This is a genomic window from Pseudomonas arsenicoxydans, from assembly GCF_006438915.1.
In the GTDB taxonomy this organism is placed as follows: Bacteria; Pseudomonadota; Gammaproteobacteria; order Pseudomonadales; family Pseudomonadaceae; genus Aquipseudomonas; species Aquipseudomonas arsenicoxydans_A.
In genome coordinates this window covers 227,785-285,455 of record NZ_RCZE01000009.1, presented here as the reverse complement: position 1 = coordinate 285,455, position 57,671 = coordinate 227,785, and the positions used below count along the sequence as shown (strand labels likewise).

General features: G+C 59.1%; 46 protein-coding genes, 1 tRNA gene and 5 pseudogenes (1 of these 52 running past the window's edge). 24 read left to right on the top strand and 28 right to left on the bottom strand.

Annotated features, from left to right (window positions below; translation table 11 throughout):
• Positions 1 to 432: 432 nt before the first annotated feature.
• Together EAH78_RS20295 and EAH78_RS20285 are read left to right on the top strand one after the other, a co-directional pair.
• Positions 433 to 5,709: a hypothetical protein gene (locus EAH78_RS20295; RefSeq protein WP_193560092.1), complete on the top strand. Its 5,277-nt coding sequence runs from the start codon at positions 433 to 435 to the stop codon at positions 5,707 to 5,709.
• Positions 5,710 to 5,920: 211 nt separating this feature from the next.
• Positions 5,921 to 6,253, top strand: coding sequence for a hypothetical protein (locus EAH78_RS20285; RefSeq protein ID WP_140669104.1), 333 nt, complete (start codon positions 5,921 to 5,923; stop codon positions 6,251 to 6,253).
• Between the two features lie 541 nt (positions 6,254 to 6,794).
• Here EAH78_RS20285 and EAH78_RS20280 read toward each other — a convergent pair.
• Positions 6,795 to 7,715, bottom strand: a complete 921-nt coding sequence (locus EAH78_RS20280; protein WP_170219142.1) for a LysR family transcriptional regulator — start codon at positions 7,713 to 7,715, stop codon at positions 6,795 to 6,797.
• Positions 7,716 to 7,826: 111 nt separating this feature from the next.
• Here EAH78_RS20280 and EAH78_RS20275 point away from each other — a divergent pair, with 111 nt between their 5' ends.
• From EAH78_RS20275 to EAH78_RS20255, 5 genes are all read left to right on the top strand, one after another.
• Complete coding sequence (locus tag EAH78_RS20275; RefSeq protein WP_140669103.1) at positions 7,827 to 8,267, top strand: carboxymuconolactone decarboxylase family protein; 441 nt, start codon at positions 7,827 to 7,829, stop codon at positions 8,265 to 8,267.
• 5 nt (positions 8,268 to 8,272) lie between these two features.
• Entirely contained in the window at positions 8,273 to 8,692 is a 420-nt protein-coding gene (locus EAH78_RS20270; RefSeq protein ID WP_140669102.1) for a cupin domain-containing protein, read from the top strand.
• Between the two features lie 171 nt (positions 8,693 to 8,863).
• The gene (locus EAH78_RS20265; protein ID WP_140669101.1) at positions 8,864 to 9,826 is read left to right on the top strand and encodes a LysR family transcriptional regulator; all 963 of its coding nucleotides are present in this window, start codon (positions 8,864 to 8,866) and stop codon (positions 9,824 to 9,826) included.
• A 133-nt stretch (positions 9,827 to 9,959) separates the two neighbouring features.
• The gene (locus EAH78_RS20260) at positions 9,960 to 10,664 is read left to right on the top strand and encodes a nitroreductase (RefSeq protein ID WP_140669100.1); all 705 of its coding nucleotides are present in this window, start codon (positions 9,960 to 9,962) and stop codon (positions 10,662 to 10,664) included.
• A gap of 54 nt (positions 10,665 to 10,718) precedes the next feature.
• On the top strand, positions 10,719 to 11,366 hold the full coding sequence (locus EAH78_RS20255) for an HD domain-containing protein (RefSeq protein ID WP_140669099.1): 648 nt from the start codon (positions 10,719 to 10,721) through the stop codon (positions 11,364 to 11,366).
• Positions 11,367 to 11,428: 62 nt separating this feature from the next.
• Here EAH78_RS20255 and EAH78_RS20250 read toward each other — a convergent pair whose 3' ends face one another.
• Positions 11,429 to 12,004, bottom strand: a complete 576-nt coding sequence (locus tag EAH78_RS20250; protein WP_161599698.1) for a chorismate--pyruvate lyase family protein — start codon at positions 12,002 to 12,004, stop codon at positions 11,429 to 11,431.
• Complete coding sequence (locus EAH78_RS20245) at positions 11,997 to 12,527, bottom strand: DUF4863 family protein (protein ID WP_140669097.1); 531 nt, start codon at positions 12,525 to 12,527, stop codon at positions 11,997 to 11,999. Before EAH78_RS20245 ends, EAH78_RS20250 begins: the two co-directional genes overlap by 8 nt.
• Positions 12,528 to 13,254: 727 nt before the next feature.
• Between EAH78_RS20245 and EAH78_RS20240 the strand changes: the two are divergent.
• The 3 genes and pseudogenes from EAH78_RS20240 to EAH78_RS33150 all read left to right on the top strand — a co-directional run bounded on the left by EAH78_RS20240 (position 13,255) and on the right by EAH78_RS33150 (position 15,418).
• A pseudogene (locus tag EAH78_RS20240) lies at positions 13,255 to 13,629 on the top strand (methyl-accepting chemotaxis protein).
• Positions 13,630 to 14,373: 744 nt separating this feature from the next.
• Entirely contained in the window at positions 14,374 to 15,045 is a 672-nt protein-coding gene (locus tag EAH78_RS20235) for a hypothetical protein (RefSeq protein ID WP_140669096.1), read from the top strand.
• A gap of 22 nt (positions 15,046 to 15,067) precedes the next feature.
• Positions 15,068 to 15,418: a hypothetical protein gene (locus tag EAH78_RS33150; RefSeq protein WP_161599697.1), complete on the top strand. Its 351-nt coding sequence runs from the start codon at positions 15,068 to 15,070 to the stop codon at positions 15,416 to 15,418.
• Positions 15,419 to 15,627: 209 nt separating this feature from the next.
• Here EAH78_RS33150 and EAH78_RS20225 read toward each other — a convergent pair whose 3' ends face one another.
• Complete coding sequence (locus tag EAH78_RS20225) at positions 15,628 to 16,077, bottom strand: antitoxin Xre/MbcA/ParS toxin-binding domain-containing protein (RefSeq protein ID WP_140669095.1); 450 nt, start codon at positions 16,075 to 16,077, stop codon at positions 15,628 to 15,630.
• A gap of 969 nt (positions 16,078 to 17,046) precedes the next feature.
• Here EAH78_RS20225 and EAH78_RS20215 point away from each other — a divergent pair.
• Entirely contained in the window at positions 17,047 to 17,304 is a 258-nt protein-coding gene (locus tag EAH78_RS20215; RefSeq protein ID WP_140669093.1) for a BPSL0761 family protein, read from the top strand.
• A gap of 1,041 nt (positions 17,305 to 18,345) precedes the next feature.
• On the opposite strand, the gene EAH78_RS20210 is transcribed toward EAH78_RS20215, so the two are convergent.
• The 6 genes from EAH78_RS20210 to speB all read right to left on the bottom strand — a co-directional run bounded on the left by EAH78_RS20210 (position 18,346) and on the right by speB (position 25,630).
• Positions 18,346 to 18,774 carry a GNAT family N-acetyltransferase gene (locus EAH78_RS20210; RefSeq protein ID WP_140669092.1) on the bottom strand — a complete coding sequence of 143 codons (429 nt, stop codon included), beginning with the start codon at positions 18,772 to 18,774 and terminating at the stop codon, positions 18,346 to 18,348.
• 24 nt (positions 18,775 to 18,798) lie between these two features.
• Positions 18,799 to 19,452, bottom strand: coding sequence for a peroxiredoxin (locus EAH78_RS20205; protein WP_140669091.1), 654 nt, complete (start codon positions 19,450 to 19,452; stop codon positions 18,799 to 18,801).
• 213 nt (positions 19,453 to 19,665) lie between these two features.
• Complete coding sequence (betA, locus tag EAH78_RS20200) at positions 19,666 to 21,354, bottom strand: choline dehydrogenase (protein ID WP_140669090.1); 1,689 nt, start codon at positions 21,352 to 21,354, stop codon at positions 19,666 to 19,668.
• Positions 21,355 to 21,356: 2 nt separating this feature from the next.
• Positions 21,357 to 22,925 (bottom strand): purine-cytosine permease family protein, encoded by a 1,569-nt coding sequence (locus tag EAH78_RS20195; RefSeq protein WP_140669089.1) that lies wholly within the window; start codon positions 22,923 to 22,925, stop codon positions 21,357 to 21,359.
• Positions 22,926 to 23,088: 163 nt separating this feature from the next.
• Positions 23,089 to 24,597, bottom strand: a complete 1,509-nt coding sequence (locus EAH78_RS20190) for an aldehyde dehydrogenase family protein (RefSeq protein ID WP_140669088.1) — start codon at positions 24,595 to 24,597, stop codon at positions 23,089 to 23,091.
• A gap of 28 nt (positions 24,598 to 24,625) precedes the next feature.
• Complete coding sequence (gene speB, locus EAH78_RS20185) at positions 24,626 to 25,630, bottom strand: agmatinase (protein WP_140669087.1); 1,005 nt, start codon at positions 25,628 to 25,630, stop codon at positions 24,626 to 24,628.
• A 151-nt stretch (positions 25,631 to 25,781) separates the two neighbouring features.
• On the opposite strand from speB, the gene EAH78_RS20180 reads away from it, so the two are divergent.
• The 5 genes from EAH78_RS20180 to lipA all read left to right on the top strand — a co-directional run bounded on the left by EAH78_RS20180 (position 25,782) and on the right by lipA (position 31,543).
• Positions 25,782 to 26,696: a LysR family transcriptional regulator gene (locus tag EAH78_RS20180; protein ID WP_140669086.1), complete on the top strand. Its 915-nt coding sequence runs from the start codon at positions 25,782 to 25,784 to the stop codon at positions 26,694 to 26,696.
• A 79-nt stretch (positions 26,697 to 26,775) separates the two neighbouring features.
• Complete coding sequence (locus tag EAH78_RS20175) at positions 26,776 to 28,284, top strand: sigma-54-dependent transcriptional regulator (protein ID WP_140669085.1); 1,509 nt, start codon at positions 26,776 to 26,778, stop codon at positions 28,282 to 28,284.
• Positions 28,285 to 28,731: 447 nt separating this feature from the next.
• Entirely contained in the window at positions 28,732 to 29,115 is a 384-nt protein-coding gene (gcvH, locus tag EAH78_RS20165) for a glycine cleavage system protein GcvH (protein ID WP_140669083.1), read from the top strand.
• A gap of 33 nt (positions 29,116 to 29,148) precedes the next feature.
• Positions 29,149 to 30,405 carry a serine hydroxymethyltransferase gene (gene glyA, locus EAH78_RS20160; protein ID WP_140669082.1) on the top strand — a complete coding sequence of 419 codons (1,257 nt, stop codon included), beginning with the start codon at positions 29,149 to 29,151 and terminating at the stop codon, positions 30,403 to 30,405.
• A gap of 157 nt (positions 30,406 to 30,562) precedes the next feature.
• Complete coding sequence (lipA, locus tag EAH78_RS20155; RefSeq protein ID WP_140669081.1) at positions 30,563 to 31,543, top strand: lipoyl synthase; 981 nt, start codon at positions 30,563 to 30,565, stop codon at positions 31,541 to 31,543.
• A gap of 73 nt (positions 31,544 to 31,616) precedes the next feature.
• Here lipA and EAH78_RS20150 read toward each other — a convergent pair.
• A tRNA-Gln gene (locus EAH78_RS20150) sits at positions 31,617 to 31,691 on the bottom strand.
• A 232-nt stretch (positions 31,692 to 31,923) separates the two neighbouring features.
• On the opposite strand from EAH78_RS20150, the pseudogene EAH78_RS32795 reads away from it, so the two are divergent.
• A pseudogene (locus EAH78_RS32795) lies at positions 31,924 to 32,043 on the top strand (LysR family transcriptional regulator); the annotation flags it as partial.
• An 8-nt stretch (positions 32,044 to 32,051) separates the two neighbouring features.
• Here the strand turns inward: EAH78_RS32795 and EAH78_RS20140 are convergent.
• Positions 32,052 to 32,378, bottom strand: a complete 327-nt coding sequence (locus EAH78_RS20140; RefSeq protein ID WP_140669080.1) for an AzlD domain-containing protein — start codon at positions 32,376 to 32,378, stop codon at positions 32,052 to 32,054.
• Positions 32,375 to 33,115 (bottom strand): AzlC family ABC transporter permease, encoded by a 741-nt coding sequence (locus tag EAH78_RS20135; protein WP_140669079.1) that lies wholly within the window; start codon positions 33,113 to 33,115, stop codon positions 32,375 to 32,377. Before EAH78_RS20135 ends, EAH78_RS20140 begins: the two co-directional genes overlap by 4 nt.
• A 256-nt stretch (positions 33,116 to 33,371) precedes the next feature.
• Between EAH78_RS20135 and EAH78_RS20130 the strand changes: the two genes are divergently transcribed.
• Positions 33,372 to 33,533 (top strand): DUF2986 domain-containing protein, encoded by a 162-nt coding sequence (locus EAH78_RS20130; RefSeq protein WP_140669078.1) that lies wholly within the window; start codon positions 33,372 to 33,374, stop codon positions 33,531 to 33,533.
• 1 nt (position 33,534) lies between these two features.
• Here the strand turns inward: EAH78_RS20130 and EAH78_RS20125 are convergent, their stop codons facing one another.
• Complete coding sequence (locus EAH78_RS20125; RefSeq protein ID WP_140669077.1) at positions 33,535 to 33,999, bottom strand: winged helix-turn-helix transcriptional regulator; 465 nt, start codon at positions 33,997 to 33,999, stop codon at positions 33,535 to 33,537.
• 127 nt (positions 34,000 to 34,126) lie between these two features.
• Here EAH78_RS20125 and EAH78_RS20120 point away from each other — a divergent pair, with 127 nt between their 5' ends.
• Entirely contained in the window at positions 34,127 to 35,368 is a 1,242-nt protein-coding gene (locus EAH78_RS20120) for an MFS transporter (RefSeq protein WP_140669076.1), read from the top strand.
• A gap of 177 nt (positions 35,369 to 35,545) precedes the next feature.
• Here the strand turns inward: EAH78_RS20120 and EAH78_RS20115 are convergent, their stop codons facing one another.
• Positions 35,546 to 35,905 (bottom strand): DUF6124 family protein, encoded by a 360-nt coding sequence (locus EAH78_RS20115; RefSeq protein WP_140669075.1) that lies wholly within the window; start codon positions 35,903 to 35,905, stop codon positions 35,546 to 35,548.
• A gap of 506 nt (positions 35,906 to 36,411) precedes the next feature.
• Between EAH78_RS20115 and EAH78_RS32350 the strand changes: the two are divergent.
• Positions 36,412 to 36,614, top strand: a pseudogene (locus EAH78_RS32350) (DUF1329 domain-containing protein); the annotation flags it as partial.
• Between the two features lie 106 nt (positions 36,615 to 36,720).
• Here EAH78_RS32350 and EAH78_RS20105 read toward each other — a convergent pair.
• From EAH78_RS20105 to EAH78_RS20090, 4 genes are all read right to left on the bottom strand, one after another.
• Positions 36,721 to 37,773 (bottom strand): metallophosphoesterase, encoded by a 1,053-nt coding sequence (locus EAH78_RS20105; RefSeq protein ID WP_240051911.1) that lies wholly within the window; start codon positions 37,771 to 37,773, stop codon positions 36,721 to 36,723.
• Between the two features lie 118 nt (positions 37,774 to 37,891).
• Positions 37,892 to 40,822: an EAL domain-containing protein gene (locus tag EAH78_RS20100; protein WP_140669074.1), complete on the bottom strand. Its 2,931-nt coding sequence runs from the start codon at positions 40,820 to 40,822 to the stop codon at positions 37,892 to 37,894.
• Between the two features lie 137 nt (positions 40,823 to 40,959).
• Positions 40,960 to 41,655, bottom strand: coding sequence for a tRNA (adenine(22)-N(1))-methyltransferase (locus EAH78_RS20095; RefSeq protein WP_345789803.1), 696 nt, complete (start codon positions 41,653 to 41,655; stop codon positions 40,960 to 40,962).
• A gap of 138 nt (positions 41,656 to 41,793) precedes the next feature.
• Positions 41,794 to 43,263 (bottom strand): methyl-accepting chemotaxis protein, encoded by a 1,470-nt coding sequence (locus EAH78_RS20090; RefSeq protein WP_140669073.1) that lies wholly within the window; start codon positions 43,261 to 43,263, stop codon positions 41,794 to 41,796.
• A 537-nt stretch (positions 43,264 to 43,800) separates the two neighbouring features.
• On the opposite strand from EAH78_RS20090, the gene gltS reads away from it, so the two are divergent.
• On the top strand, positions 43,801 to 45,015 hold the full coding sequence (gltS, locus tag EAH78_RS20085; protein ID WP_140669072.1) for a sodium/glutamate symporter: 1,215 nt from the start codon (positions 43,801 to 43,803) through the stop codon (positions 45,013 to 45,015).
• Here the strand turns inward: gltS and EAH78_RS20080 are convergent.
• Positions 45,012 to 46,778 (bottom strand): SulP family inorganic anion transporter, encoded by a 1,767-nt coding sequence (locus EAH78_RS20080; RefSeq protein WP_140669071.1) that lies wholly within the window; start codon positions 46,776 to 46,778, stop codon positions 45,012 to 45,014. The genes gltS and EAH78_RS20080 overlap by 4 nt on opposite strands.
• A 76-nt stretch (positions 46,779 to 46,854) precedes the next feature.
• Positions 46,855 to 47,514, bottom strand: a complete 660-nt coding sequence (locus EAH78_RS20075) for a hypothetical protein (protein WP_140669070.1) — start codon at positions 47,512 to 47,514, stop codon at positions 46,855 to 46,857.
• Positions 47,515 to 47,868: 354 nt separating this feature from the next.
• Here EAH78_RS20075 and EAH78_RS20070 point away from each other — a divergent pair.
• From EAH78_RS20070 to EAH78_RS20060, 3 genes and pseudogenes are all read left to right on the top strand, one after another.
• Positions 47,869 to 49,167: pseudogene (locus EAH78_RS20070) on the top strand (flavohemoglobin expression-modulating QEGLA motif protein).
• A 132-nt stretch (positions 49,168 to 49,299) separates the two neighbouring features.
• Positions 49,300 to 50,865, top strand: coding sequence for a DUF3300 domain-containing protein (locus EAH78_RS20065; protein WP_140669069.1), 1,566 nt, complete (start codon positions 49,300 to 49,302; stop codon positions 50,863 to 50,865).
• A 26-nt stretch (positions 50,866 to 50,891) separates the two neighbouring features.
• Positions 50,892 to 51,779 (top strand): DUF2950 domain-containing protein, encoded by an 888-nt coding sequence (locus tag EAH78_RS20060; protein WP_140669068.1) that lies wholly within the window; start codon positions 50,892 to 50,894, stop codon positions 51,777 to 51,779.
• Between the two features lie 35 nt (positions 51,780 to 51,814).
• Here EAH78_RS20060 and EAH78_RS33410 read toward each other — a convergent pair.
• From EAH78_RS33410 to EAH78_RS20025, 7 genes and pseudogenes are all read right to left on the bottom strand, one after another.
• Positions 51,815 to 51,913: pseudogene (locus tag EAH78_RS33410) on the bottom strand (GNAT family N-acetyltransferase); the annotation flags it as partial.
• A 52-nt stretch (positions 51,914 to 51,965) separates the two neighbouring features.
• The gene (locus tag EAH78_RS20050; protein ID WP_140669067.1) at positions 51,966 to 52,637 is read right to left on the bottom strand and encodes a tetratricopeptide repeat protein; all 672 of its coding nucleotides are present in this window, start codon (positions 52,635 to 52,637) and stop codon (positions 51,966 to 51,968) included.
• Positions 52,638 to 53,091: 454 nt separating this feature from the next.
• Entirely contained in the window at positions 53,092 to 53,838 is a 747-nt protein-coding gene (locus tag EAH78_RS20045; RefSeq protein WP_140669066.1) for a 2-keto-4-pentenoate hydratase, read from the bottom strand.
• Entirely contained in the window at positions 53,835 to 55,271 is a 1,437-nt protein-coding gene (gene hydA / locus EAH78_RS20040; RefSeq protein ID WP_140669065.1) for a dihydropyrimidinase, read from the bottom strand. Before hydA ends, EAH78_RS20045 begins: the two co-directional genes overlap by 4 nt.
• 109 nt (positions 55,272 to 55,380) lie before the next feature.
• Positions 55,381 to 56,514 carry an aminotransferase class V-fold PLP-dependent enzyme gene (locus tag EAH78_RS20035; RefSeq protein ID WP_140669064.1) on the bottom strand — a complete coding sequence of 378 codons (1,134 nt, stop codon included), beginning with the start codon at positions 56,512 to 56,514 and terminating at the stop codon, positions 55,381 to 55,383.
• 179 nt (positions 56,515 to 56,693) lie between these two features.
• On the bottom strand, positions 56,694 to 57,575 hold the full coding sequence (locus EAH78_RS20030) for an amino acid ABC transporter permease (RefSeq protein WP_140669063.1): 882 nt from the start codon (positions 57,573 to 57,575) through the stop codon (positions 56,694 to 56,696).
• On the bottom strand, positions 57,572 to 57,671 hold the end of the coding sequence (locus EAH78_RS20025; RefSeq protein ID WP_140669062.1) for an amino acid ABC transporter permease. 533 nt of this gene lie beyond the right edge of the window; only the last 100 of its 633 coding nucleotides appear in the window; its start codon lies off the right edge, out of view — the gene reads right to left on this strand; its stop codon occupies positions 57,572 to 57,574. The genes EAH78_RS20030 and EAH78_RS20025 overlap by 4 nt, the downstream gene beginning before the upstream one ends.

Below are 57,671 nucleotides of genomic sequence, written 5' to 3'. Positions count from 1 at the left end.
GTTCACGAGCAACTGTCTTAGGCCAATATCGGACGTTCGGCTTTGTCCACTTACTGCCGAGGCTGTGTGAAAACGTTTTTCAGCGCGACAAGTACTCAAAACCAGACTGGAAATCTCGCTTCTACGCAAAATCCACATCTGCTGACGTGCCGGTAAATTTCAGATTTAACATAGACGCGCGCACCTCAATTTTGGCCAAGCGTTTTTACTCACTCTGGACCCTTTGGGGACGTTCCGGAGGTCATTCTCGGTTGCTGCAGGCGCAGTGGCTTCGGCACCTTCTCGGCTGTACACTTTCCCGGCGCAACTCAGTATTGCTGAGCTAGCATTCGAGGACCTACGACGCGCTTCAAGCCCACCATATGGCTGCGAGGAGCCTTCCCCCCTTCTCTCGCCGACAGATATGGCACAGCTACAAGGATTCGGAAGCTAATGGCCTCGTCTAAGAACACATCGAAGCCGAAAGTGCCTCGCGGCAACAGCGCGAAACGCGCATCCGCGACGCTGCGGTCGACGAGCGGCGCCGGCTTCGAGTTTGAGGACCTGATAAGCGCCTGCCAGTTGGTGAAGGCTCTATCAGGTGAGCAAGCACCGGGTATCGGCGGCGTGGTCACGCAGGTACAAGCCCAAGTTTCGACCTTGGGTTGGTGCATCGACGACCTGCTGCTGACGGCCCAGGCCACCACCGGGCCACGGCGGCTTGCGATCTCGGTGAAGGGCAATTTGCAGGTGACCGCGGCCGGCCTCCCTGCTGACTTCGTGACGCGCGCATGGGAACAGTGGCGTGCCCCGCAGGGGCCGTTCAACCGCTCGGCCGACGGGCTGGCTTTGGTCACGCTCGGCACTCATCAGGCGTTTGACCCGGCGTGGCGAGAGGTGAAGAACGCGTGCAGCGGCACGGATAGTGCGCTCGCCATGAGCCGCATCCGCAGCAACAAGAGGCAGTCGGGCGTCTTCAACAGCGTCCAGAAGCCCGGCAGCGCGTCCGAAGAGGAGACCATCGAGCTCATTCGCCGCATACACGTGCTGCCGACCGACTTGCAGTTCGCGCACTCCGAGCACGAGACCCAGTCCATCGCGCAATGCAGCCGTTTGCTCGCGCCAGGTTGTGGCGACCAAGCTCAGACTCTTTGGAAGGACCTCATCAACGTCGCTAAGGAGGTGCGTCTTCGCAGCGGGACTATCACTGTCCCGAACCTGTTGTCCTCGCTCCGGAGCCAGTTCAGCCTCCGCCATCATCCGGACTTCGAGCCTGACTGGCAGACCCTCTTCAACATAACTGCGGACCACAAGGCGCGGATTGAGACGGAGTTACCGTCTGGCTACACCGTCCCGCGAACAGCGGAGAAAGCGTTGCTCCAGATAGCTGTCGCCGACTTCCCGGTTACGGTGATCTTCGGGGAGTCAGGGTCGGGCAAGTCGGCGCTGGTCAAGTCGGTGTTGGACGGTGTGTATCCGTCATGGAACCAAGTGTGGTTCGGTCCGGAAGAACTGAAAATGGCGCTCAGCGCTGCTCGCCGCGGCGCACTCCCACTAACGCACCAGCTCTCGCTGGTGCTGAACTTCACGGTGAAGCCGCAGAACGTGCTGGTCATTGACTCCGCGGAACGCATCGAGGCCGCAGAGTTCGTCGTCATCAGTCAGATGCTTCAATCTATCCTGCCGAGTGACGGCGAAGAGATCGATAACGCGTGGCGAGTTGTCATCGTCACCCAGACGCAGAGTTGGGTCGAAGGCGAAGATACGATACTCGGCGGGAGGAAAGCATGTCTCGTCGAAATCGAAACGCTCAAGAGCGATGCTGTGAAGCTAGCGCTTCTGACTTCGCCCGCCTTGGGCTGGCTGGCCTCGCATGACGACACCATTGCGGCGCTGACGAATCTGCGGACATTGGCTTGGGTCATCAAGGCAGGGGCGGCTCTGGGCGCAACCGCCGGAGGACTGGCGTCTCACACCACCATCGCCGACCGCCTCTGGAAATACTGGACGAAGGACCGTGCAGATGTGCAGGCGTTGATGATGCGCCTCGCCCAGAGAGAAGCATCTTTCGAGCGCAGCTTCGCGCTGACCAACATGGAGCCGGCGGACACGGCGACGTTCACGCAGCGGCCCAACGAGCTCCCGCTGCGCCTGAACGAACGGACCAACCGCATCGAGTTTGAGCACGATCTCGCTGCGGATTGGGCGCGTTTCCAGTTCCTAAAGCAGATTTGGCCAAACACACCACAATGGGCTGCATTGGCCGGCAATCCGCTCTGGACAAACGCGCTCCGAATGCTAGGCCAATTCCTACTGCGACAGACGGCCGAGAATGGCACGGCCTGGGACCTCGCCTTCGGGCCCGAGGAGGCCTCGAAGCAAGAACTGGCGGGAGATATCCTCCTTGAAGCGCTCTGCTTGGACCCCGACGCCGAGCGCTTCATGACCGAACGCATCGACCTCCTGCTCGGCAACGACGCGAAACATTTCACGCGGCTGCTTCAGCGCTTTCACCACTTAGCTACGGTGCCGACAGGCGGCGGAATGGGACTGAGCGCGGTGGTCGGCTTGTACATAGAAGCTCAGTACCGCACGATTATTTTCGGACGTTGGCAGCCCGTTCTCCGCTTCCTCGTCGCGCAACGGGAGCGACTGGCTGGGCTGGTTTCATCCGCTCTCGCGAAGGTCATCGAGACCTGGCTGACGAAGACGCCGCACACGTTGAGCAACGGCAAACCGATGCCTTTCCGTCTGGAGATGGCGGAGATAGCACTCGCCATGGCTCGGGCCGTGCAAGTCGAGAAGGGCCACGGCGTAATGTACCTGACGCGTGAACCGCTGCTGTACACCGCACCACTGGCTGGCGTGGCAGACCTGCCGACCGAAGTCGGGAACTGGGCGCTCGAACTTGCGGGACGCCGAGAGGTCGACGCTGACGTCAAACGGCGCATCGTCGAGGTTCAGATGCAGAAGGCGAAGGCGCACGTCGAGCGTCTGAAGACCGATGTCGAATACAAGGCGCGGCACGAAAAACGGAAGCAAATGCCTCGCTCCCTCGGGTCGTTCCGCGAGCGATTGCCACCTTGGCCGTTAGGGGCCAGCGAAAAGATCGACATGGATTTCCGATCCGCCTGCATCAAGGAACACGGCATCCAGTCCCTGATGCGTGCGCAGCCGGAGTTGGCGGCCGAAGTCCTGCTCGCGCTCATAATCGAAGAACAACCGGAAAGGGCGTACGGGTCTGATCGGTACGATATGGACCTCGGCCTGGAATACCCCCAAGACGCGTACCCGACGGCGTTCTGGAAAAGCCCGTTCTTCCCCTTCTTCCAATTGGCTCCGGAAACGGCGCTCACCTCGCTCATCGCGCTGGTGAATTTCTGCACGGAGCGCTGGGTCGCCGAGGTCATGAAGGGTGGAACTGCCGGGGCTCCCGGGGTGACACTGCAATTTGCGGACGGGTCGGAGAAGACCTTCCCAGGCTGGGGGCATGTATTCGGTTGGCCACAGTCCAATGACTCGATGCGAAAGGGAAACCTGTTTTGCGCTCTCGATGCGTTGGAGCGCTGGCTTACGCTGCGGCTCGACACGGGCGAAGACATTACCGCTGATATCGACAGGATACTCCGGGAGGGAAATTCCGCAGCGCTCGTCAGCGTTCTACTCAACGTCGCCAAGTATCGGCCGTCGTTGCTGACGGGCCCTCTCGCTCCCCTGATTACGTTCCCGAACCTGTTCTATTGGGACAGCGTTCGCGTGAGACAGGTTGGCTACAACTTCATCGGATGGAGCTCGCTCCAGGGCGGCCAGACGATAATTGACTTCGCGCGTGAATGGATCCTAGCGCCTCATCGCCAGCAGAAGTTCGTCGATGTCGTTGTCATACTCCTGTTGGCCGACGGCGACGTTGCGCGGAGTCTTCAGGCGCTGCTGCCGAACTGGACGCTACCTGAAGATCCGAAGGAGGCGTTGGAGTTCAAACTCCTCTTCGCCGCGCTCAACCGGGCCAACTATCAGACTGTTACCGACCCGGCGACAGGCTCGGAGATCAACCGTTTGGTGTATCCAGAGGAACTCCGACTCGAGGTGTTGTCGTGGCAGACCGACAGCGCACCAACCCTCGAGTACCTTCTCGTGCCGGACAAGTACGAGCAGAGGCTTCGGGGTGGCCAACCGCTTACCGACGATGAAGCCTCGTACCTCTTCAATCTGCTCCAAGAGTGTGATGCGGGAGCGGACGGCGAAGATGAAGATTCCAAATTGCAATGCCGTTTCGCTGCAGCCGGCACGCTCGTCACATTGGGTGGTGCTTGGCTCGCCCAGAACTCCGAAGCGCAGAAGCACGCGTTCGAAGTCGTGCGTGCCAGAATAGCGGCGGTCGCGTCGACAGGAGAAGAGATTCGCGGACGGCGCATGGGGCTCTTCCGCTACGAGCTGAAGTTCGCCGCCTACGCGGTCATGCACCTTTGGCTCACCGATAGAGATGGCGCTCAGGAATGGGAGACCGCCGTCCTGCGCCTATTGACGAGCAGCGACACGCAAGCGACCGCCATTGTGGTTGGTGTCGCCTACGCCAACCGAGAGCAGCTTGGCACCGCGTGGTGGCGGCTGCTCCGCGCCGGGCTCCTGTGGTCGGGCCTTATCCAGCTCGCTCCGCACCACGGTGACGACGACAATGCAGAGCGCGCCTGGAGGGTGTGGCTCGCACGGCTTCGGCGCTTTCCGATCCGTGGACTGAGCACGACGCCGGATGAGCTCGATTTTAAGCGTGTCGTCGCGGGCCAAGAACGTTTGGACTTCCAGCGCCGGATGCGGCTCTACAATTCGGGCGACCAGAATTGGCGCGGAAAGCCGAAGCGCGAACGAGGCGGTTCGCTAGACGGTCAATTCCTCGAGATTTTATTTAACTGGCTCATCGAAGGCGGTGGCTCTGGCGACCGCGAACTCGACACGGGCTTGGCGCTGCGCATCTGGGATTATGACGCCACGCGCGCTAAGGCTCGCGCGAAAAAGCATGGCGAGTACGACTTGCCGAGCCAGAATCTCGGCTACAACATCCTTCTAAATCTCGGAGCCCTGTCGATCGCAGCTCCTGCAGGGGAAGAGCGTGCGGTTTGGGAACCCGTTCTCTCCCACGGTCCGGCCGCACACTACGCACTACAGTACTTCATTCGCGGCTTGTTCCTGCGCCTCGGGAAAGGTGACGACCCGGTGTCATTCGAGCGCGTCTGGCGGGCCTGCGCGGAGTACGGACTCTCAGCCGATTGGTCCCAACCTGGCCTTTGGTTCTATGGCGAGCGCTTGATTTGCGACCTGCTTGGCTTCGGAAACGAGGGTGCCCTGTCCCGGCTGCACCCGAGCGCGGTTCTGCGGATGAAGGATCTCTATGAACGCTGGGCCGCTACGCACCTGGCTCGCGACAAAGATTGCATCACCCGTTTCTGCCACTTCCTGACGACAAAGTTCGGAGCCCCGCTTCGGCTTGACGGGCTTCGCTGGCTCGCTGCCATGATGAAAGAGCGCGAGCCGCCCAGTTTCTGGTACCGCGAGGCTACAGGAGACGCATTGGTGGAGTTGGTGGCGTCGGCATTGAGTTCCGACGCGCAGGCCCTGTCGCAATACGCTCAGGCGCTGCAGGCGCTTATCGAGATAGCTGCTGCCCTTGCAGCCATGAACATCCCAGCAGCCCTGGCTCTCCAGGAGCGTATTAGGCTGCTGCGATGGTCTTGATCGGCGTGACGAAAGTTCGCTTGCCGCTCCAATCTCAATGTCTGTAACTGGCCGACAGCTGCCTGCCATGATAGATGGACAGACGCTGACGCTCGCCGGTATCTGCTGGCCCTCTACCACTTCAGGTCTGACCCCGCGACGCTTTACTACTGAGTCCTGCCATCCTGATAGAATCGATCAGGCTATAGATAACACCCTTTTGAGAGATGGTATGAATACAGAATTGATGGAAGATGAGATGCGCCGGGCGCTATTCGGTGATTCTGAGCCCTCTGCGCCGGCAATTAACTCAGACGTGCAGGAGACAGTCCCGGATGTTGTGATCGTGCAACCGGTGAAGGCAGCGAAGAAAAAGACAGTCTCGAAAGGCTTTACACCTAGATTGAGAGTCACGCTCCGTGTGGGAAACGAATTTGAAGGCGAGACGCAGGAGATGGTACATGAGGCCGATACGCTGAGCTCCCTAGTTGCAGAACAAGAAGCTACCAAGATGGCCAGAAAAAAATTCAGGTTTGTGGAAGTGCTCTCGGTCAAGTCGTTGTAGGTGAGTACTCGCACTTAGCTCGCCCGCCTGGCATTAAATCGCGTTCAGTTACCACGGGGCATCCAACAGGTTCGTGTCGATTGAGCCTCAAACATTAGGGGGCGGTAGTCGTATCGCGGCCTGGCTTTAACACCATCACGCCATCCAACTCTCAATATTTAACTGGTCGCCAGCCCCAATCCACATAACTGAGGGTGACGACAGGCAAAAATCGACCCAAAGCTGACGGTGGTAGTAGTCAAAAACGGCCATAAGCAGTCAATCCCGAAGGACGGCTTCGACCCATAGCGGTCGTTCGGCGAGCTTGGTTTTAGGATTATGGTGTAACGGCTACGGCTAAGACGCCCGATCGCTCTCGCCAGCCTCTGGGCTAAATGATCGATGAATATGGCTCGTCGTCCGCTAAATAAACACGTTGGATCGCTGGATGCTGCGTTGCTGTATTCAGTGCACATCCCAGACCTGTCACAGACAAGTTAACGCGCAAGTTCATCTGCTCGACGCTTGCGCTCAATTAGCGTTGCATCGAACTACTGGGCGGTCATGCGTTTATCTTCCAAAGAGGATCGTTTGCCATCAGCGCTGCTGCCCAGTCTGCAAAAACCCTTACCCTGGCTGATAAATGCCGCGAGTAGGGATAGATGAGACTGATGGGCATGCCGCCTAAGATCCAGTCAGGTAGAACCGGTACCAACTGTCCCGATTGAAGGTACGGGTTTGCTTGCGCCAGAGGCACGGAAATAATTCCAAGTCCTGAAAGCCCGGCCGTCAAGTAAGCGTCCCCGTGGTTAAAACGCATTGCCGGAAGTTGATCAATCACGAACGTTTTATCCCCGTTCCGCAGCACTGGGGTCAGCTGTTTGCGCGAACCTGGAAATGTGAAACCAAGGTACCGGTGATGCATTAAATCCTCAGGCCTCAATATTGGGGGAGTATTCCTGAGGTGCGTGGGTGATGCACACAAGCAGAAGCGCATCTGCCCCACCGGCCGGCACACCAGTCCGTCATCCGTGATTGGCCCGCCTCGAAATGCACAATCAATGCCCTCCTGCACTAGATCGACCACGCGTTCACTACAGCCGATGTCCAGTTGAATATTCGGATGCAACTTCGAAAAGTCAGGTAAGGATGGAATGATGAGGCATGTCCCGACTGGAGAAGGCATCTCCACTCTCACCCTCCCGCGCGCCTCAGTACGACTCTGCGAAATGGAAACTTCCAGTTCGTCGATATCATCGAGCACGGCGCGGGCACGCTGATAGTAAGCGGCACCATCTGTGGTAGGAGTCACCCTTCGAGTGGTCCTATGCAACAGCTTTACCGACAACAGCGACTCAAGGCCCTGTATCTGACCGGATATGGTTGTTTTCGCCACGTTCAATGCGTGCGCCGCGTGTGTAAAGCTTCCTGTTTCGACGATTCGGCAAAACGCACGCATCGCCTCCAATCGATCAAAAGCCATGATTATCCGAGTTCTCGCACAATGAAGTCGATTTACCCCAGTTTATCTCGTTAGTTTCAGCCAATACAGTTGCTTCAGAGCCGAAACCTTCGGTTGACTGGAGATAAAGAAATGACTTCAAAACGCCTTAACTATTACGCCGCTGCTCCACAGGCGATGAAAGCCATGATGGGGCTGGAAAAAGCCATTTCGGAATCGGTGCTTCCGCTCGCTTTGCGGGAGTTGGTACGGATCCGGGCATCCCAAATCAACGGCTGCGCCTACTGCGTTGATATGCATACCACCGATGCCGCTAACCAAGGTGAAACATTACGTCGCCTGGCAGCTTTGAGTACCTGGAAGGAAACACCTTTTTTCAATCAGCAGGAACGCGCCGCCCTGTTATGGACCGAGACGCTGACGCTGGTCGCAACGACTCATGCACCAGATGACATCTACGAAGAAGTCGCCGCCGCCTTCAACGATCAGGAGCTGGCGGAATTGACCTTTGTGATTGCCACGATCAACGCCTGGAATCGCTTTGGCGTTGGCTTCGCAATGCAGCCGGAATAAACATCATGAACTTTCTAGTAACGCTAATCGGTGCAACGTTCGTAGGCATGCTCAGTACATTTGCCCTGGCTCATGGCGGTGGCGCCGGAGATGAAATCGTTACTCCGATCGCGCAAGCTGCGTTGCCTCTACAGGCTTTTGCGAAGGCCACTGCCGTTCGTGTCGACTTCGCGCCCGGTGCCACTTCCACTCCCCATCGACATCCAGGGCATGTGTTTGTCGTTGTGTTGAGTGGTGAAGTTGAGTCGGCGCTCGACGGCCAGCCACCGCAGCTCTACAAAGCCGGACAAGCATGGTATGAGGAGCCAGGTCAGTTGCATCGGGTAACGCGCAATCCAAGCAAATCCCAGCCCGCCTCCCTTGTCGCGTGGTTGCTCTCCAATGACAGAGAAACACTGGTGCAACCCACCAAATCAGATCAATAAACCTCGACGCTACTGGCGGTGATTACGTCCCACACCCTGGACGTAACCACGCCCGTGGCGCTTGCGCGCCGGAGAAACTAACTAGAATTTATATCGGATTGTGGTACCAACGAAATGCTCAGCTACGGCAGTATGGAAGGCGGTTAGGCCGTAAAACGTGGTGAATTGGAAATGCGAAATCTGGACTTGAATTTGCTACGGGTGTTCGACGCAATCATTCGGGAAAAAAATGTCCTGCGGGCGAGTGAAGTCGTCAGTCTCAGCCCGTCTGCGGTCAGTCATGCACTCTCTCGACTACGGGCGTTGCTCAACGATGAGTTGTTCGTGCGCACGACGAACGGGATGGAGCCGACCGTTCGGGCACTCGAAATGGCACCGCTGGTGCGAGATGCCCTGGTGGCGATCGAACGTGCGGTCGGTCCCAGAGAGTTTGATGCACGTCATACCGATCGCCAGTTCTGTATCGCCGCGACCGACCATATGACCGCGGTGATACTGCCTACCTTTTTGCGGACGATTTCAACCATTGCGCCTTACGCGAGTTTCACCGTATTGCCCGCCAGCCGAATCGACCTGACCGCGCAGATTGACGTCGGTCGGGTGGACATTGCCCTTGGCTCATTCTCTGGCATTCCTCACCGGCTGCGCGAACTAGTGCTGTTCAAGGAGCACGACATGATGGTGATTGCCAAAGATCACCCGCTCGCCGACAGCAAGACAGGATTGGATGCTCTGGCAAACCTCCCTCTTTTGGTCATCTCCACAGGCAGCTCGGAAGATGGCGAATTCTCCGAGCGCGGTTTGACGCGGCGCACTGAAATGTTTGACCGGGACGCTCTGACAGCCGCGTTCGGTTCGATCGGAAAAAAACCCGACATCAAGATGGTGCAACCGCATTTCCTTGCCGTCCCAAGCCTGCTGTCGGGCACCGAAATGGCCGCGATCGTTCCAGCCACTCTGGCCAGGTTGTTCCACCAATCAGGCGTAGCGTGCGCTTTGCAACTGCCTTGGCAGGCCCCACCACGTGCCGTGCAGATGGTCTGGCATGAACGACATACTCACGACCCAGGGCATAGCTGGCTGCGCAATATGCTATCGAGCGCGGCACTGTCTGCAAACATTGTCGAGCCGTAACCCACGCCGACAGTCATTGCAGCCTGAGTGAACCGTGTGCATTTTCATGTGATGAAAATTGCACTTCAGTGACAGCAAATCTGCAACGTAGGGTAGTCAGGACCTTAATACGTTAAATGACTGGACGTGAATCATGCCTGATGCCCAAACCGAGTCGATACCTGAGATGACTGAAGTCGAGCAGATCATGGTAAGTCGATTTGCCAATCGCTTTTACCTGAATCGTGAAGTCGAGCTTGAAGTGATCACAGCCATCCTCCATACCGCGCGTCATGCCGGCACAGGAGCTAATGTGCAACCGTGGAAGGTCTATGTCACTACAGGGGCTGCCAAAGCCACGTTGACAGACGCCATCATCGCCGCGCACAAACAGCCGGGTCAACCCTCTTCTGAATACAGCTACTTTCCCGATCCATTGCCAGAGCCATACGCTTCCCGTCGCCGAGAGTTCGGCTCGATCTTCTACGGCTCACTGGGCATCGCTCACGACGATGTTGCCTCACGGGCGGCTCAGACCGAACGCAATTGCCGATTCTTCGATGCACCGGTGGGGTTGGTTTTCACCATTGATCGGCGCCTTGAAAAAGGCAGCTGGCTGGATCTGGGCATGTTCATTCAGAACATCATGCTCGCCGCCAAATCGCGAGGACTGGACACCTGCACGCAAGAGTTTCTCGCTCGCTACCACGCCGTTTTTCGTAGTTGCTTGCCGCTGGCTACTGAAGAGTTGGTGGTGTGCGGCATGGCGATGGGCTTTGGTGATCCGCAATGGGCCAGGCGGCGCCCGCAAATGCCAAAAGCTTCAATCGAAGAGTTTGCTTCGCTTCACGGCTTCTAAACGTTTGTGAAGCCCGACCAACACCTGTTTTGGCGTATTGGAGAGATCGCACTCATGCCACTGACCGAACGTTTCAATGTAAGCATTCCCGACAGCCAACTGACCCGGGAAGTGACTGAACTCATTCGCGACACCGAAAGTGATTTACTGTTTTCACACTCCACACGCGTCTACTTCTGGGGGGCGATGACAGGTAAACGCAAGGGCCTGATTTTTGACCCTGAACTGCTCTATACCGCGGCGATGTTCCATGATGTCGGCCTGACGTCGAAGTACAACAGCAGCCAGCTTCGCTTTGAGGTAGACGGCGCCAATGCAGCGCGTGACTTTCTGCGCGGTCATGGCATTTGCGCCACGGACGTCGAAAAAGTGTGGAACGCAATCGCGCTCCACACAACTCCCGGCATTCCGGAACACATGCATGCCGAGATCGCCCTTCTACAGGCGGGTGCAGGAATGGACGTGGCGGGACGTGGCTTTGAAGCGTTTACCGACGACCAACGAAATGCAGTGATTTCGGCCTATCCACGGGAGGCCCGATTCGCTCACAAAATGATCGACGAATTCTACCAAGGCATGAAACATCGTCCTCAAAGTACCTTCGGCACGTTCAACGATGACTTTCTCGCCTATAAGGATCCGGAATTCAAACGCACAGATCTGTGCAGCATCATCCTGTGTTCACATTGGGAACATGGATAAACAGACTGTTTCGCCCCGCTAGTTCAAAAGGATGCAGAGGCGCGTATTACCCATACGCGCCTTTACTTCACTAACGCTGTCTTGCGCAGTTCTTCCCAAAGTTGAGGCAGGAACACTTCCTGAACAAGAACGCGATTTCTTCGACGACTGAATAGTGATCGTCTGGCCCAAAGCGGTTCAGCGTCCTGTTGACCTGCCTGCCCGTTTTCCAGATACCGACACACCTCAATCTCGCTTCTCTGATAAGGGGCGTCGCCAAATAATACAGTTCCAAGGGGGACTTCCCCTAATCCGAATAAAGGCGAATCACCGGCCTCACGATCAAGACACGTAATGATAGACCGGGCAAAAACCCAGGGACGCCCCAGCCCAGCCAGATACACTTCACGTATCCAGCCGCTGGCACCTGTTTCCAGGTCCAGGAGCTTGCACTCTTCTGGCAGGAGCGGCCCGGTCTCGTTGCGCAACGCAATGACTTGAAATTCGTTACCGGACAAAAGCTTCAAGCGACGGGTCAGCGATCCTCGGTCCAATAGCCAATTTCTGGTGACTGGATTCATCAATGAATGACAATCGCTGCCCATATGCCAGCGTGCGCCAGGTTGCAGGAAACGATCATGCACCTGCAACTCAGCCATTTGCCTGAACGTCATAGGAAATTCGGCCCGCGGGCAGAAAGAAGAAAGCAATCAATGCTCCGTTCTTCACTTCAGGATAGTGATGGCTTCCAGGTGCAGGAGCGGTCCAGCCGGCGCCTTGCCAACCGAGAGGTCCGGCCAATACAGCGTGCTCGTCGAGCGGGATCACCATGTTGAGTTCTCCGTAGGGATGACTGTGATAATCCCCTCGGAATGTGTGCTGCGGGTTATCCAGTTCGTGGCCTTTGCTGTCGATATACACAGCGGTGATGCTGAAGTAGAAGGTTTGCGCAGACGGTTCACATAAACGGCTGCGACGATAATGCGGCCCACTGATTTCAGTGTTAGCCAACCACCCCTGCGCGACACCTTCAATCACCCGTTCAGCAATTGCCTGGTAAGTTTCAGTGCCAGGCCCGTAATGGTCATTAAGCCAGCGCTCTATGTTTGCGCCAGCAGTCTTGTCTTTGATTTCAGACAGGAACTCAACACACCGCCTGATCAGTTCATCACGCTGTTTCATTACAATCACTCTCTCATGGGCCGGTTTGGACAATCTCCCATACATTCGCCACAACCAAAAGAGAACTTCCTGCACGATAAAAATGCATAGTGTTCAGTCGATGACTTACATAATTCCATATTCAACAGACAGTGTGACGGAATACGTCTCCAAGTCGCGTTAGCGCACCTGCTTTAGTTCTTTTCAGTGCTCCTATCCGCAGTATTGAATTCAACTGCGAAACATTTGAAATTAACATGGCCCATCTCATGGATCGCCTCTTGGCGCGACGCTCAAGCCAATTCGATTCCCCTACATTCGTTTAAATGTGCAGCAGGTTAAAGCCCTGCGCTCAGAGCAGTACAGGTGATGCCGCTCACATCGTTGTTCTAGGCAATGGAGGGCAGTTTGATTCCCTCCACACCAGACGGTCAGCAGCGTTTTCAGGCTGAGCGTACCAACCTCCGAAAGGGTGCGCCCTTGGTCAAGTGCAATGCAAACGCCTGGTCACTTCCAGTTCAAACCACTGGTCAGTGCGGATGCAATCAGGTGGTCAGGTACGGTGCAATTTCCCACGGTGCGGGGGACTATGAAATCAGCGTGCTGGCCGTATGCACAGCGTCTGCTTTTGGCCGATTTCTGCCCGTGGTGAAAGGCAGAAAACGGCCAGGAAGTCTCGCGGAAGGCCAATCAAGCCTCGCAAGTCGCCGTAACGGCCAATGGCGAAGTTCGCGAGGGCAACAACGTTGTGGGGGAAGCCATTGTGCAGATCGAACGCCTAACTCAGGAAGTGGTGCACTCTGTAGAGGCACTGACCCTCCTGCAGCAGGAAAGCAGTAGAAACGGTAGCGTCATGGACGTGATTAAAGCCGTGGCCGAGCAAACTAACCTGTTGGCGCTCAACGCCGCCATTGCCCGTGCCGGTTAGACCGGTCGCGGTTTTGCCGTAGCCGCCGAAGTAGTTCGCGCCCTAGCCCAGCGTACCCAGAAGTCCACTGAGCAAATCGAAGGGCTCGTCGCCTGCTTGCAGCGTGGCACCGAGCAGGTGGCCAGCATCATTAGCAATAGCAGCAGTCTGACTGACAGCAGCGCAGCGCGATTCGAAAGGCCGGCGTCTCACTAGGAAATATCACCCGTACCGTATCGAACATTCAATCGATGAACCAGCACATCGCGGCCGCCATCGAGCAACAAAGCACCGTGGGCGCAGTGACATCTTGGCAACTGGGTCAATTCCGCGTAGGCGGCAACACTGCGCGACCTTCCAGCCGGCAAATTGCTCGCCCGTTCTTTGTTAAGACCAAACTGTGACCTTGGTCGACCAGCGCCAGAAGGCGGCGGAGTCGCCGACGCGCCTGGCTACAGCTGAACGTTGTCCGCATAACTGATGCCCACGCAAATAACGTTCTAGAGTGTAGCCTCATACGTTAGCTTGGATTCAACCATGTAAATTACTCACACGCTACGGCGAATCCTGGCATCGTTGATCTATTGCAGGATGAAGATTTGAGATAGGTCGAACTTCTGCTTAGTTATGTGCGACCTGAAAGCGCTGTCAGATGTTTGGGGATTGAGGTCGACGATGCATTCGAATGACTGAGCAGTTCGAGGTGTACATTCACCCGGCACCCTTCGCCACTCAACCGTCGCTAGCCCACTGACGGGGACTGTCAAATCGTCAATACGCCGCAAGGTTTCTTTCCTAACGGTTCAAGGGTGATTTCGCTTTCAGCCGCCGCGCGCTTCCTCCGAGCCAAGCCGGGGAGGCTCTGTGACAGCCGCCAGGTGGTGATTGCGACAATCAACCTTCGGGAATAGATTGCTCATTGACAGTTTTGATCGCACCGACAACTTTGAGGTGGTTGGTATGACTTTCAGTACTGATGCCGTCGGATTCGTTCGCGAATCACCGGTGATTGAGGTTGAAGCCACGCCTCAGGACGCTGAGGGTTCTAGGCACAAGATTGTCATTACCGTGAATGCGAAGTCACAGGAAATGGTCGATGCGTACCTACGCTCCGTGGACATGCTCACCCAGGCATTCCGCGCCCACCTTCACCCCCTCCCTGCCGATACAATTTCAACCATCGTCGCCCTGATGGTTCCTAAGCAGCCGGTGCCGTCGACGATACTGCGCGAGGCCCGAATGCTGGCAAAGTCGAAAACGGAGATCCTCCAAAGTAACGACTGGGTGACGGCCAACGAGATCTCGCATCTCGCCCAGTTCAGCTCGCGCAATCCTCGCTCGCAACCCAACAAATGGAAGCAGGCGGGGAAGATTTTTGCGTTGCGCCATGCAGGCGTCGATTATTTCCCGATCTACGGACTCGACCCAGCACAAGGCTTTCGGCCATTTACCGCGCTGGAGGGTGTCATTTCGACGTTGACCACTTTGAAAGACGGATGGGCAATGGCTTTCTGGTTTGCCTCGCCCAATACCTTCCTCGGCGGCAATCGGCCCCAAGATGTGTTCTTGGCCGATCCCTCAGGCGTGCTCTCAGCGGCGAAGGAAGAGGTGGCCGGGGACATTGGGGGATAATAATCCGCTGAGGTTGCCGCCATTGACCATGCCAGGCGTAGTGATTGAACGAAAAAGCGACGACCTCACGGCCATGGTTTATGCCTTTTCCCGGAAAGTGCGGAAAACTGTAAGACGCGGCCAAGTCCAGATTTCTCGACCGACCGTTTTCGGCCAAATCATTCCGTCGCGAGCGCTCGAATCAAGGCGTCAGTTGAGTGGTCTGATTTATGGATTATTTGTCGACGCTGCCGCCGGCGTTGAGGTGGTCATCCGTTGCGACCAAGCCGAAATTATCGGTCAATCTGTCCTTTTCGTTCGCACTGAACATCGTTTGAATACGCCTTTCTTGCTTAAGACTGGCCACGGACTGGAAAAAGCAGCGTTCACATAAATGTACCTCATAGCGCTCACCATCGTGGGCTGAACCGGATCCCCAGTCTCCCTGCAACACAGCGTATTGGAGGCGCCCCCCTCGACGCGCGTGCTATCGAGGCAGACATCGCACAGGACGTCGCGGACGACCTCAATTGCTTGCTTCTCTTTGATGTTCATCAGCACCACCCTAGTCAGTAGTCGCGCACCGATCGGGGCGCTCCAGCATCAAAAAGCTAACCCTTCTGCGAACTGAATCAGCATTTCCTCAACCTGGCGGGTGCCCGGGCTGGTCGAGAGCATTGCTATGGGGCTTTTACCTGAGAAGCGTGTCTTGGGGGTGGACAGCCAGCGCCTGGCCTTTTCATCGCTTTCGAAGAGCACCTCGGCCATGGCGGTGATATGTACAACACGAAACAACCGGTCGCTCTGATTCACGCTCAGTCGCTGACCGTTTGCCAATCGCTTTTTCAGGGTTTTCAGCGAAATGACCTGCTCGCGTCCAGCGTTACTGAGCGTGCCCCGATCACAAAGCACCTTGACCCTAGTGGCCAAGAAACCCGCCTCGATCAGCTGTTGAATGTCCTGATCTGAAGCGTCGATGGGAATGGGGAGAAACACCTCCAACCGGGCGCGATAGGCCTGGTAAGCACGCTCGCGCATCACTTCCGCCGTCATGAATTACCTCCCTAGTTCGGCCCGCCCCGCAGCCTCCGGCAGCTCCCAGAGGCGGTGAAGGTGAGTTGTCCGACAGGTCACATTAGTTGTGCGCCGCTCTACTGGAAGTGCGCCTACCCGCCAGTGCGCCCACGGGCTCCAGAACGCCCTCGGCGCAAAGCGCGGCGTCCAAGTATCGACTCGCTCGGGCCGAGCGCGCCTTTAAAACACCCTGAGCCTCAGACTTGAACTGCTCAGCCATCTGCCACTTCGTCGTTGTGAGTTTGCGTTTGCCTTTCATCGCAGTTCTCGTTTGCCGTCCCACGCACCTGTCCAGCCCCGGGCGATTAGGCATCCGCCCCGCGATGGCGAGTGCGTACCCTGATCTACTTGCATCAGTGAGCTCGGACTAGCCGGATGAACAAGCTTGAAAATAACCCATCCTCCAGCCTGGCGTACCGTCCTGCAGCCCTAAGGATTAAAAAAAACACGCTGGGGTTTGAGAACCCTATCTTCTCAAACCTCAGAACTTGCCCGCTTTTCCGGTCACTGGTGGCTCTATACACGCGTAATAACATGACCTGTATCGCGGTACGAAATCGTTGCTCGCGCAGTCATTTCGACTTGGTCGCGCAGCCATGCCCCCAGTCGCCAAATCACTCACCAGTGTCCACGTAATGCATTGCGCGCCAACCGACATCAGCGCCCCACGGAACTGTGACCAGTAGATTGTACATTTCCAAAACCTCGCTCAGGTTGCTGCATCCCCCTGACAGCCTTCGTGTGCATGGCAACTTGGACTTGCTACTCTATAAATCTTGATGCCGAGAATGGCACCACCGGTCTAATTTAGAAGTGCGCACCATCGAATCTCCTTCAGCTTCAGCGGAAGACCGTGGTCGTACCTAACAGACCAGCACCTAGGGGCGTCTTCGGGTCGGAGTAACGTAGCAACAGCCGTTGGTGTGTGACGATATGATGGAGGTGAACATGACCATGCCCTGCGAGCGTACGCGCAACATTATCCACACGGGTGATTTTTTGCGTGACCTATCAAAAAACCCGTCAGTTCCAGAATCGATTCGCCGTGAGGCCAAGCATCTATTGCGCCACTACCCCGAACCCTGGGTTGTGCTCAGCATCGGCCGTTTCGAGGAGCTGCTGCAATCCACCACCCCTGACGATCCAAAACGGGAAACGGCGATCCAACTGCACTCCGCCATGTTGAGCTCAAGCCTCGAATCCTAACCCGGTCACAACTGGCGACGAAGCGGAGGCGGGGATGGATGACGTCCCGATCCGCGTGCGAGGACATCGGTGCGCCTTTGTCAACACTGACGCGGCTGAGCGCTACAGGCTTGAAAAATCCGGACGCGCCTCGACGGAACGCAACGCCGACTTCATATCGCGCCAGCCGACGTGAGTCATCAGCGACTTCTAGCCCCAACCATTGGCGCTGGCCCAAGAGGCAAAGCCGCGGCGCAGGGAGTGACTGCTATACAAATCGCCCTCCCCACCCGAGCGGATCAAAGCTTGCCGCTGGATGTGCCCGACGCTTTACGGAAGCAGCACCTGCGTCGAGAGCCGTCCCCAGCGATCGATGCCTCGAAACACCGGCTCGTCACGGTCTCCCGCCGTGTTAAGCCAATCGAGGTAAGCATCGACCGGGCACAGGCACTACAGCGCAGGGTGCTGAAGGCTCGCCTTTTGTTGTCGCTATCCGCTTTGCTCCGCGGCAGGAAAATGGTCATGCATTAGCCGCCACGTGCCTGAATGAATGGCACCTCCAAGCGGCACAGCTCCTCGCTGCGAAAGGCCCGCCAGAAACCTAGCAGAATCAAGGCGCGGTCACGGTGGCAACGCAGCTAACGCCCCGGATCGCCGGCCGCCGGGACAGAATCTGCAATAAAAACACCGGCCAGTTGTGTCAGACAAGACCGTGATTGGCCTCTATCGAACGGCATGATTAGCACTAGTCGATAATCTTGACAGCATCAGCGATGCTCCGCGGAAAACCACCTCAGCGCGCTATTAAGGTGGTCAGCCCCCAAAATTCAGAACAGATCCGCTGGTGGACGGTCGCAGCATGTCTGTGCGGGGCTCGTTTACATTTTCTGTTACCTGCGCAAAAATATTTACGGCGTTTACATCAAAATAAAACACAAAGCTCTAAGCCTCCGCAAAATGATCCCGTGAGGCGCAGTGATTACACAGATCATTAGGGATTTTTTAAATTTCGGCCGATTTAGAATTCGAGGCGAGCTTGTTTACAAAGGTTTGAAAAGGGAACTAAAAACCCCCATCACGCACATACCCCAACGCCTCATACAACCGCTGCGCCCCCACATTGTCCGTGGCGGTTTCCAGCACCATGCCCTTGGCACCGCTCAACACCGCAAACTCACGGGCGGTGTTCATCAGCAACGTCCCCACCCCTAGCCCACGGGCCTCGGGGGTTGAGAACAGGTCGCTGAGCAACCAGGTGCGGTGGGCGTCGATGGAGGAAAACATCGGGTACAACTGCACGAAGCCCAACGCGTGACCCGCGGCGTCTTCGGCGAGGAAAATCGCTGATTCATCGCGGGCGATGCGCTCGGCGATGAAATCCCGGGACTGGGTCAGGTTCGAGGGCTGGCCGTAAAAGCCTCGGTAGGCGTCGAAAAGGCGCGCCACCTTGTCGAGATGGCTGGCGTCGACGCGCAGGGCTTTTACGTCCATTTTGGGGATCCCTCGAAGGTTGGATTACTTCGGCTGCGCCACAGTGCGCAAGTACGGCTTGATGGTTTTGAAGCCGTCCGGGTATTTTTTCCGCGCGTCTTCATCGGACACCGATGTCGGGATGATCACATCCTCTCCCGGACGCCAGTTCACCGGCGTCGCAACCGTGTGCTTGGCGTTCAACTGCAGGGCATCGAGCAGACGCAGCACTTCATCGAAGTTGCGCCCGGCACTCATCGGGTAGATGAGCATGGCCTTGACCTTTTTGTCCGGGCCGATGATGAATACAGAACGCACGGTGGCGTTGTCGACGGCAGTGCGGGTGCCGCCGCTGGCATTCGGGTGGATCATGTCGTAGAGCTTTGCCACCACCAGGTTCTCGTCACCGATCATCGGGTAGTTGACCGCGTGCCCCTGGGTTTCTTCGATGTCCTTGGCCCAGCTTGCATGGTTGCTGACCGGGTCGACGCTGAGGCCGACGATCTTGGTGTTGCGCTTGTCGAACTCAGGCTTGAGCCCGGCCATGTAGCCCAGTTCGGTGGTGCACACCGGGGTGAAGTCCTTGGGGTGCGAAAACAGGATGGCCCACTTGTCGCCAATCCACTCGTGGAAATGCAGCGTGCCTTCGGTGCTCTCGACGGTAAAGTCCGGTGCCTCGTCGCCAATGCGAATTGCCATGTTCGTTCTCCTTACTGTGGGTTCGTAGGGAAAACCGTCGGAATTGGGGTACGTCTCCAACGGCATTCAGGATCGGTGTTGGACCTGCCAACGCGGAACAGTATAGGAGACGCATCAAGACACGACAGTGCCCGCTAAAAGCAGCCTGGAAAACCAAAAAAAGCCAGATCGACTGCCCGTCGACCTGGCGATTGCTGAGCAAGCCCGATGTCACTAAACCCGGACGTTGCGTCCTGGCAGCGTCGAGCGCTGGCTGTTTTCCCAATCCTGCACCAGCCCGACCGGCGCATCCGAAGCCGGCAGCATGTTACGTCCGCGCACCAGATCGCTGGCCCGCTCGGCGAGCATGATGGTCGGTGCGTTGAGGTTGCCGTTCGGCTCGGTCGGGAACACCGACGAGTCGATCACGCGCAACCCGGCGATGCCATGCACCCGCAACTCGGAATCCACCACCGCCATGTCGTCCTCGCCCATGCGGCACGAGCCGCAGGGATGGTAGGTGCTCTCGAGGTTATCGCGCACGAAGGCGTCGAGCTCTTCATCGGTGTTCACCAGCGGGCCGGGAGCGATTTCGCCGTCGCGGAACCGGTCCATCGCCTTCTGGCCGATGATCTCCCGGGTCAGACGGATGCAGCGGCGGAAGCCTTCGCGATCCTCTTCCCGTTGCAGGTAGTTGAACTGGATCTGCGGATGCTCGTACGGGTCAGCCGACACCGCGCGAACATAGCCTCGGCTCTTGGGTTTGTTCGGCCCGGTGAGCACCATGAAGCCGTGGCCCTTGATCGGTTTGTTGCCGTCGTAACGCATGGCGGCGGGCAGGAAGTGGAACTGGATGTCCGGCCACCGCAGGCCCTTGTCCGAGCGAATGAAGCCGCCGGCCTCGAAATGGTTGGTGGCGCCGAGCCCGTCCTTGAACAGCAGCCAGCGCAGACCGATCATCAGTTTGCTCAGCGGGTCCATTTTGCTGTTGAGGGTCACCGGTTCCTTGCAACCGAACTGGATGTACACCTCGGCATGATCCTGCAGGTTCTCCCCTACTCCCGGCAGGTCATGGCGCACGCCGATCCCGGCTTTGCGCAGGACCTCGGCCGGGCCGATGCCGGAGCGTTGCAGCAGGTGCGGCGAACCAATGGGGCCCGACGAAATCAGCACTTCACGGTGGCAATAAACCTGGTGAGTCTGACCATCGTGGTCATACATGACGCCAACCGCGCGTTTGCCTTCAAGGATGATCTGGCGGGTCATCGCGTGGGTGATCACCGTCAGGTTCGGACGGCCCATGGCCGGGCGCAAATAGGCATTGGCCGTGGAGCAGCGCACGCCGTTTTTCACGGTCATGTGCATGGCACCGAACCCTTCCTGCATGTAGCCGTTGCAGTCTTCGGTCTTGATGTACCCGGCTTCGGCGCCAGCTTCGACCCACGCCCCGTACAGCGGGTTTTTCATATGATTGCCGTTGGTGGTGTGCAACGGTCCGGTGCCGCCGCGATAGCCGTCGCCACCCTCCTCGTAATGCTCAGCCCGTTTGAAATATGGCAGGCAGTTACGGTAACCCCAACCCTGGGCGCCGAGGGATTCCCACTCGTCAAAGTCATAGGCGTGGCCACGGATGTAGACCAGGCCGTTGATCGACGACGAACCGCCCAGCACCTTGCCGCGTGGGCAATGGATGCGCCGCCCGTTGAGGAACGGCTCTGGCTCGGTTTCGTAACGCCAGTTGTATTTCTTGGTGTTCATCGGGATCGAGAATGCGCTCGGCATCTGGATCACCACACTGCGGTCGCTGCCACCGAATTCCAGCACCAACACCGAGGTAGCCGGGTCTTCGCTCAAGCGGTTGGCCAACACACAACCCGCCGAGCCGGCGCCAATGATGATGTAGTCGTATTTTTGCGTAGCCATGGTTATCTCCCGGCCGTCGATTCGTTGAACACTGGAGACGAGCGATGGGTCAGCGAGTCGCCAGTGGTGTATTGCGGAGAGGTTTTCTCGATGTGCTGGATCACGGTTTCTTCACGCTTGAGATCAATCGAGCGGCTGAACCAGTAGTACACCAGCCCCGAGACGATCAGCCCGACCAGCCAGGCGATGTCGATGCTGCCCAGCGCTTTGGCGAGTGGGCCGACATAAACCTCGCGCTGCTCGACGCCGTCGTAGATGTAGAAGAACGGGATCATCGACACGAAACCGATGGCATACGCGGCGATGCCACGCAGGCCCCAGTTGCCGTAGATGTTGCCCTTCGGCATGAAGAAGTGCGGGATGGCGTAGCGGCCCTTGCGCACAAAGAAGTAGTCCGTCAGGTTGACCGACGTCCAGGGCACCAGGAAGTACAGCATCACCACCAGGTAGATCCCCAGCACCGACAAACCTTTGCCAGAACTCTGGATGCTCAGCGCCACGCCGAGTTGCAGCAGGATCACAAAACCGATCGCCAGGATGCGTGCCTTGCGCGTCGGCTCGATGTGCTTGATGGAATCGACGCAGGTCAGCGTCGTCAATTTCGCGCTGTAGATGTTCATCGCGATCACCGGCAGGAACGCCAGGATGGTGATTACCACCACCGCGGTGCCGATCAGCGGCGAGACGACGTTGCCGACTTGTCCGAGGGCGACCAGTACGTCCGTGGAGTGCAGGTGATCGGCCAGCCAGCCACCGACAGAAATCATCCACGCGCCGGACAGCGACGCGCCGAGAAACACCACGGCAATCAGCTTGCCGCTGGAGGTGTTCTTCGGCAGGTAACGGGAATAGTCGGACACGTACGGGGCGTAAGCGATGTTGTAGCTGGCCGCCGCGGCGAACTGGGCGATGAACCCGGTCCAGTTGAAGCCCAACGGTGCCGGCGCCACTTCACCGGCCGCCAGCACCGGCATCGCCGCGTCGGGCACCCAGCCCATCATCACCGCCAGCGTCACCAGGCCGTACAACGGAATCGACAGGTACAACGCCCATTTGAAACTGCGGTGCATCCAGTCATGTCCGAGAATCGCCAAGACCGCCGCCGGTATGGTCACCGCCACCGCAATCGCCCAAGGATGGAATCCGAAGAGCGTGTGCAAACCTTGCATCATCAACACCAGGTTGACGATGTTGAACCCGGCAAACACAAACAGCGTCGCCAGCAACACGAGGATCACACCGCGATAGCCGAACTGCGCCCGCGACTGGATCATTTGCGGCAAGCCCAGATGCGGGCCCTGCGAACCATGGAACGCCATGAACAGCGTGCCGAACATGATGCCCAGCGTGCCGGCGAGTGTGGTCCAGAGCGCGGTCAGGCCGACGCTTGGACCCACGAAGCCGATGGTCATGGTGAAGAAGGTGAAATTGCCGAGGAACCAGAACGGGCCCTGGCTCGACAGTTTGTCGGTACGTTCGTGTTCCGGGATGAAGTCGATTGAATGGCTTTCGACGATCGGTTTGTCGTCGAGAAGCGACACGCTAGGAGCGGCTTTGGCGTCAGTGTTCATGATGGACTCTTATTGTTGGAAGATCATGACGGAACTGCATTCCTTGCGATGAGCACCTTGTGGCGAGGGAGCTTGCTCCCGCTGGACTGCGTAGCAGGCCTTTTTGTGGGGGCCGCTTCGCGACCCAGCTGGAGCAAGCTCCCTCGCCACAGGTGCTGCGTGCTTAAGGCAACGTGATCCACACGGCTTTGGTCTCAAGCAGGTAATCAAGCTGCTCGGCACCCAGGTCCTTGCCGAAACCGGACTGTTTGTAGCCACCGAACGGCATCGACGGGTCGAGGGTGCCGTGGGCGTTGACGTAGACCGAACCGGCCTTTAACCGTGGGATCAGGCTGTGCACCTTGCCCAGGTCATTGGAATACAGCGCGGCAGCCAGGCCGTACACCGAGTCATTGGCCAGGGCCAGCGCCTCTTCCTCATCGTCGAACGGTGCAGTGACCAGCACCGGACCAAAAATCTCTTCCTGGACAATGCGCATGTCGTTGCGGCAATGGGCGAAGATGGTCGGCTCGACGAAGAAGCCAGGGCCATCGACGGGCTGGCCGCCGTAGACCAGTTCGGCGCCTTCCTGCTTGCCGGTTTCGATGTACTCGGTGACCCGCTGCTTTTGCAGTGCCGAAACCAGCGGGCCAATGAAACAGTCTGGATCCAGGCCCGGTGCAATCTTCAGCGTGCGGGTGTAGGCGATCAGTTCGCGCAAAAATTCGTCGTAGACACTGCGATGAATATAGGCGCGTGTACCGGCGTCGCACACCTGGCCCGAGTTGAAAAACACACCGTTGGCGACCGCTTGCGCCGCCGCTGGAATGTCCGCATCGGCCAACACGATTACCGGTGATTTTCCTCCCAGTTCCAGGGTTAGTCGCTTCATTTCGTCCAGCGCCGCGCGCCCGACAGTGCGGCCCACTGGCGTCGAGCCGGTAAAGGTCAATTTATCGATGCCTGGGTGCGTGGCCATTGCCGCGCCGACCACGCTGCCGCGCCCGGAAACAATGTTGATCACGCCGTCGGGAATCCCGGCTTCCTGCACCAATTCAGCAAACCGCAGGGCTGACAGCGAGGTCAGTTCAGCGGGTTTGACCACCACGGTGCAACCGGTGGCCAACGCGGCGCCGAGCTTCCAAGCCATGGTTTGCAGCGGGAAATTCCACGGCACGATCGCGCCGACCACCCCCACCGCTTCCTTGCGCGTATACGCCAGGTAATTGCCCGGCAGCGAAGGCTCGACGGTGCGCCCGTGCAGCTTGGTCGCCCACCCGGCGAAATAGCGCAGGGTGTCGACGGTGCCCTGGATATCGACGTCCTTGGCAAATGCTGCGGATTTGCCCATGTCGATCGATTCGATCTCCGCCAGTTCTGCGGCGTTCTGTTCTACCAGGTCCGCCAGGCGTTGCATCAAGCGCTCACGTTCGACCGGTTTCGCCTGGCTCCAGGCACCGCCGTCAAACTGTGCGCGAGCAGCTTGCACGGCGCGGTCCAGATCCTCGGTGGTGCCCATCGGAATGCGCGTGATCAGGCCTTCGGTCGACGGCTCGATGACGTCGGACGTCTGTCCGTCGCTGGCCTCGACAAAGGCGCCACCGATGAACATTTTCTGCACCTTGCTGAGGAAGGTCTGGGTCGCTTCGCTGACACCGAATTTCTGCAGGTACTGCTTAACACTCGCGTCCATTTTTCATGCCCTCTGTGCGGCGGTCAGTTCACGCCGATTCGGTGATGGTTGCGCTCACGGCGTGCTTCGCCTGAGCCCGTTCATGGAAGATGAAACCGATGCTGTTAAGCAGCAGTTGCGCCGCCAGAATCGATGTCATGCCGCTCGGGTCATACACTGGTGCAACCTCCACCAGGTCCATGCCGACGATGTTGCCTTTGCTGCGCTTGGCCAGGGCCTGGATGATTTCCAGCACTTCGTAGTAAAGGAAACCGCCATGGCTCGGGGTGCCGGTGCCGGGGGCGATGGACGGGTCGAAACCGTCGATGTCGATGGTGATGTAGTAGTTGATGTTCTGCGGGATCAGCGCCAGCACGCCCTCGACGCCGAGGCGGCGGACATCCCGCACCGAGAGGATTTTCGAGCCAGCAGCGTGGGCCGCTTCGTAGTCATCGCGGTTGGACGACGAGACGTTGCGAATGCCCATTTGGGTCATGCCGACAATGTGGTTCATTTCCGAGGCGCGGCGCAGCGGGTTGCCGTGGCCGTAGCGCACACCGTGGCGTTCGTCGACGAAGTCCAGGTGGGCATCGAAGTGGATGATGTGGATCGGCCCGCGCCCCTCGAAGGCCTTGATCACTGGCGCGTGCACCGAGTGGTCGCCGCCGAGCACGACGGGCATGACGCCGGCATCGAGGATCTTGCGCACGGCGTATTCGGTGTTTTCGTTACTGGTGACCATGTCGGTGTGCACGATGTCGGCGTCACCGACGTCGACCATGCGCACGTCGGCGGCGGTCAGGTACATCACGTCGTCTTCGTGGTCATAAGCACCGGCGTGGCCGAAGGAAAACAGCGTCGATGCCTCACGAATCCCGCGTGGCCCGAAGCGTGCGCCGGAGCGCCACTGGGTGCCCATGTCGTTGGGCACACCGAGCACCGCGACGTCGGCATCCAGCGCGTCCCAATCAGTGCACACCGGGGATTTGCCAAAGGTGCAATGACCTACGAATGGCAGGTTCAGGCGACCGGATTCATAACCGTTATTCGACATTTCAAGCCTCTCCACTTTTTGTTATCGGCTGGGCGGACTGCAAGGCGACCGCCGTTGGAAAGACTATGGGCGCAGGTTTTCGTGGAAAAAATGCTAAACATCAGATACTCATATCGGCATTGCCGATGCATCCACGTGCGGGAGGTCCAAGGTGATTCAGCTACACGATGTCGATCTGAAATTGCTCAGGGTGTTTGCGACGATTGTCCGGTGCGGGGGCTTTTCCGCCGCGCAAGCCGCGTTGAACGCCGGCCAGTCAACGATCAGTGAACAGATGACCCATCTGGAAACCCGGCTCGGGGTCAAACTCTGTCAACGCGGGCGCAGCGGGTTTCGCCTGACCGAGCAAGGCGTGGCGATTCACGAAGCCACCCAACGCCTGCTCTCGGCGGTGGAAAATTTCTGCATGGACGCCGACGTACTCAAGCAGCACATCAGCGGCAAGCTCAACCTGGGGATCATCGACACCACCATCACCGACCCCGATTCGCCGCTGCCGCGCACCACTCAGCGCTTCGTGTCCCGGGGGCATGACGTACACCTCAACGTCTACGTCGGCACCCCCGCCGAACTCGAAGAACGCGTACTCGACGGCCGACTGCACCTGGCCATCGGACACTTTCCGATACATGTGCCGGGGTTGCTGCACACGCCGTTGTATCAAGAGGCCTTAGGCTTGTATTGCGGGCGCCGACATCCGCTGTACGGCAACAAGGCCGAAGGTGACGAACTGCTCGAAGAAATCGCCGCGAGTCGCATCGTCGTACGGGGCTACATGCAGCAATACGACCTTGAGCATTTGGGGGTCAGCAAAGCTGCCGCGACCGTCGACAACATAGAGGCACTGGCCATTTTGCTGATCTCCGGGGCCTACCTCGGTTTTCTGCCGGCGCACTTCGCCGCGCAGTGGATCAAGACCGGGGAGATGCACCAACTGGCGCCGAACAGCCTGCAACTGGTGTCGCCGTTTGACGTGATTACCCGACGCGGCACGGCCCCGCCGCCGATCCTCCAGGCCTTCCTGGAGGACCTGGCAGCCAGCGCGCGTAAAACCGCCAATGGCTGACAGGCGCTCGCCACACCCGAGCAGCGCCCGGCATACTCATTGACGCAACCACCCCGTTCACCACCCTTGCAGGCCCGTTATGCGCATCCACGTCACCTTCATCGACCGCGTCGGCATCACCCAGGAAGTGCTGGCCCTGCTCGGTGGGCGCCGGTTCAATCTGGACGCCGTCGAGATGGTGCCGCCGAACGTTTACATCGATGCGCCGACCCTTGGCGCCGAGGTGCTGGAAGAGTTGCGCGAGGCCTTTCTCGAGGTGCAGGGCGTGCAAGCGGTGACAATGGTCGACATCCTGCCGGGGCAACGCCGCAGCTTGCAGCTCGATGCCTTGCTCGCTGCCAGCACTGACGCGGTCCTGGCCGTGGATGATCGGGGCTTTGTGCTGCTGGCCAACCCGGCGTTGATTACTTTGTGTGGGCGTGAACCGGCTGGTGAATCGCTGACGACGTTGTTTGATGATCCGTCCTTGCAACACACGTTGATCGAACACCATTTTCGTTTGCCGATGCACGAGGTCAGCCTCGGCGGCCAGACGTTGCTGCTCGATGCCATGCCGATCACCGACGCAGGCGCCCTGCTGACCCTGTATCACCCGAGCCGCATCGGCGAACGCCTGTCGGCGCTGCACCATGACCATGCCGAAGGGTTCGATGCGCTGCTGGGTGAATCCCCGGCGATCCGCACACTCAAGGCCCGTGCCCAGCGTGTCGCCACTCTCGATGCGCCGCTGTTGATCCAGGGCGAAACCGGCACCGGCAAAGAGCTGGTGGCCCGCGCCTGCCACGCGATCAGCGCACGGCGCGATGCACCCTTTCTCGCCCTGAACTGCGCGGCCCTCCCGGAGAGCCTCGCCGAAAGCGAACTGTTCGGCTACGCCGCCGGTGCGTTCACCGGCGCCCAGCGCGGCGGCAAACTCGGCCTGCTGGAACTGGCGGATCAGGGCACGGTGTTTCTCGATGAAGTCGGTGAGATGTCGCCCTACTTGCAAGCCAAGTTGTTGCGCTTTTTGAGCGATGGCTGCTTCCGTCGAGTGGGGGGTGATCGCGAGGTCAAGGTCAATGTTCGGGTGCTCAGCGCGACTCACCGCGACCTGGAAAAAATGGTCAGCGAAGGCCACTTCCGCGAAGACCTGTTCTACCGCCTCAACGTGCTCAACCTGCAGGTGCCGCCGCTGCGTGAACGCGGCCACGACATCCTGTTGATGGCCAACCATTTCATGCAACAGGCCTGCGCGCAGATCCAGCGTCCGGTCTGCCGTTTGGCCCCCACCACCTTTGCCGCCCTGCTGGGTAACCGCTGGCCGGGCAATGTGCGACAACTGCAAAACGTGATTTTCCGGGCGGCGGCGATTTGCGAAAACCCGTTGGTGGACATTGACGATCTGGACATCGCCAGAACGGCGGTAGAGCGACAGAACGACGGTGAAGTCGGCAGCCTGGAAGAAGCCGTCGAAGGGTTTGAAAAGAACCTGCTGGAGCAGCTCTATCGCAGCTATCCGTCAAGCCGCTTGCTCGCCGCCCGCCTGCAAACCTCCCACAGCGCCATCGCCATTCGCCTGCGCAAATACGGCATCCCCGCCAAATCCTGAATACAACACAGGGGATTTCTGTCGGCCGCAAATCTGTGTTCCCTGTAGGTCCAATGTGGGAGCGGGCTTGCTCGCGAAGGCTTTGTGTCAGGCAACTTTTCAGCGACTGAAACACCGCTTTCGCGAGCAAGCCCGCTCCCACAGGGGTTATGTGGCGTGCTGGAATGACTGTTTGCAAATCGATACAGCGTATCGAATTCAAGACACACCGCCTCAACCCCGTGTTTTCTTGCCCTGCTCGCTACACGTCTTTTGCCCGTATTGATTTCAATACAGACGGCGTTAGCCTAATCACCGAAAAACCTTATAAACCATTGATTTAAAACAAATATTAAACATTGGCACCCCCCTTGCTATCACTCCTTCAACCACGCTCGTTGCCCGTCGCGAGCCTGTAAACGTCATCCGCCACCAGCAGCGGATGGGTCTGAACAATGAGGAGTTGTTATGAGCGAATTGCGTTTTACCGTCGATCACGAATGGCTGCGGCTTGAGCGTGATGGCCTGGTCACCGTTGGCATCACGCCGTACGCGCAGCAGGCGTTGGGCGATGTGGTGTTCGTGCAAGTGCCGGAGTTGGGGACGTTTGGCGCCGGTGATGAAGTGGCGGTGCTGGAGTCGGTGAAAGCGGCCAGCAACATCGGCATGCCGCTTGACGGTGAAGTGGTCGAGGCCAACGCGACGCTGGAATCCTCACCTGAACTGGTCAACGAAGACTCACTGGGCGAAGGCTGGTTCTTTCGTTTCAAACCGGCCGACGCCGAAGCCATTCACCACCTGCTGGATCGGGACGCCTACGCGCGCCTGACCCAGGAACCCGCCGAAGCCTGAAACCCCTTTTCGCATACAACACAGGACACCATCATGTTCAGCAAACACGACCAGATCAAAGGCTACGACGACGAACTGCTGGCAGCGATGAACGCTGAAGACGCACGGCAGGAACACCACATCGAGTTGATCGCCTCCGAGAACTACACCAGCCAACGGGTGATGGAAGCGCAAGGCAGCGGCCTGACCAACAAGTACGCCGAAGGCTATCCGGGCAAGCGCTATTACGGCGGTTGTGAACACGTCGACGTGGTCGAGCAACTGGCGATTGATCGCGCCAAACAATTGTTCGGTGCCGACTACGCCAACGTCCAGCCGCACTCCGGCTCTTCGGCCAACAGTGCTGTGTATCTTGCCCTGATCCAGCCTGGCGACACCATTCTCGGCATGAGCCTGGCCCACGGTGGCCACCTGACCCATGGCGCCAAAGTGTCTTCCTCGGGCAAGCTGTATAACGCCGTGCAGTACGGCATCGACACTAAAACCGGGCTGATCGATTACGACGAAGTCGAGCGCCTGGCCGTCGAGTGCAAGCCAAAGATGATCGTTGCCGGTTTCTCGGCTTACTCCAAGACCCTCGACTTCCCTCGCTTCCGTCAGATCGCCGACAAAGTCGGTGCCCTGCTGTTCGTCGACATGGCCCACGTCGCCGGGCTGGTGGCGACCGGTTTGTACCCGAACCCGATCCCCTTCGCCGACGTCGTCACCACCACCACGCACAAAACCCTGCGCGGTCCGCGTGGCGGCCTGATCCTGGCCAAGGCCAATCCGGAACTGGAGAAAAAGCTCAACGCCGCGGTGTTCCCCGGTGGCCAGGGCGGCCCGCTGATGCACGTAATCGCGGCCAAAGCGGTGTGCTTCAAGGAAGCGCTGGAGCCTGGCTTCAAAACCTATCAGGCGCAGGTGATCCGCAATGCCCAGGCCATGGCCAAGGTGTTTATCGACCGTGGTTTCGACGTGGTGTCCGGCGGCACCGACAATCACCTGTTCCTGGTCAGCCTGATTCGTCAGGGCCTGACCGGCAAAGACGCCGACGCCGCCCTCGGCCGCGCCGGGATTACGGTGAACAAGAATGCTGTGCCCAATGACCCGCAATCACCGTTCGTGACGTCGGGGTTGCGCATTGGTACGCCGGCGATCACCAGCCGTGGATTCAAGGAAGCGCAGAGCATCGAGTTGGCGGGATGGATCTGCGACTTGCTTGATCACCTGGGTGATGCCGACGTAGAGGCGCAAGTCGCCCAAAAAGCCGCAGCCATGTGCAGCGACTTCCCGGTGTACCGCGACTGATCAGCCACCCCTAACCCCTTGTAGGAGTGAGCCTGCTCGCGATCGCGGAGTGTCAGTCGACATTGATGTTGACGGGTCGACCGCTATCGCGAGCAGGCTCACTCCTACAACGGATGTGTGTGGGCTCGCCTCTGTCTTCCGAAGAAAGAAAATACTCATGAACTCAATTGTGGAATCAACCAGCCCCGCCCCGGCAAAAATGCAAGTCGGCGTCAAACTGCGCGGTGCGGAAAAGGTCGCGCGGATCCCGGTCAAGATCATTCCGACCGATGAGTTCCCGCGTAAACCCGACTGGATCCGCGTGCGCATGCCGATCTCTCCCGAGGTCGACCGGATCAAGCAACTGCTGCGTAAACACAAGCTGCACAGCGTCTGCGAAGAAGCCTCGTGCCCCAACCTCGGCGAATGTTTCTCCGGCGGCACCGCGACCTTCATGATCATGGGCGACATCTGCACCCGCCGCTGCCCGTTCTGCGATGTCGGCCACGGTCGGCCCAAACCACTGGACGCCGATGAGCCGATGAACCTCGCCGTGGCCATCGCCGACCTGCGTTTGAAGTACGTGGTGATCACCTCGGTGGACCGCGATGACCTGCGCGATGGCGGCGCCCAGCACTTCGTCGATTGCCTGCGCGAGATCCGCAAGCTGTCGCCAGGTGTGCAACTGGAAACCCTGGTCCCGGATTACCGGGGGCGCATGGACGTTGCGCTGGCGATCACCGCGACGGAGCCGCCCGATGTGTTCAACCATAATCTGGAAACCGTGCCACGGCTGTACAAAGCCGCGCGACCGGGCTCGGATTTCGAGTGGTCGCTGGACCTGTTGCAGAAATTCAAATTGCTGGTCCCGACCGTACCGACCAAGTCCGGCCTGATGCTTGGCCTTGGCGAAACCGACGAGGAAGTGATCGATGTCATGCAGCGAATGCGTGAGCACGACGTCGACATGCTCACGCTCGGCCAGTACCTGCAACCGTCGCGCAGCCACTTGCCGGTCCAGCGTTTCGTGCACCCGGACGTGTTCGCCTGGTTCGCCGAAGAAGGCACAAAAATGGGCTTCAAGAATGTCGCCTCCGGCCCGCTGGTGCGCTCGTCGTACCATGCCGACCAACAAGTGCAAGGCGCAAAAGCAGGCTGAGGCGTGTCGCCCGGAAGAAAGTGACAGGCATAAAAAAACGCCAGACCCGATAGGATCTGGCGTTTCTTGAAGATGGCAGGGGCGGCTGGATTTGAACCAACGCATGGCAGGATCAAAACCTGCTGCCTTACCGCTTGGCGACGCCCCTGTAGCGCTTGCTACGTGTGGGCGGGAATTTAACAACTTTCGCGCCGCTGGGGAAGCCCCTGCTTAAAATATTTTTCTTCTAAAACAGCCACTTAACATTAATTGATTACAGATACAACGGGCGCTGCTGCAGATTAAACCCGTGGCGGCTGCTTTGGGTCATGATCCCGGTGCCGTGATCATCCACTTCGATAACGCGCCCTCGCCCACCAGACCAATCAGTTGGTGCTCAACACCCGGCGTGTGATCCTAGCCAGTTGGTACTGCAGAGGGAACAGCGCACTACCCCGCACGGCGAGCGGGAAATGGACTGGAGTCATTGGGAGATGGAGCGGCTTGGGGGGTGCGACGTGTAGAAGGTTTATGAAGCAATGACCTTAACCCCCCATAGGACTGCCATTCCTAATGCCAGTGTCAGGACCGTACTTCGCGTCTTCCAGGCGATCCAGGCCGCCACAATGGCCGCCGGTATCTGCGGATTGTCGAACACAAACGCACCCTGTCCATGGGGGTACACCACCGCGGGTAAAACCAGAGAGGCCAGCACACTCGGCGGCACGTACACCAAGGCTCGACTCAGCAGCGTGGGAATTCGCCACCGGCCATAAATCTCGACAAACGAAAGACGCATGACAAACGTGCCGATGCCGACCGCGAGAAACATCCCCCACAAAGACAGGTCGCTCATTGCGCTTCCCTCTCGACGTCATTCGTTGAAGCATTGCTCAGCGCTTTCTTGCGAATGCTTTCAATCAATAACCCTGCAATGACTCCGCCCACGGAAGCCGTGACCAACCCAAGGTTGTACGGCAGCGTTACGGCGAACACCGCGATCAACCCTCCGACCACTGCGGCCCCCAGGCTTGCCGCCCCCCGGATGTTTGGAACGAGAAGTGCCAAAAATGAAAGCGGTACGGCAAAGCTCAACGACCACGTCTGCGGGATGCTTGCGCCCAGGTACACCCCGGCCAACACCGACAACTGCCACGTCAGCCACATGGCACCAGCGGTTCCGGCATAAAAATGGGGAGCAAATCGACCCAGCTCACCGGATGAAAATTTCACAGCGCACAGCGCGTAGGACTGGTCAGAAAGCATGTACGACACAGGCCATGTCCAACGACGTGGCAAGTGGTGCAGGTAAGGCGCCAGCGAAGCGCTGTACATGATAAAGCGCAGGTTGATGATCAAGGCTGTGACAACAACCGCCACGGGCACAGCACCATTTTGCAGGAGCTGGAGTGCAACCAGCTGAGCCGAACCCGAGTAGAAGAGCACGGTCATCCCCATACTCATGCCTGGCGACATGCCCATCTCGATCGCCATCACCCCGGTCACCAACCCGAATGGAATGACGCCGGGCGTCAATGGAATCAGCGTTCGGACACCCTGAATAAAAGCTTCTGTTCCTGTTCGGTATGTCATGTCGTCCCCTTACCTGACTAAGCACTTTTGTTTGAACCACAACGGCGGCATCCGACAGTGTGAAATCGACAAGGGATTGCGCTTGCTTTGCTGCAGCAGACCTACGTCCGACCTTGTCATCGACTTGTAAACCGATTCACGTTTACCATACGGCCCACTCGTATTACCGCGAAGACGCCTTGAGCCCTATCTAACGGCCCAGGCTTCGTGCGTCTCCCCTGCCATCATTCAAGAACTGCTACGCCGAGTAAAAAACATGAACCGCCGTAAAAAAATACAGCAGCTGTTAAAGGCCCATGCCAAAAAGGCCAGCGCCAAACTGGCACCGCAAAGCAAGGAAAAATACATCAGTAAGGCTGACCGCTTGAAACTGGAGGCCGAAGCCAGTCCGGACTTAGTCGTTACTGCTGAAAGTTGATTTATGCGTCTTTAACGCCGTTAACCAGTCTCATCCTGTGGCAGTCAGAGGGCTCAAGTTTTTGACCGTTTGATGAGCGAACCTCAAGCGGCATCAGCGGCTGGCCGGACGCGTTATCCAGCAGCACAGAACGCGTCTCCTGGGGTTTGAACAGAAAACGTTCGCCCCACTGCCTGATACTGACCACAACCGGAAAGATCTCCCGTCCTTTTTCCGTCAGCACGTACTCCTTGTAGGCGCTGCCATCTGATGCCGGTCGAATGTCAAAGACCCCGACCTCCACTAACGTTTTCAGTCGCGATGCCAGAATGTTTTTGGCCACGCCCAAACTCTTTTGAAATTCGCTGAATCGGCGGATGCCGTCAAATGCGTCGCGGATGATCATCAGCGACCAGCGATCTCCGATGGACTCCAGCGTTCTGGCGACCGGACATTCGCTGCCTTGCGGTGAAGCGTCTTCGACCATTTTTTTGCCCTTCCCAAAGGTGGTTTTGCTCAGTCTACTCAAAAGACTGGTTGCAATTTGAAACCTGATTCAGCAACAATCGAATCCAGTTTTTAATTGAAACCAGTTTAGCTCCATGGAGGTGTGCATGACAGCAGAGGCCGACTTAATCACCAAACAACTCCCCACGCAGCCTGCGGGGCTTTCTCCGGCGCTCACGTTATTGTTTTCTGTCACCTGCGCACTGGCCGTCGCCAACGTTTATTTCGCGCAGCCTTTACTCGATTCAATGGCTCAGAGCCTGGATGTGGCCTCATCCATGATTGGGGTTGTGGTGACGGCCACTCAGATCGGTTACGCGCTGGGGTTGCTGTTCATCGTCCCGCTGGGCGATTTGGTCAACCGCAAGCGGCTGATTCTTTCGCAAGTGTCGCTCTCCGCCGTTGCGCTCGCAGCGGTCGGTGCAGCACAGCAATGGCTGGCCCTGTTGGGTGCCATGGTCGTGATGGGCTTGTTGGCCGTGGTCGTTCAGGTGCTGGTGGCTTATGCCGCCGTGCTGGCAACGCCTTCACAACGCGGGCACGCCGTGGGGACGGTCACCAGTGGCATTGTTCTGGGCATTCTTCTGGCGCGGTTTACTTCTGGTCTGATTGCAGACATCGCGGGCTGGCGCGCGGTGTACTTTGTGTCGTCAGGGTTAATGCTGACCCTCGTGGCGGTGCTCTGGCGAGCGGTGCCTGTCACGGCGTCGCCAAGGCATGAAGAGTCCTACCTGACGCTCATTCGTTCGCTGTTCAAACTGTTCATCACCGAACCGACGTTGCGCGTCAGGGGCCTGCTCGCCCTGCTGATCTTTGCCGCTTTTTCCGTGCTGTGGACCGCCATGGTGCTGCCGTTGAGCGCCCCGCCGCTGTCGCTCTCACACACGGCCATTGGCCTGTTTGGCCTGGCCGGCGTCGCCGGTGCCCTGGCGGCCAGAAGAGCCGGTCGCTGGGCCGATCAAGGTCTGGGACAGCGTGTGACCGGCATTTCGCTGGCGCTCCTGACGTTGTCCTGGTTGCCCATCATGTTTGCCGAATCGTCCCTGATCGCGCTGGTCTGCGGCGTCGTCCTGCTCGACTTCGCGGTGCAGGCCGTACACGTCACCAACCAGAGCATCATTTTTGCTGCACGGCCGGACGCACAGAGTCGTATGGTCGGTGCTTATATGTGTTTCTACTCGGTCGGTAGCGCGCTGGGCGCAGCTGCTGCGACACAGGTGTATGCGGTATGGGGATGGATGGCCGTGAGTTTGTTGGGCGCCTTGATCAGCGTTACTGCCTGGGTTGTTTGGTTTATCACGTTGCAGCGGGATTCGCAGCCGTGTCTGCCACGAGGCTATCGTCGATGATGGCGAGGACTGCGGGCTCGGCAGCTGCTAAAAAATGGTGGTGCTGCTTGGTCCTCTGTGGCGAGGGGGCTTGCTCCCGTTCGGTTGCGCAGCAGCCGTCGTTTTTTTGGGGCCGCTGCGCAGCCCAACGGGGGCAAGCCCCCTCGCCACAACAGCGCCCTCGCCACAGGGCTGCGTTTACCTGGGTGGTTCTATTTTATCCAGCACGCCGTTTGCCGTGATCTCGGCCACCATGATGCTGTTTGAAATGCCCAGCAGCGCGTAGCGCGCCTCTCCCTCCAGATGATCCACCAACTGATGGACCATCACGTCGATCGAGGCCAGTGTCTCGACCAGAAATACGCCCAGGGTTTCGGCGGTGGCGTGCGGGTCCACGGAAAACAGCGTGCTGCGGGTTCTCGGTTTGGCTTTGATGTCGGCGCTCGACGGGAAGTGGAAGTCGAGGGCGCGCTCGGCGGCTTCGTTGAGTTTTTTTGAGTCGGGTTCGTACGGGGATGCCGGATCGGTGTCCGGTGGGTTGGGTGTTACTTTGAACATAAGCTTGCTTCCGTGATTGGGCGCCACCCTCCTGCGACTAAACGAGAGGGAGGCAGCTGTACGCAGGTTAGTCGACCGGGGAAGCTAGCAAAGCCGGCGCGCCCGAAGGCGCCCTGCGCACAACCACCATCAAGTGCAGGCATGGGAATGCCCGACTGACAGAGCTAATGCACCTTACTTTTAACCCCGGGCGACTAAACCCGACCACTGATGGGCAGTGGCAAGGAAACGATAGAGGCCAGGGACAAAGCAAACAAGCCGGCGGATTCTGTCTTACCCGTAGGCAATGGCGCAAGGCGTTGTAGCCTCCGAGTGGTAACCGAAGGCTTCATTTAAACGCGGGCGATTTTTCTTGTTTAAGACAGCCTTCGACTGAACACGCGGCTTACCTGAAACCGGAAACCCTCGCATAAGTCACACAAATTAATCCGCGCCACCCGGCACCCGGCACCCGGCACCCGGAATAAGAACTGCTACGCCTGAAACTCAATTCCCGGCGCTTTCCCTACAAACTGACCTACGCGCGGGAGGCCAAGTCGCTGAGCACCCCCAATTACCTGTCCCCGGATTTCGTGTGCTGGGAAAAACATCGGGTCTACGTGGTGGCAACATCAATGGCGTGGTAGGCCCGCATGGCGGGATCCGCTACATCGAGCCGCTGTCGACGGCGCAGTGGGTACCGGAGTCGATGGCGGGTGCGGGTATTCGCAAGGTTTGGGTGATGCACAAAGTTGCGAGGACTGCGTTCTCGGACGCAGCCTCGCGGGCTCGACAGCGGCTACAAATGCGGCGTCAATTGACCCCGTTTTCGGCGCTCATTGAGCCAACTGCGCCACGGCCCCTTGGGCATCTTCGGGCCGTAGACAGCCTTTGGCCATCCACTGGCAGTCTCTGGCCCATTGATAGCTGGTTTCCAGATCGCCTCGATCGTTGTAATACGCCAACCGCAGTTGATGGGCAGTCAGGTCGAGTTTGGCAAACCCGGCCCGCGATGAGGTAAACGCGCTATCTGGCGTGAGCTTATCCAGGTCGTTAATTCTCTGCCCTCCCGCACCAGAAATGACCCACGCAGGCTCCCCGGCACGCAACAGCAATTGCTGATTGTGATCATGACCTGACAAAAGCATATCAACCTTGTTGCGCTGCAACGCCGGCAGAAGCATGGCGACCAGATCCGACTCCTCACCATGCCGGCCCTGATTGCGCACCGGGTGATGGGATGCAGCAATGCGCCACACTGGCGCCGGGCCAGGTGCCTGGAACGCCTGATCAATAAAGTTGATTTGCTGTTGCAAACTTTCACGCGGCGCCGACGTGTCGAGGAACACCATTCGCACCAATGGATGCCCGTCGACTTCACCGAAATCCTTGACGTAAAAGTTCATCGGCATCTGCCAGCGACCGGATCCCTTGTGCAGCTGTCCGTACTCGATCTCGTACTTTTGCGACATCGGGTAATCATGATTGCCCAGCACCGCGTAGAACGGCACATGACTCAGCCAATCGCCCCAATAGACATGCTCGAACCGGGTTTGCCATCTAAGGTCATGGGTACTGGCCAGCGGTTTGCCGTAGAAATTGTCGCCCAGGAACACGACCATGTTCAGGCGCCCCTCATTGGCGGCGACCCGCTCCATGGCTCGCCCCACCCGCCACTGTTGCAGGTCACCGCTACCTTGGTCGCCCACGGCGATCATCGACACCGACGCAGGGTCCAGGCTAGTCAATGGAACGTAGCGTGATGGTGGCGTGTCCAGCCAGCAGCCACCAGCAATGGACAGACAGATGAAGATGACGCCTGAGCACAGCATGATCCGTCTGAACAGCAAACGTTTTGCAATCTTCGAGGAGGGCTCTGGGCGCTTCAAGGGTGACTCACTGGCGGTCAGCATTAAGAGGAAAGTTCAGGTAAACCGTCCGCTCAATTGATCACACCAGTTGTTCACGCTTCGTTAAAAAATCGTAGCGTAATAATTTTTTAGCCGGTTATTCCGGCGCGTTGAGGAGGGCTACGTCCTCGTGCGCCAACACCAGTGAGCTCGCCAACAGCGCCTCCAGCCCCATCGGCTTGGCGAAGTAGTAACCCTGGGCTTGCCCCGCGCCTATTTCGCGCAGCAGTTCCAGCGTCGCTTCATCCTCGACACCTTCGGCGACCACACTCAGGTCCAGCGATTCGGCCATCCGCACAATCGCCCGAACAATGGCGCGACTGCGCGCACTGGTGGTCAGTTCGAGGATGAACGACTTGTCGATCTTCAAACCGCTGAAACGGTATTGATGCACGTAGCTCAGGGACGAAAACCCGGCACCGAAGTCATCGAGCACCACCGACATGCCGTTGTCGGCGAGTTGCTGCATGGTCAGGCGGGCGATTGCCGGCTCAGCCACCAGTGCACCTTCGGTCAACTCCAGGCAGATCCGTGAGGGCGCAACCCCGTGCCGCGCCAACAGGGCAAGCACTTCGCTGGCGAAGTCCGGACGCGTCATGCTGTAGCTGGAGCAATTGACGTGCACCGCAGGCCAACCCGCATGCTCGGGCTGTGCGAGGATCACCGCAATGCTGGTGAGCATGTACAAGTCCAGTCGACCGATCAGGCGCAAACCTTCGACATCCGGCAAAAACTCGCCCGGCGCGATCACCCGGCCGCCCGGTTGATGCCAGCGGACCAGCGCTTCAAGGGCGACCAGTTCGCCGGTTTCAACGCTGACAATCGGCTGGAAATACGGCAGCAGTTCGTCAGTCCGTTTCAGCGCGTTGCGCAAGGCCCCTTCCCGCTCGACCTGGTCCGACACTTCACGGCGCACTTCCTGGTTGAACACCGCGTAGCTGTCACGCCCGGCACTCTTGACCCGGTACATCGCCGCATCGGCATCGCGCAGCAAGTCGGCGGGCTCGTGATGGAACTGACTGTCGGCGCTGACGATGCCGATGCTGCACGACGAAAACACTTCATGGCCATTGATGAAAAACGGCAGGTCAAACGCCACCAGAATCCGTTCGGCGATTTCGATCACCACCTCCAGCGAGGCCTCGGGCGCCAGCACCGAAAACTCATCGCCCCCCAGGCGCGCCAGCATGTCGGTTTCGCGCAGGCAACCGCGCAGACGCTGGGCGGCCTGCATCAATAGCAGGTCGCCGAAGTGGTGGCCGAGGCTGTCGTTGACCATCTTGAAACGGTCGAGGTCGATGAACATCACCGCCAAGTGCCCGCCGACGCTGCCGAACTCCGACCAGGCCTGGCTCAGGCGCTGTTGAAGATAGGTACGATTGGGCAGTCCGGTCAGCGCATCGTGGGAGTTTTCGTGTTGCAATTTGGCATTCGCGTGATCGAGTTCGCGGGTGCGGTTCTGCACCCGTGCCTCCAGCTTGAGGTTGGCGGCATGGATCGCTTCGGCGGCCGTACGCCGTGACAACGCGGTGTCGATGTGCCGCGACACGAATGTCAGCAGTTCCTGATCACGCAGGGTATAGCGCACCTGCGAGGTATAGCTCTGCACCGCCAGCACGCCACGCACCACATCGCCATCGAACAAGGGGATGCCCAGCCACGAGTAAGACCGGACAGACTGATTGGCCAGTTCGACTTCACCGGCCGCCGCCAATCGTTCAGCTTCGCCGACGTCAATCAGACAAGGCCGGCGCTGACGAATAACGTACTCGGTCAAACCCCGGCATCCACGTCGTGCCGGCGGGCAGATGGTCTGCCGCTCATCGATGTAATACGGAAAGGTCACTTCACTGATCGCGTCATCGAACAGCGCAATGTAGAAATTCCGCGCGAACAGCAGATCGCCGACGATGCTGTGCAAAGTTTGAAACAGCTCAGCCATGTCGCCGGGTTGGCTCGACAGTTCCGCAATCTGGAACAGCGCGCTCTGCAGATGCTCGGCGCGCTGTCGGTCGGCCACTTCCTGCCTCAACGCATCGTTGACGGCCGACAGCTCCAGGGTACGCCGCATCACTGTCTCTTCCAGGTCCTCGCGGTGCAGAATCCGGTCCAGCGCCATGGCCACGTGGCGGGCAACCACCAGAAACAATGCGCGGTCTTCAGCGCTGTAGGTACGGGACACCTCGTAGACCTGCATGGCCAGCATGCCAAACACGTCGTCCGAGGCGTTTTTCAACGGCGCGCCCATCCAGAATTCGGGACGATCACCCACGCAGTAGAAACGGTCCTCGGCCTGCGCCGCGATGATGCCGGCGGCGTCGATCAGTAGCGGCTGGCCCGTGGTCAGCACCTGACCGGTCAACGACAGGTGCGAAGGGTCAAGGTATTCATAGTGCTGGGACTCCACCGCATCCACGTCGATGATGTCGACGTAATACGGGTAGTCAATCTTGCCGGTGTGCGGGTTATACAGCGCGAGATAGAAGTTCTCGGCGTCGATCAGGCTCGCCAGCAACTGGTGAACCCCCACCAGAAATACCGAGCGGTCGCGGGTCGAACTGGCCAGGTAGGTAATTTCGTACAGCACACGCTGAGTGATCTGCGCGCGGGCCAGAGTATTGGTCTGTACCTGAATGCCCAGGCGCTGGGCAAAGTCGGCGAGTGCTGGATCCGTGGCTTCATTGATGGGCGCGAGCAGCCAGCCCAGCACGCTTTCGCCTTTACCGGTCGGCCAGCGGTGCAAGCGCTGGGTCTGGCAAAAGGCGTCGAAGTCTTCATTCGCCACGCTTGCCGGCCACTGCACCTGCGGATCGCCCTGCCCGACCAGATGCATTTGTTCACCGGCGCGGTAAACCGCCCACGCGGTGGTGTGCGCCCAGTGGCGCGCGGGGATGAGCAATTGCTCAAGGGAGTCTTTATTGCCAGCGTAGGTCATGCCGACCGTATCCAGGTGTCCTTTCACTTGAGATGCGACAACGTCGCAATCGTTCGATTGCCGTGGGGCGTCGGTCAATGGACGAACACTCATCAGGCGCTCCCTGTGCCAAAAACTGGCGATACTCATTTACTGATTGCTGGCAATGTGCCGGTGAGCTTCTCGTTTAAAGCTAATGGGAGTTTTTTTCAATAGTTTTATTTTGTGATCGCTCTAAATCGACGACCGGCTCACGCCAACAACTCGGTGATCCACCGGGCCTGCCGGAGGATGTCTTGCGCCTTCTCTTCGGGCACGGCCTGTCGCGCCTTGGCGAACTGGGTCAGGGTCTTCTGCTTCTCGCGCAACACGCGCTGCCACTTGGCCAGGAACACCGGACTGCGCGACTGCATCTGCAGCGGGCCGAAGTACAGCTCCTCGGCGGTGTACATCACCGGCCCGGCGCGCTCGGCCACGATGATTTCGTAGTCGAAACGGTTTTCCCGCAGCAGCTCCTCACAGAGGATGCAGTAGCCATTGTCCATCAACCATTGGCGCAGTGGCTGCTCGCCGCCGTTGGGCTGCAGAATCAAGCGCTCTTGCCCGCTCAGGCGCGCCTTGCCGCTCTCGAGGATGTCGCGAATCGTCTCGCCACCCATGCCGCTAATGCTGATCGCGGTGATCCCGTCGCCTGGCTCGATCGCCGCCAGACCATTGGCCAGGCGCACGGTGATCTGCACGTCCAGATCGTTTTCGCGCACAGTGCGTTCTGCCGCGTGGAACGGTGTCAACGCCACCTCACCGGCGACGGCCGCCACGATGGCGCCACGGCGCATCAACGCCACCGGCAAGTAGCCGTGATCCGAGCCGATATCGGCCAGGCGCGCACCGGCAGGCACATGCGCCGCCACGCGTTCCAGGCGCATGGACAATGTCTGTTCGTTCAACTGTCGATCCCTTTACCACGTATGTCCGGCACCGTTGGCCGGATCGGGACGCGATTGTGTCGGGCAACGCTGCGCATTACAAATTCCGGCGACCGGGGCCATGGTTTGATCCACCATGGCGCCCGGGATCACCTTGCGTTACACCGCAAATCGCGCCACCAGGCCGTTGAGTGAAACGGCCAGACGCGACAGCTCCTGGCTGGCCGCGCTGGTTTGTGTGGCGCCGGCGGCGGTCTGCGACGCCAGCTCGCGAATGTTGGCGAGGTTGCCATCCACTTCCCGGGCGACTTGCGCCTGCTGCTCGGCCGCACTGGCGATCACCAGGTTGCGTTCATTGATCTGCGTGAATGAGGAGGCCATCTGATCCAGGGCCTGCCCCGCGGCCTGGGCCACTTCAAGGGTACCGCGCGCGCGGGTATTGCTGCCTTGCATCGCATTGACCGCCTGCACCGTCCCCTGTTCGATGGCTGTGACCAGTTGCTCGATTTCCTGGGTCGAGCGCTGGGTTCGATGCGCAAGGCCGCGCACTTCATCGGCGACCACGGCGAAACCGCGCCCTGCCTCCCCTGCCCTGGCCGCTTCGATGGCCGCATTGAGTGCCAGTAGGTTGGTTTGCTCGGCCACCGTGCGAATGACATCGACGACCTGGCTGATGTCGCGTACCCGGCCAGCCAGGCTTTCGACCTCACCGGACGTGGTCGTGACACCGCTGGCAAGTTCGACAATCGCGTCGACTGTACGCAACACCTGCTGTCGCCCTTGCTGCGCTATCAGGTCCGACGCCCGTGTGGCATCGGCCGTGGAGCTCGCGTTGCGGGCCACATCTTCTGCGGCACTGGTCATTTCGTTGATCGCCGTGGCCGCCTGTTCGATCTCGCCATTTTGCTGGTGGAGCCCGCGACTGGCATCTTCGGTCACGGCGCTCAATTCTTCGGCGGCCGACGCCAGTTGGTTGGACGACTCGGCAATGGCCACGATGGTGTCGCGCAGATTGCTCTGCATGGTTGCCAATGCCGTCATCAACCGCGCCGGCTCGTCACGGCCGATCACCACGGTGCGGGTGGTGAGGTTGCCGGTCGCCACCGTCTCGGCCAGCTGGACCGACTGACGCAGCGGCAGGACGATGCTGCGAATCAGGCTGACGGCCACGAAACACGACGCCAGCGCGACGACCAATAGCACCCCGATCACGCCACTGCGTGCACTGTTGAAGACGTCGACGCTGTGGGTAGCCGCGCCAGTGGCACCATGGTTGTTGAACTCGATCAGGTCGGTGAGGGTCTTGCTCAGCGCATCCGCGCGCGGGTTCATCTCACCATTGATAACGTCCCGCGCTTCGTCGAGTTGATCCTTGCGCGACAAGTCGATCACTTTAGCCTGAAGCGACATGTAGCCCGCTTCGGCAGCCTTGAAGCGCTCGAACAGCGCCCGGTCTTCATCGACGAGAACGGATTTTTCGTACTGTCCCATCGCTTTTCGGGTTTCGGCCTTGAGCAAGTCGATCTTGCTGTAGTTCTGTTCAAGGCTCTGCGGGTCGCGGCTGATCATGACCCGCAGGGTCAGCGCACGGATACGCTGAACGTTTTGCGCGCCACTACTCAAAGCCATTACGCCGGGCAGCTAATTCTCACTGATTTGCCGGGTGCTCTCACGCATATCGTCCAGTTTGGACAACGCGAATACCCCCATCCCTGTGGTCAACGCTGCAACCAGGGCGAAACCGATGGAGGCACGCCAAGCGATACTGATATTCCTGAGCATATTTGTTTCTTCTTATTCGTCGTCGAGCAGTGGGTTGAAGCTCCGGTTCCTGATGACCGGGCTAAATGGCTGGCGACTGTATCTACGCGAGTTTTTTGTGGCTGAGCATTCATTCGACGACAACTTCTTTTCATTTCATGACAATTCGAGACGCTGATTGAGGGTCATGCTTCGTGTGAATTTGAGGAATAGTACGTTTTCCGGATTGCGAGGACTGCGTCCTCCAACGCAGCCTCGCAAGCTCGGCAGCTGCTACAGATGCCGGGGGCGACGGGTAGGTTTTTAGCTGCCTGCTATGCTGCATCCATCGTTCATTGACCCAGGTCTAAACACTGATCGTTCAAATCCTGATAATGATTTCCCATATTTTTAGGTAGACTCTGAATGACTCCTCAGCTCTTCCCGATTCACGGCCTCGTGAGTTTTACCCTCGCCATCCTCCTCCTTTTCCTCGGCAAAACCCTTGTTCAGCACAACGCCCTGCTCCGCCAATACTGTATTCCCGAGTCGGTGGTCGGCGGCTTTGTATGTGCGGCGGTGACGACCCTGTTTTACTTCGGGCTCAACATCGAAATCCAATTCGATCTCGCTGTTCGCGACACCCTGCTGCTGTATTTCTTCGCAGCCATTGGCTTGAACTCGGACATGCGCCAACTGCTCAAGGGCGGAGTCCCGCTGCTGATCCTGCTAGTGCTGGCGGGTGCGTTCATCGTCCTGCAAAACACGCTGGGCATGGGCGTGGCCGAGGCATTTGGACTCGATCCCAAGGCGGGGTTGATGGTGGGCTCTATTTCCCTGACGGGGGGCGCGGGCACGACCCTGGCCTGGGCGCCGCTGTTCGTCGACAAGCTGGGCATCAATAACGCTCATGAACTGGGCATGGCCAGTAACACCGTCGGCCTGATTGCTGCTTGCGTGATTGGCGGTCCGATTGCCAATCGACTGATACGTCGTCATCAGCTGACGCCTTCCGGGGATGCGAGCCTGGAAGTCGGCGTCCTTGAGCGCCAACCCCACCAGTCAATGGACTACTACGACGTGCTCTGGGCCTGGATGTGGCTCAACCTGACCCTGATGCTCGGCTACGGACTCAACCTGCTCTTGGTCGATGCCGGCATCACCCTGCCCAAATTCGTCAGTTGCCTGTTCGCGGGTATCGTCATTCACCACATCGTTCTCGCGGTGATGGATGAACAACGGCTGAAATCCTGGGGCGGCGCCCGCCTGGGTCTGTCGCTGATCTCCGATATCTGCCTGGGCATGTTTCTGACCATGGCACTGATGGGGCTTCAGTTATGGCAGCTCAGCGGCGCGTTGCTGTTCATTCTGTGCGCCTTGACCCTGCAAATTCTGCTGACAGTGCTCTACACGTATTTCGTGGTGTTCCGCTGCATGGGCCGCAATTACGAAGCCAGCGTGATTGCATCCGGCTTCGGCGGGATTGCCCTCGGGTCCACGGCGACAGCCATTGTCAACATGACGACCGTGACGCAAAAATACGGGGCAGCCCACCAAGCCTTCCTGATCGTGCCGTTGGTGTGTGGCTTTTTCATTGACCTGGTGAATGCGGTGATCATTGGTATGTTCAGTGGTATTTAGCGACAGTCCGGATACATCGCCAGATAGCTGTCGACGGCCGTGTCTATCGTTGGAAAAAACGCCGTTTCGCCAAACTGCGAGAACAGCCCGAACCGCTTGAGTTTGTCCTTGACCGGGTCTTTCATCTCGGCCAGACACAAATCAATGCCTGCCACGCGCAAGGTTTCATCCAGCTCGGCCAACATGTCGGCCGACGTCACGTCGACACTGGTCATCGGTTCCGCCGCCACGACCACCCAGCGCACGGGTGTCGGCGATGTCGCCACGGCGTCCAGCACGCGGTCGTTGAACAATTCGGCATTGGCGAAAAACAACGGGGCGTCCCAGCGAAACAGGACCAGGCCAGGAATCAGCCGGGCATTGGGAAACCGCTTGATGTCGTGGAAACCCTGGACCTCATCGGCACGTCCCAACACAGCGGAATACGGCCGCCAGCCATCCCAGAGGAATTCGATCACCGCCAGCAGGATGGCCAGGCCGATACCCTCGATGGCGCCGAACACCGCGACGCCGACGGTGCAGGCGATGGACAGCCAGAATTCCCAACGCTGAATGCGATAGATGCGTCGCAAATCAGCGACCTCGATCAAGCCGATGGCCGAGGCGATCACCACCGCCGCCAGCGCACTGTTGGGCAGATCCTGCAACAGGTTCGGCGCCACCATCAGCAGCAAGGCCACCGCCAGCGCGCCGACGACGCCGGACAATTGGGTTTTGGCGCCGGCGGCCTCGGCCACCGGAGTGCGTGACGAACTGCTGCTGATGGGAAAACCCTGGAAAAAACCGGCCGCCAGGTTGGCGACGCCGAGCCCGACCATCTCCTGGTTCGGATCGACGTAGGTGCGCGACCGCGCGGCATAGACTCGCGAGAGCACGCTGGTGTCGGCGAACGAAACCAGCGCGACGGCGCAGCCGCCGATCAGGACCGGGACAATATCGGCGGAAGCGATCCAGGGAATGGCGAACGCGGGCATGCCTTGTGGCAGTTCGCCGAGGACCGATATGCCGTATTTCGTGGCAAGGTCCAGCACACCAACGAAGAGGGTTGCGCCGGCCACGGCGATCAAAATACCCGGGATGCGTTTGTGCCCCTTGAGCGCCATGATGACCACCAATGTCGCGGCGCCGACCGCGAAGGTGACCCAGTTGGTTTTCCCGTGCAGCACCGCGGTGGCAATTGCCCATAGGTTTCTCAGTGGCCCCTCGGACTCAATCTTGAAACCAAAGAATTTGGGTAACTGACTGATCAGTACGGTCAGCGCAATACCGTTCATGTAGCCGTAGCGGATCGGTTTGGAGAGGAGTTCGGTGATGAAGCCCAGGCGCGCGATGCCGGCGAGGATGCAGACCACCCCCGAGACAATCGCCATCATTCCCGCCAGGGCGACGGCGCGATACGGGTCGCCGCCGGACAGCGGCAGGATGACGGCAAGGATGACCGCTGCCAGCGAGGAATCCGGTCCCAGCACCAGAATCCGGCTGGGCCCGAATATCGCATAAGCGAGCAGCGGAATGATGGTCGCGTAGAGGCCGTAGATGCCGGGTACGCCCGAGGCCACCGCGTAGGCGATACCGACAGGCACGAGCATGGTGGTCAGGACGAGGCCGGCGACAATGTCATTTCGCAGCCAGGCGATTTGATAGTGACGTAGCGTGTTCAGCCCCGGCAGCCAACGGGCCCAGCGGCCTTGGCCGGCGCCCGCAACGCGGCGTGCTATACGACCCGGTTCTGGGGCGGCGGGTGAAGAATCTGAATCGCTCATAGAACTGCAACCTCTTGGTGTACAGCGCATATTGGCTTAGGGAGCGCCGCAGATTTGCTGCGCCCTCTTCTGTTCTTCAACCACCAAGTGCAATGATCGCAACGATCAACACAGCGCCGGTTACCGCCATTGCCACACCGCCCTGCCACGGTTTTGCACCTGCGTATCGCGCCAGCATCCAGCCCGCGATGAACAGCACGGCGAGCCCGACCAGATTGGATAAACGAACGGCGAGCGCCGTGTCTTCGAGTAACAGGAAAGGCACGACCAGTGGAAAGGTCGAGGCGACCACCAACAGGAAAACGCCCAGTGCCCCTTTGAAATCATCCCAACCGAGGCCGGACGGCACAGACGTTGCCGGGTACTGGACAAGGCGACTGCGTAACAATTCCAGGGTCTCAGGCTTGGCCGCTGCCGCCACGTGCGACGGTAATGCAGCCGCCACCAGCGCCTGGCCGGTGGCCGCGTCCGCCCCGCCGAGTTTTGCGAATAAGGTGCTTTTGCGCGTGCGGTCGATCAAAGCCCGCAACAGATACATCACCGCATCCGCGAGCCCCCAGGCCAGGTTGCAACCGAGCGCGGCGAACATCATTGTGCGTTCCGCCTCCTGCCCTGAAGTCGCCACGCTGATCGTCCCGGTGAACGTCATCGCCATGAGCAAGCCGAAAATCACTTCTGTGACACGATCGACGGGGTCGAGAATTCGTGCACGCTTTTGTTCTCCGGTGTTCAGCATGAGTCCTGCCTCGCTGAAAAATAGCCGCGTGGTGCAAGCGTCAAAAGCCAGAGCACAGCGCTTTGAGGCCGTGCTCTTTTTCGATTTAACTTCATTGTAGTGACTAAAATAATTGTCGCTGCTGGTGTGCCAAATCGCACTCTGTAGCAACTGGCGAAGCCTGTGGGAGCCGAGCTTGCTCGCGATAGCGGTGTATCAGGCAACACAGCTGTCGACTGACACTCCGTCATCGCGAGCAAGCTCGGCTCCCACAGGCTTCGCCAGCTACGGACGGGGTTGTTTCTTGTAGCTCGGTAAATGCATCAGCAACGACTAAGCTTTTTCAGGTCAATCTCGTCTCCCCAGGAGATTCCGATGCACGCTGCGTCCCTGTCTGAACTCGATGCCGCCCTGCCCGGTCTGGCCCGCAAGATCCGCGTGCTGGAGGCCCTGTCCTGGCCGGATGGTGTCGAAGAAACCTTCCTGGCGAACTGGCGTGCCGGAAAAGCCGCATTGCCCGACGTCGAACTGCGCCCGCGCGACCACAGCGCCGACATCACCGCGCTGGACGCCTTTATTGAGCGATGCGATGTCGGGCATCCGGCCGGCAACCACCTCGCCATGACCGCGCGAAGTTATGCCACGGCCGGGCGCATGCTCGGGGCTATTGGCACTGCGGCCTTTACCGACTATTCGTCAGCGTTGTACCGGCGTCCGGACTTCTATTACCACCGCCTGAAACTGAGCATGCTCGACGCCGCCCGATTTTTCCTCAACACCACCGACGCCCTGCTCGGCGGCACGCGGATTCCACCGAGCCCGGCCGAGATTCCGGCCGAAGTGTTTGCCGCCTGGATGCAGCCGGAACTGGACCGTTTCTTCGGCGAGGGACGAATCACGGTCGTGCTCGATCCGACCCTGGCCGCCAAAGCCATCGCCGGGTCGAGCCGCATCCGCCTGCGGGCCAGTGCGCTCTTCTCGGAACTGGACAAGAACCAGTTGCTGTAGCACGAAGCGTTCGTGCATGTCGCCACGGCACAAAACGGCGCGCTCCAACCCAACCTGAAAAGCCTCGGTCTGGGAGCGCCGCGCACAACCCAGACCCAGGAAGGCATTGCCACCCTGGCCGAGCTGTTCACCGGCAGCATGGACATCAATCGCCTGCGTCGCCTGGCGCTGCGAGTCCTCGCCGTCCAGCAAGCGCTGGAGGGCGCCGATTTCATTCAGGTGTTCGAAGGTTTTCTGGCGGCCGGCCAGTCGCAAGAGGAGTCGTTTCGCTCAACCCAGCGAGTGTTTCGCGGTGCCGTCCTGCGGGGCGGATCGGCGTTTACCAAGGATGCCGCGTACCTGACCGGTTTGCTCGGCGTCCACACCCTGCTACGCATCGCGATCCGCGACAACCGGCCGGAACTGGTGGGCCATTTGTTTGCCGGTCGTCTCAGTCTGGGTGACACGGTACGTTTGGCCCCCCTGTTCGAGTCCGGCTGGCTCCAGGGGCCCGTCCATCTTCCGGCTTGGGCCAGCGATCTGCGCCTGCTCGCCGCCAACCTCGCCTTCTCTGCCTTTATCACCCGGATCCCGCTGGATGTGCTGGATCTGGACGTGCTCATGGCGTTTGCAGACGAGCACGAAACCGATGCCAGTGGTGGCTGCGGCCCGAGTGAACGTAAATAAAGGGCAGATTTTTTTTGTTTGCTACGCTTAGTGAGCGGCGTCGAAGTCGAGGCCTGTGGCTTGCACAATCGACTTCCACCTCCCGGGCATTGATCCACTTATTTCAAACCTGCCTGACTACATGGAGTTGCAATGCGCATTCCATTAATTTACGCGCTGTCGGCTGTCCTTTTTTTGAGCGGATCTTACTGCATGGCAGCAGGCACGACCGCGCCTGCGCCCGCAAACGCTGGCGTTACGGCCCCCGCGCCCGTCACTCCGTCCTCTAAAGACCCGGTGTTTACCGAAGAACAGCTGGATCAAATGCTTGCGCCCATTGCGTTGTATCCCGATCCACTGCTGGCCCAGCTTCTCATGGCCTCCACGTACCCCGGGGAAGTGGCCGAAGCGGTGACCTGGTCCAAAGCCCATCCGGACGCCAAGGGTGACGATGCAGTTAAACAAGTAGCGAACCAGCCTTGGGATCCAAGCGTGCAGGCGCTCGTCGCCTTCCCGCAGGTCTTGGCAACGCTGGGGCAGGATCCCGTCTGGGTACAACGCCTGGGTGATGCCTTTCTGGCGCAGCCCGACGATGTCATGAACGGGGTGCAACGCTTGCGTCGTCAGGCCCAGGAAGCAGGCAACCTGCAGAGCAACCAGTATCAGAACGTGACGATTCAGAATATTGCGGCGCCGGCGGCAGAACCCGCCGCACAACCCGCTCCCGCAGCGCCCTCTCCGCCCCCAACCATCATCATTCAGCCCGCCGATCCGCAGGTGGTGTACGTCCCCACGTATAACCCGACAACCACCTACGGCACCTGGCCGTACCCGGCGTCGCCGCCTGCGTACTATCCGCCACCGCCAGCCTATTACCCTGGCCAGGCCTTGTTGGCCGGGCTGGCGTTTGGTACCGGCGTGGCCATCGTCGGTGCGTTGTGGGGTGAATGTGACTGGGGCAATAACGACGTCAACGTCAACGTCCAACGCTACAACAACATCAATGGCAACAACCGCATCAACGTGAATCAGAACAAGTGGCAGCACAATTCCGCGCACCGCAATGGCGTTCCTTATCGCGATACCCGGAGCCGCGCGCAGTACAGTCGCCAACTGGACGGTGCCAGTCAGCGTCAGGTTTACCGAGGGGACAATGCCCAACGCGCCCAGGCGCGTGAAAATGCCCGCAGCTCAATGGACAGGGCCGGTATCGAACGCCCTCCCTCCACCAATCCCGAAGCCCGTGATCAAGCGCGCAATGCCTCCAGAGCGACGGCCAGCAATCGGATGCAGGCCAGTACGGACAGACCGAATACGGCCAATAGACCGCAGACATACGACAGACAAAACGCCGCTGATAGACAGAAGGCCGCTGACAGAACAAACGCGACTGACAGAAGCCAGGGCACTGCCAGAAATAATCAGGCCAATCAGCAGCCCAGAAAGCAGACCGCGCAGACGAATCAGCGACAGGGTAATGCGCAGGCGCGCCAAACCACGCAAAACCGACCTTCCACGGCGGCGACCAGCAGTGGCGGTGCGCGCGACAATGCATTCGCCGGTGCGCGCTCACCGTCCCAAGTCAGCGCACAAGCCAGTCGTGGCCGGGCCAGCCAGGCATCCGCCCAGCGCCCCAGTGCCTCGCGAGCCGCCGGCAATCAAGTCAGTCGGCCGGCCAATCCACCAGCGCGTCAAAGTCAAAGGGGTGGCCGTAGTTGAATACCTATCCTCGAGTGAAGGCTTGCTTGGGCGTGCTTCTTCAGGCCTTGGCGATTACTGCCGGGCTGGCATGGTCGTGCATCGCGACGGCACAGCAGGAATTTCCCACCCCGGAAAAAGCCGTTCAAGCGTTCGTCAAGGCACTGGGTACGACACACGCCGATCACGAACGCCTGACCGAGTTGCTGGGTAAAGAATGGCGCAATTACATCCCTCGCGCAGGCGCAGAGCGCAAAGATGTGGATGCGTTTTTGAAGCAGTACCACGAGCAAAATAAAATTGAAAAAACCAACGACCGCACAGCAATTCTGTCGGTTGGCCCTAATCAGTGGACGCTGCCAATCCCTATCGTGAAAAGTACCAACGGTTGGCGCTTCGACATCAAGGCCGGCGGTGCCGAAATCCGCGCACGTCAAATTGGACGCAACGAACTGGCTGCGGTGCAATCGGCACTGGCCTATCACGACGCGCAGATGGACTACGCGTCAGTGGATCGCGACGGTGACGGCGCGCTTGAATATGCGCAGAATATTTACAGCACCCCCGGCACCCATGACGGACTTTATTGGGCGGACGACGACACCGGGCAAATCAGCCCGCTGGGCCCCGAGTTCGGCAAAACCATTGCCGGCGAGGGCTGGCATGGTTACTACTTCCGCATTCTTGATGGCCAGGGTCCCTCGGCACCTGGAGGCGCCTACAGCTACCTCATCGGCGACAAGATGAGCCGCGGCTTTGCACTGATCGCCTGGCCAGAGAAATACGATGACACCGGCGTGATGAGTTTCATGATCAGTCATGAAGGACAGGTGTTTGAGAAAGACCTGGGGCCTGGTGGTGACAAGGTGGCGAAGGCGATGAAGCTGTTTGATCCGGATGACAGCTGGACGGTGGTGGCGCCGGATCAGGAGTAGGCGGTGTCGTTTCAAAACCGGCGAGGGTTGCTACATCAACCCACGCATTTTTCAAAGTAGACACGATCAAATCCATCCTCCGAGCGACGCTCGACTTCGACGTAACCGAGTCGAGGATAAATGGACAGATTGTCGGGCGGTAATTAGCTACCTGCGCCCCCTGTATTCCGGAGGACGCTTTTCAGCCTATTGCGATTCGCCGCCAGCGGTAGTCGTCGTGGTTTTCAAGTATTGATCCAGCGGTATCAACAGATTTTTGGCTTGGCCTAGCTCATTCGAAAGTGCCTGGGCTGTTGTGATCATGTTGGTGGTTAAACCCTTGGTCGCTGCAATGTTACTTTTGGCTTTGTTTGTGGGCGAGTTGTCCATGGTTGCCGACAGTATAAGCAGAGCCAGGCCAAGATTTTTGTCCACCTTCACGCCATCGCCGCGCATATAGAGCATGCCCAGATTACCGACGGCGAGCCCATCGCCTTGCGCTGCTGCCTTGCGATACCACTGATTGGCCTGCGCAAAGTCCACGGCAGTGCCACGGCCATTTTCATACAGCACACCGAGATTGTATTGCGCGTTGGAGTTGCCTTGCTGCGCAGATTTTTCATACCAACTAATTGCTTGTGTTTCGTCCTTGGCGACCCCGATGCCCTGCTCGTACATTAGAGCCACATTGAACTGGCCATCGGCGTTGCCTGTGTCCGCAGCGGTGCTAAATTCCTTAAATGCCAGCGGCAAGTCACCGGCTTGATAGGCCGTAACGCCCTCCTCCAAACCGGCTTGCGCCGGTCCGCTCAGGAAACTGAAGATCGTCACGAGCGCCAGGGCTTTGGTGGGGTGAAGTATTCGATTCATCGCTATCATTTGAAAGTCTCTGGTTCGTTGGTGAAGACCGCTGATCTATGATTAACACTTCTAATGACAACTAGAGGCAACCACGGTTTAGGCTGTTACGGTTAATCGTGGTCTATCCGTCGATATTACTGGCCTCACATCTCTTTCGCGAAGCTTCTCCGGTCTTACCGGCCACCTCTCGCTACAGCCCAATGCCAAGCCTTCGCCCCCGCAATCCTGCAAGTTGCGAGCGGCTGCTTTTTGCCGATTGCGACCCTTCGTGACAGGCAGAAATCGGACATTAGCTGCCCCTTCACAAATGGCTGTAAAAACTAAGGTTTAATGCTCAGCCAATCTGTTCTGGCGCCCGCCCCTTACACCGATTTCTTTCTCAATCCGTGGTCAGGGACTCGGGTCGATTTCTGTCTGACGTGGCAGCTACCAGTTGGCCGGTAGCGAGAGAATCAGCAAGCCTTGAAACCCATCAAGTCGACAAGGCAACCCGTCCTATCCCGGCAAACTCAACGTCCACTTGCACCTCGGCCGGCGCCCAGTAGATACCGGTCCAGCTACCCGTAGCCACCAGGTCACCGGCTCGCAAGGGGCTGCCCAGTGCTGCAGCGTGACGAGCCAGCCACGGCAGCGAACTCAGCGGCTCACCGAAAGGATGGCTGCCAACGCCGACGAACTCAGGCTCCCCGGCCACCCGCAATGCCACCTGTTGTCTTGACCAATCCGGCATTTCCTCCAGCGTTTTCGGTGCGCCGAGTACCAGCGCGCGGTTGAGTTGCTGGTCGGCCAGCCGCAGCAGTGGCGCGGCCTGATCGCCCTGCAGCCAGCGCGTGCCACACAGTTCGATGCCCGGCATCCATACATCGACCGCCGCATAGGCCATGGCCAGATCAGTGTGCTGGTCGAGGTCGCGCGACAGGCGCACGATCAGTTCTCCCTCGATCCCGAAACCGAAGGCATCGCCCGGCGGAACCTGCCAACCCGACGGGTGTACCGCCATTGCCGGTACCCCGGCGGCACTGATCAGCCCTCCCGGAGCGCCGCCCAGCTTCCACGCCGCTGGGGGCCCGGTGGCGAACCAGCCGAGGGCATCCGCGACCTGATGCTGCACGGCATAAGCTTCGGCCTCGCTAGCCAGTTCCAGGGTTGGCAACGGTTGTTGGCGCCCCTCACGCCAAGCACGAATCAGGATGGCGGCCACCTGTGCGACCGCACTCACAATGGCAACTCAGTTTTACGTCGGCGCAGTTGCGCGGGCGCCGGGCGCTCGCACGGCAGAAACCGGCCGCGACCCGCTTCACCGCGCGGCTCGCCGTCCCAGACCACCTCACCGCGAGACAGGGTCATGGCCGGCCAGGCGCTCAGCGTCATGCCCGCGTAAGGCGTGTAATCGACGTTGTGGTGCAGCATTTCGTTGCACAGGTGCACCGACTCACCTTCGTTCCAGATCACCAGGTCGGCATCCGCACCAATAGCGATGCTGCCCTTGCGCGGATACAGCCCATACAGCTTGGCGGCATTAGTGGAGGTCAGCGCAACAAAGCTTTGCGGGGTGATGCGCCCACTGCGCACGCCTTCGGACCAGAGCAGTGCCATGCGGGTTTCGACACCGGGAATGCCGTTGGCGATCTGGTCGAACGACACCTCTTCACCGTGGGCCTTCTTGCCATCCGGGCCATCGAAGCGAAAGGGTGCGTGGTCTGACGAGAAAATCTCGAACGAGCCGTTCTCCAGGCCATCCCAGATCACCTGCTGGTTTGCGGCATCGCGCGGCGGCGGGCTGCAGATGCACTTGGCACCTTCGAAGCTGTCGTCGCACCCCAGCGAGTCGGCGGTCAGGAACAGGTACTGCGGGCAGGTTTCGGCGTACACCTTCAACCCCTGGCTCTGGGCCCAGCGAATCTGCTCCACGGCCTCGCGACCCGATACGTGCACGATCAGGATCGGCACATCCACCAGCTCGGCAAGGGCGATGGCACGATGGGTCGCCTCGCGCTCCACCAGCATCGGCCGCGACGCGCTGTGGTAGCGCGGCGCAGTCAGCCCGGCCGCCAGTAGTCGCTCGGTCAGCCAGGCGATGCAATCGCTGTTCTCGGCGTGGAGCATCACCATGGCGCCCTCACGGCGCGCGACCGACAACGTCTCGAGAATCTCCCGGTCGCCCAGCTTCAGCGCATCGTAGGTCATGTAGATCTTGAACGAGGTATAGCCTTCAGCAATCAGGGCCGGCAGTTCTTCACGCAGCACCTGCGGTGTGGGGTCGGTGACGATCAGGTGGAAGGCATAATCGATCACCGGCTTGTTACCCGCACGACGATGGTAATCATCGACGGCAGCGCGCAGGCTTTCGCCCTTCTGCTGGCAGGCGAACGGGATGACGGTAGTGGTGCCGCCGCAGGCCGCCGAGACCGTGCCGCTGAAGAAGTCATCGGCCATCACCGAGCCGTCGCCAGTCGGCTGGTCGAGGTGCACGTGACTGTCGATGCCACCGGGGGTGACATGCCGGCCTGCCGCGTCGATTTCCTGGTGACCTTGCGGCAGGTCCAGGCCGAGGGAGACGATGCGCCCATCACGAATACCGATATCGCTGGTGAACGTGTCCGCGGCGGTTACCACGCGGGCGTTGCGAATCACCGTATCAAAAGGTTGCATATCAGGCCTCTTCCAGAAGTGACCGGCCCCGGCCGGTCATGCGGCGCGTGTCTACGCCTGTGGTTTTCAACATGTCCCAGACACTGTGGTAACGGTGTCAAATACCGGCTTAGTCAACCATCACCTCGTCCAGTGCCTGCGCGAGGATGCTGACCGTGCGCTCGATATTGTGCAGCTTTTCGAGGCCGAACAGACCGATGCGGAAGGTCTGGAAGTCGGCTGGCTCATCGCATTGCAACGGCACCCCGGCGGCGATCTGTAGCCCGTGGCTGGCAAATTTCTTGCCGTTCTTGATGTCGGCATCATCGGTGTAGCTCACCACTACGCCTGGGGCCTGAAAGCCGGCCGCGGCCACGCTTTTGATGCCTTTGCCGGTCAACATGGCGCGCACCCGATCGCCCAGCGCCTGTTGTTCGTCGCGGACCTTGTCGAAACCGTAGGCTTGCGTCTCTTTCATCACTTCGTTAAATCGCGCGAGGGAATCGCTGGGCATGGTCGCATGGTAGGCATGTCCGCCCTGTTCGTAGGCCTGCATGATCTGAAGCCACTTTTTCAGGTCGCAGGCGAAGCTGCTGCTCTGCGTCTGCTCGATGCGCTCGAGGGCCAAAGAACTGAGCATCACCAGGGCGCAGCAAGGGGAGGCGCTCCAGCCTTTCTGCGGTGCGCTGATCAGCAGGTCGACTGCGCATTTGTGCATATCAACCCACAGCGTGCCTGAGGCGATGCAGTCCAGCACGAACAGGCCACCGACCGCATGCACGGCGTCGCCGACGGCCCGCAGGTAGTCGTCGGGCAGGATAATCCCTGATGAGGTTTCAACGTGGGGGGCGAAGACAATCTGCGGCTTCTGCGCCGCAATGGCTGCCAGCACTTCGTCCAGCGGCGGTGGGGCGTAGGCCGCCTGGCGACCCGTTTCGACCGGTCGGGCTTTGAGCACCGTGGTGGCCGCCGGGATGTTGCCCATCTCAAGGATCTGGCTCCAGCGATAACTGAACCAGCCGTTGCGTATCACCAGGCATTGCTGGTTGGTGGCAAACTGTCGCGCCACCGCTTCCATGCCGAATGTGCCGCTGCCCGGAACCACCGCAACGGCCTGGGCGTTGTAGACCTGTTTCAGGGTCGTGGAAATGTTCTTCATCACGCCTTGAAATGACTGCGACATGTGGTTGAGCGAGCGGTCGGTGTAGACCACTGAGTACTCGACCAGCCCCTCGGGATCGATACTGGGATATAGCGTTGACATGGGGTGACTCCTTTGGCAGAGATGTCAGTGGGTAGCAAGGACCGAAAACATGGACGCAGGCTAAGTCAATGGTGATGGCTTTACTGTGGACGCCAGCAGCATCAAAGCGGATCCCAGCCGGCTGCGCGCTCACCCTAAACGGCCAACAGCTTCCTGTATCAGAACCGCACGGGCGCTCATCACGTTGATGCCGGCGATTTCGCCGGCACCAGCGTGTCCAGTTTAGACAACTCCCCTTCCTCAGGGATTAGTGCTCGAGAGGTGTAGGCCTGCCGTCGTTCGATCCAGCGCCGCAGAGCCAGAAGCAAGGCGCTGACAAAACCATACATGACCGTGACAATAAACGCCGATTGCAGCAGTGATTGCGGGGCGAAGCTGGATATTTGCTGGGACCGGCGCAACAGCTCTTCATAGGGAATGATGTAGCCCAGGGACGTATCCTGGACAATCGCCAGAACGCCACTGATCAATGCTGGCAACATGAGTTTCAGCGCCTGTGGCAATACAATCCACATCATCGCCTGGTGTTCGCGCATGCCGATCGATAACGCCGCTTCTTTCTGCCCGCGCCCCAAGGAAAGGATACCGGCACGTACAATCTCTGCCGCCATCGCACTGTGGTGCAGCACCATGCCGAAAATCAGATAACCCAGGGCTGACCAGTTCAACCCGATCGAGGGCAACAGGATGACGGTAAACAGAATCAACAAAAGCAGCGGTACCGCGCGAAAACAACCGATGTAGCTGGCAGCCAAGGTGCGCAACCATAGCCTGGACGATAACCGCGCAAGCGCCAGCGGCAACGCCAGACTGAAGGCCAATACCATGCTGATCACTGCGGCCAGCAAAGTTGCCACCAGGCCGTCAAACAGAAAGCGCAGTGTTCCAGGATGCAGGAAGATTTCCCATCGCTTGGCATCGAACTGACCACTGGCATCGAGCCGATGACCCACCGCCATCAGGCAACCCAACAGCAGTAACACGCCGATTACCGAAATCAGCCGGTTACGCCTTCTGGCAATCGGACCAGGCGGTTCGTAAAGCAAGTTGTCAGCGCTCATCGCAACACCGCCATTTTTTGCTCCAGAAAGCGAAAGAACCAACCGGCTGGCAGGGTCAGCAGAAAATAGGCACCCATGGCGCCGAGGAAGGTCGGC

What these genes read in the sequence shown, in the direction of transcription:
- EAH78_RS20205 (WP_140669091.1), bottom strand. Translation starts at nt 19,452, where the DNA reads ATGGCAATTCGCATTGGCGACGAGGCACCGGACTTTACCGTCGAGAGC.
- EAH78_RS20280 (WP_170219142.1), bottom strand. Translation starts at nt 7,715, where the DNA reads ATGGCTTTTGATCGATTGGAGGCGATGCGTGCGTTTTGCCGAATCGTC.
- EAH78_RS20235 (WP_140669096.1), top strand. Translation starts at nt 14,374, where the DNA reads ATGACTTTCAGTACTGATGCCGTCGGATTCGTTCGCGAATCACCGGTG.
- EAH78_RS20135 (WP_140669079.1), bottom strand. Translation starts at nt 33,115, where the DNA reads ATGACATACCGAACAGGAACAGAAGCTTTTATTCAGGGTGTCCGAACG.
- betA (WP_140669090.1), bottom strand. Translation starts at nt 21,354, where the DNA reads ATGGCTACGCAAAAATACGACTACATCATCATTGGCGCCGGCTCGGCG.
- EAH78_RS20065 (WP_140669069.1), top strand. Translation starts at nt 49,300, where the DNA reads ATGCGCATTCCATTAATTTACGCGCTGTCGGCTGTCCTTTTTTTGAGC.
- EAH78_RS20140 (WP_140669080.1), bottom strand. Translation starts at nt 32,378, where the DNA reads ATGAGCGACCTGTCTTTGTGGGGGATGTTTCTCGCGGTCGGCATCGGC.
- EAH78_RS20250 (WP_161599698.1), bottom strand. Translation starts at nt 12,004, where the DNA reads ATGGCTGAGTTGCAGGTGCATGATCGTTTCCTGCAACCTGGCGCACGC.
- EAH78_RS20115 (WP_140669075.1), bottom strand. Translation starts at nt 35,905, where the DNA reads ATGTTCAAAGTAACACCCAACCCACCGGACACCGATCCGGCATCCCCG.
- EAH78_RS20275 (WP_140669103.1), top strand. Translation starts at nt 7,827, where the DNA reads ATGACTTCAAAACGCCTTAACTATTACGCCGCTGCTCCACAGGCGATG.
- EAH78_RS20030 (WP_140669063.1), bottom strand. Translation starts at nt 57,575, where the DNA reads ATGAGCGCTGACAACTTGCTTTACGAACCGCCTGGTCCGATTGCCAGA.
- EAH78_RS20260 (WP_140669100.1), top strand. Translation starts at nt 9,960, where the DNA reads ATGCCTGATGCCCAAACCGAGTCGATACCTGAGATGACTGAAGTCGAG.
- hydA (WP_140669065.1), bottom strand. Translation starts at nt 55,271, where the DNA reads ATGCAACCTTTTGATACGGTGATTCGCAACGCCCGCGTGGTAACCGCC.
- EAH78_RS20270 (WP_140669102.1), top strand. Translation starts at nt 8,273, where the DNA reads ATGAACTTTCTAGTAACGCTAATCGGTGCAACGTTCGTAGGCATGCTC.
- EAH78_RS20080 (WP_140669071.1), bottom strand. Translation starts at nt 46,778, where the DNA reads ATGAGCGATTCAGATTCTTCACCCGCCGCCCCAGAACCGGGTCGTATA.
- EAH78_RS20215 (WP_140669093.1), top strand. Translation starts at nt 17,047, where the DNA reads ATGACCATGCCCTGCGAGCGTACGCGCAACATTATCCACACGGGTGAT.
- EAH78_RS20050 (WP_140669067.1), bottom strand. Translation starts at nt 52,637, where the DNA reads ATGATAGCGATGAATCGAATACTTCACCCCACCAAAGCCCTGGCGCTC.
- EAH78_RS20100 (WP_140669074.1), bottom strand. Translation starts at nt 40,822, where the DNA reads ATGAGTGTTCGTCCATTGACCGACGCCCCACGGCAATCGAACGATTGC.
- EAH78_RS20075 (WP_140669070.1), bottom strand. Translation starts at nt 47,514, where the DNA reads ATGCTGAACACCGGAGAACAAAAGCGTGCACGAATTCTCGACCCCGTC.
- EAH78_RS20175 (WP_140669085.1), top strand. Translation starts at nt 26,776, where the DNA reads ATGCGCATCCACGTCACCTTCATCGACCGCGTCGGCATCACCCAGGAA.
- speB (WP_140669087.1), bottom strand. Translation starts at nt 25,630, where the DNA reads ATGTCGAATAACGGTTATGAATCCGGTCGCCTGAACCTGCCATTCGTA.
- EAH78_RS20130 (WP_140669078.1), top strand. Translation starts at nt 33,372, where the DNA reads ATGAACCGCCGTAAAAAAATACAGCAGCTGTTAAAGGCCCATGCCAAA.
- EAH78_RS20120 (WP_140669076.1), top strand. Translation starts at nt 34,127, where the DNA reads ATGACAGCAGAGGCCGACTTAATCACCAAACAACTCCCCACGCAGCCT.
- EAH78_RS20245 (WP_140669097.1), bottom strand. Translation starts at nt 12,527, where the DNA reads ATGAAACAGCGTGATGAACTGATCAGGCGGTGTGTTGAGTTCCTGTCT.
- EAH78_RS20255 (WP_140669099.1), top strand. Translation starts at nt 10,719, where the DNA reads ATGCCACTGACCGAACGTTTCAATGTAAGCATTCCCGACAGCCAACTG.
- EAH78_RS20210 (WP_140669092.1), bottom strand. Translation starts at nt 18,774, where the DNA reads ATGGACGTAAAAGCCCTGCGCGTCGACGCCAGCCATCTCGACAAGGTG.
- EAH78_RS20195 (WP_140669089.1), bottom strand. Translation starts at nt 22,925, where the DNA reads ATGAACACTGACGCCAAAGCCGCTCCTAGCGTGTCGCTTCTCGACGAC.
- glyA (WP_140669082.1), top strand. Translation starts at nt 29,149, where the DNA reads ATGTTCAGCAAACACGACCAGATCAAAGGCTACGACGACGAACTGCTG.
- EAH78_RS20125 (WP_140669077.1), bottom strand. Translation starts at nt 33,999, where the DNA reads ATGGTCGAAGACGCTTCACCGCAAGGCAGCGAATGTCCGGTCGCCAGA.
- EAH78_RS20225 (WP_140669095.1), bottom strand. Translation starts at nt 16,077, where the DNA reads ATGACGGCGGAAGTGATGCGCGAGCGTGCTTACCAGGCCTATCGCGCC.
- EAH78_RS20285 (WP_140669104.1), top strand. Translation starts at nt 5,921, where the DNA reads ATGAATACAGAATTGATGGAAGATGAGATGCGCCGGGCGCTATTCGGT.
- EAH78_RS20090 (WP_140669073.1), bottom strand. Translation starts at nt 43,263, where the DNA reads ATGGCTTTGAGTAGTGGCGCGCAAAACGTTCAGCGTATCCGTGCGCTG.
- lipA (WP_140669081.1), top strand. Translation starts at nt 30,563, where the DNA reads ATGAACTCAATTGTGGAATCAACCAGCCCCGCCCCGGCAAAAATGCAA.
- gcvH (WP_140669083.1), top strand. Translation starts at nt 28,732, where the DNA reads ATGAGCGAATTGCGTTTTACCGTCGATCACGAATGGCTGCGGCTTGAG.
- EAH78_RS20035 (WP_140669064.1), bottom strand. Translation starts at nt 56,514, where the DNA reads ATGTCAACGCTATATCCCAGTATCGATCCCGAGGGGCTGGTCGAGTAC.
- gltS (WP_140669072.1), top strand. Translation starts at nt 43,801, where the DNA reads ATGACTCCTCAGCTCTTCCCGATTCACGGCCTCGTGAGTTTTACCCTC.
- EAH78_RS20265 (WP_140669101.1), top strand. Translation starts at nt 8,864, where the DNA reads ATGCGAAATCTGGACTTGAATTTGCTACGGGTGTTCGACGCAATCATT.
- EAH78_RS20190 (WP_140669088.1), bottom strand. Translation starts at nt 24,597, where the DNA reads ATGGACGCGAGTGTTAAGCAGTACCTGCAGAAATTCGGTGTCAGCGAA.
- EAH78_RS20295 (WP_193560092.1), top strand. Translation starts at nt 433, where the DNA reads ATGGCCTCGTCTAAGAACACATCGAAGCCGAAAGTGCCTCGCGGCAAC.